The sequence below is a fragment of the Shewanella sp. UCD-FRSSP16_17 genome (assembly GCF_001675935.1).
Lineage (GTDB): Bacteria > Pseudomonadota > Gammaproteobacteria > Enterobacterales > Shewanellaceae > Shewanella > Shewanella japonica.
Map to the genome: position 1 here is coordinate 173,014 of NZ_LZFV01000035.1, position 57,671 is coordinate 230,684.

Sequence of the window (57,671 nt, forward strand, 5' to 3'; positions counted from 1 at the left end):
ATTTGATACTTAGGTTTATTTTTTGTTGAATAGGTCGCTTTGTTCAACATGTCGACCGAAATGAATATTAATGAGTGAGTTAATATTCAAAAACAATAAAGGATATTTAATGACAACAATAAGACTCATAGGTGCAATGGCAGCAGTTTCTGCTTTGTATTTCACTATGTCTAATCAACAAGCACACGCTCATGGCTGGGCTGAATTTCCTGAAGCAAGGCAATCAATTTGTTATGAACAAGGTGGGCTTTGGAGTGGTACACCGCCGAATGCGGCTTGTGCACAAGCAAAAGAGATTTCTGGTACGTATCCATTTATTCAGCGCAATGAATTTGCCATTAACATACCTGCGCCTGCTTATAATGACATGGATGCGGTGAAAGCGGCGATCCCTGATGGCAGTTTATGTTACGCCAATGATGCTCAAAAGCGGGGAATGGGGGCTGAACATACAGCATGGACACGAACTGAATTAGCACCAGGTGAATTTGAGTATGTGTTTAATGCAACTGCGCCTCACAACCCTTCATTTTGGCAATTTTATTTAACCAAACCTGGAGTGGATGTGTCTAAGCCACTTAACTGGGATGATTTAGTCTTACTGCAAGAGTACGGTAATGTTGCAGTCGGCGAAGATAAAAAGTATCGGATGAATATTACAATACCTGCAGACCGTTCTGGTGATGCGATTTTATATACTCGCTGGCAACGTGAAGATCCAGTCGGTGAAGGGTTTTATAACTGTAGTGATATCACAATTACTGGTGACGGCCCAATTGATCCTGAGCCAACAGAACCCTATTTAGAGCAGGGGGATGCGTTTATTCCAAAAGAGGTGAGCTTAACAACGCCACAAATAGGCGAGTCAGTTAACTACAAAGTCTACAATAACAATGGCGAAATCCATTCTAGCTTTTCACTCGTTATCACCGAAGAGAACCAGCTGGCTTGGGATCGTTTATTGGCTGCTGAAGTCAGTGGTTATTATCACGACCATTATGATGGCAATGTGTTTATTGGTCGCTGGCATGCTGAGATGAATCACTATATGTATTTTCAAAATCAGCTGCATGAGAATTTCTTTAACTCAAAGAATGCTCAAGCCTATGGTGAGTTTAGTATTTCTGAGAAGAATGAGTTTGTCGAAGCCGTTATTACGCCAACGGTATTAAAACCTATTACCGATGCTACGGTGTCACATGGTGAGTATGTCGTATTAACCCCAGCGAACAGCCAGGGTGATATTGAGCATGTGGCATGGGTGCAAGTAAGTGGCACACCAATTGAGACTGAAGTTGGTCAGCATGACGAACTAATTATTAACACTGCACGACTCGATAATCTTGCTCAAAGCTTCAGCTTTGAACTCACTGTCACAGGGCAAGGTGAGGAAGATAAATCAATTTATAGCTTTAGCGTAACGCCGAGCGATGTTGAGCCAGGACCAGGCCCTGAGCCTGGGGAGCAATGGAGTGCATCTGCAGTGTACACCGGTGGTGAAACCGTTATACATAATAATCAAACTTGGACAGCTCAGTGGTGGACTCAAGGTGAAGAACCAGGTACCACAGGTGAGTGGGGCGTGTGGCGCTAAGTAACAGTGGTATGGTCAATTTGTCATGTAAGGTGATGAGTATTGATCTATAAGATATAAAAACGGCCAATCAAAGATTGGCCGTTTTTATTGATAAAGCTTGCGGGTTAATGCAACAGGCTTATTGAGGTTGCATTTGCGCTTTCGCTGCTTCCACTTTAGAGAAGTCTAAACCGAGTTCCAAAACAGCTTCTTTAATCAACCCAGGGTTTTGCATAACCATTGCCATTAGCTGTTGTAGCTTTTCCGCTGGAATACCTAATTGACCAATAATGCTCATAGCCATCATTGGGTTTTGAGTTAATGCTTGGAACACTTCACTGATTTTTTCATCACTGACGCTATGTTCTTTTAATAGGGCAATAATTGGATTCATTGCAAGACCTTGTGTTAATGGATACGAATTATCTGACTATTTTACCATTGATATCGTTATTTTGCAGAGTGGAAAACTTGCTAAATGATTTCATTAACTTATGAATGAATTTCCCCCCATTATGGCTACAGGTGTAGAGCGTAGTAGTAAAAAGCCAGCATCAATTGCGCTGGCTTTTTGTTGACCAAGTTGGGTTCAGCCTTAATATTGCATTATTTATAAATGTAATCGGTTGCGATCTCACCATTTGGAGTATGGGCATCTCCCATATAAAGAATGTCAGGGCGCGACTTTTCTCGGTCAGTCAGTGCAAGTCCATCTTGAATGATATTTGCGTCGCAATAATCGACGCCATAAAAGCCTTCAAAAGCTGACTGATCGCCAATTTCAGTTGCTGATAGCTGAGAGAGCGCTAGGATCGGTGCTGCTGGAAAGGTTAAATACCAGCGTGATCCCGAGACATTACGCTCAATATCAGCACGAGAAATCTCGGTGGTGCTTTTACCTGTTTGCTGGGCTAAATATTCACGGTTTGATTCACTTAGAAAGTAAGTCGCAACATTACCAACTTCAGCCACAGGCTCATCATAGATGGTTTGACGTAAAATAATGTCACCACTGACTGTTAAGTTGTTGATTCGGCCACGTGTTAAGTCACGACAACTACTTTTACAGGCAAATGAGCCTTTGCCGACAAGTAATGCTGAACCACTGTCGATAGCTTCGATGTTCTCTACACTAATGTCTTTCATTATCTTACTGTGTGGCTTTAACCACACTCCGGTAAACCCGTTAGTGACTTTAATATTTGAAATTTTGATTTTATTGGCTGAACTAAAGTAAGGGCCTGAGCGGTTAAAGTTGTCTTTGTTAGTGCCATTACCTGCCTCAACTCGAACACCAATACCATTAAAGGCTTCAATATTATCAATTTCAATCCAATCACCACCGTATACCTGCACTACGCCATAACCCGTATGAGCATTAACTGACTTAATATTTTTAATTGAGCCTTTAATCGGTGTGCGGGCATAAGTTGGGTTACGTTGAATCGCAAACATATCAGGGACGATATTGCCTTCATCATCAATAAAGTCGCCATTTTCATTAGTAGGAACTGGAATATTAACTGGGTTCATTGGTCTGTTTAAGCTGGGTGAACCTTCAGGATTTTTTACATAGCGATTTTGAAGATAAAGTGGCGCTGAGCCAAATCGATACGTGAATGAGCCATCTTTGTAGTCGGCATCGGCAAACATTTGCACAGATACTGATTCAGTATGATTATCTTCAATGGTGACATTCGACACTGAAAAGTTTTCGACATAAAATAATCCAAATGGAATAGCACGAGTTAAGTTGACTAGCCCACCTCCATTTCCGCCCTGCATTTCGCCATAGTTAAATGGCATATTGGTTTTAGCATCGACAGTAAAGTTTCGAGTCGGATCCGTTGATGTGACTTGAACGTTCACCGTGCGCTCAGCTGATAGCTTACTTGGACCAACACTGCGACCAAATGAGAATAAAAATTGGCGATTTGGTCGGTTATTTGGGGTACCAGTAGGGTAGGTATCTTCTTTAATGCCACGCATTTCAAGTATGACTTCAGGCTCGACTTCAATACGGACATTCGATGGTACGACGATGTGCGCCAAGCTGTAGCGGTTATTCGTCCCTTTTTGAGACCCCCGTAGAATAACAACACCGCCATCGTCTTCTTTAGCCGCAAACCTAAGGGCTTTTTTTAGTCTACTGGTGTCATTGACTGTGTCATCAAAACTGTCTGATGCATAGAGGACTTCGGGTTCATCATCAAAGACTTTATTTTCGAAGAAGCCAATATCTTCTCCCGTATACCCCGTTAAGTCAGTATCTGTTGGAAGGTCGGCTTCAGCAACCTCAGGTATACCTTGGCAAAAGGCACGTTCGTATTTGCAATGTCGGTGACCATTATGTTCTTGGTGTTTATGGCCATGTGACTTATCTTTTCGCCATTTATGGGCGTACCGATCACTGTGGTGCCCAGTTCGCTGAGTGCGATGTCGCTCTGCGTAATTTGCGCTATTTTGCGTAAGTTTTGATGATGACTTCATCTCTGAATGGTTGTGCTCAGTGCCAGCAAAAGCCCCCAATGGCATGAGTGTGAGTAAACTTATTATGGTGAGCTTTTTATAGGTCTCGTTGACACTACTTTGGTTATTTTTCATTTTCATATCCCTATTATTTCGAATATATCAGCGGAGCTTCTCCCCATCATTCCGCTTGAAGGCACCTAATGTGCGTTAAAAAGTGTATATAAAAACAACAATAAATCAACAAACATAGTATGAATATATTTTTAATATGTTCGAGTAAGGGTGAAAAAAACCGGCATTGGGTTATGAATGCCGGCTTTTTAAGTTTCTAATATATTGAAAAAAATGATTATTATTGATTAAAGAATCGTTGGGTTAATTTGTACTAGATGAGTCATCGCGTCTAGAAGCCACTTGGATTAAGAGGAAGATAAACCCCATAGACACATGTGCGCCCCAGAATATGGCATCATTTAATTCGAGCTTAATGTACTCAGAGTGTTCTGCATTGGCTTCAGCCCATGTACTACTGAGACCACCAATAACCAAAACCAACACCAATAAGCTTAAAATGTTGCTGTTAGATCCCCAAAGCCACCATGAAACAAGTTCTAGCAATATGACTAGCGCGGTAGCGATTAAGGTAAATGGCTTTTTTTGTAAATATCTTTCTGGTAAAAACACGTTCGAAAATAATAAAAATAGCACCATGAATACGGCATATTTTATAAAATCTATTATGATTTCAGTGCTTAGTGATTGTAAGAAGTAACAGAGAAAAGCGCCTGAACCTAATAAAATGAGATTAAAACCTGTAAAAATGTAAATAGGTTGCCCTTTATCTAGCATGAGTACGCCACATATACTGGATACAAAAAAAAGGCCCAATATCGGCCAAAATCCAAGGGTGTCTATCCATAGCGAAGGGATATAACTGATTGCCATATATTGGGTTAATCCACCCCAAAATATCAGTAAACAGATAATTATATTGAATTGTAATTTGCTAATTTCAGGATCGAAGAGTAATAAACTTTTAACTGGATCAATTTTTTGCATGTTGCACCATTGTTGTTTTTATTCTTAATTATCAATAATTAACTAAATTATGGTAGCTGTTTTCATTGATGGATATCAATGAAAATAGGTTGAAAAGTCAGCGGTTAATGACGGTCGAGACGTTTTATTTTTATCTTCCTCAGGTTTAAGCTTTATTTAATTGTTAAGCATGACAATGGATTTATGCTGATGTAACAAGGGTGATGGTTGTCCCGTTCTCTCGGTGTTAATTCGATTAACATTTATTACTAGCTGTACTGACTGGCATGACGATAAAATGCGAGTAATGAAGAAAATAACAATAAATAAATCAAGGAGTCCTCTCGTGAAGAAAGTTGGGATAGTGCTTATGTGCTTGTTGATGCCTGCAGCGTCAATCGCCGCAGAGCCAACAAAATCAGCGCATTCAGTGCAAAATCAAGCAGAACAAAATACAAAGTTATCAGTTGATGTGCTTTGGCAATTAAGCCGAATTGGCAATCCAATTATTTCGCCTAATGGTGAGTACATTATTGCCCCTGTTACTCAATATGATGTGCCTGAAGACAAAGGCGCCACTCAGTTGTGGCTATTTGATAAAGACGGTAAAGGTCAACGCGCGCTGACTGCTGAAGGGCAACGTGCAAGTGAGGCGACGTTTTCTCCTGACGGTAAAACACTCGCGTTTATCAGTAAGCGTAATAAAGATGATGCTGGCCAAGTGTATTTACTCCCATTGGACAAAGCGGGCGAAGCACAGCGCTTAACCAATGTGCCAGGTGGCGTTAAAGGCCTTAAATGGGTTGGCGAAAATGTTTACTTCATTAGCCGTATCTTCCCTGGTAAAAATTGGGATGAAATGGCAACTCAGTTAAAAGCGAATAAAGACAATAAAGTTTCTGCGCATCAGTGGAATGCATTACCTTTTTCAAGCTTTGATCACTGGATTGAAGAAGACAGACAAGCGCATGTATTTCGTATTCCGGCAAAGGGTGGCGAAGTAGAAGCGATCACTCAACCACTGAATAAGCAACTGCCACGTTCATCACAAAGTAGTGGCAACTACGATATTTCGCCTGACGAACAGTTCATTGCGTTTAACAGTAATGGTTGGGACAATCAGGTTGATCCAAAAGTTGATATTTTCATGGCGAAAATTGGCAGCGGTAAAGTGGTTAACTTAACGCCTAAGAACGAAGCGCCAGATTCAAATCCTACCTTTAGCCCAGATGGTAAAACGTTAGCGTTTACCCGCCAGCTTATCCATGGTTTTTATGCAGACACTGCAAATCTTGTGCTATTGGATGTAAACAAACGTACAGAACGTGTGATCACTACTGACTGGGATCGCTCTGTTGCCCGCTTTAGCTGGACGGCTGATAACAAAGGTTTTTACGCCGCGATTGACGATGCTGCCACGCGCCGCATTTTTCATATCAATGCTAGAAATGGCAAAGTGAAACCGATTACTAAACAAACTAACTTCGGTGCGCCATCTATAGCTAACGACGGTACTATCGTCGCCGCTAACGACAGTTTTTTGTACCCAGCTCGCCTAGTTAAAATTAACCCAAGCAATGGCAAAACTACCCGCTTAGACAGCTTTAACGATGACATTTTAGCTGATGTTGATATGGGTACCTACGAGTCAGTGACCTACAAAGGTTATAACGACCAAGACGTACAAATGTGGGTTCATTACCCGCCAGGGTTTGATAAAAGCAAAAAGTATCCGTTAATGATGCTGATTCATGGTGGTCCTCATAGTGCTATCTCTGATGGTTTCCATTATCGCTGGAATGCACAAACATTTGCTTCTTGGGGTTATGTAACGGCATGGCCTAACTTCCACGGTTCTAACAGTTTTGGTCAAGACTACACTGACAGCATTAACCCTGACTGGAAAAACAAGTCGCTGGAAGATGTATTTAAAGCAACGGATTGGTTTAAAGCAAAAGACTGGATCGATAACGATCGTTTAGTGGCAGGTGGTGCAAGCTACGGTGGTTACTTATCATCGATTATTCTAGGTCAAAAAGAGCAGCCGTTTAATGCATTATTTATTCATGCTGCCGTATATAACATGTACTCGCAAATGGCTGCTGATTTCTCGGTCCACAGCACTCGCTTTGGTGATTACTGGGATAATCCTGAGATTTATAAATCAATCTCTCCGCATTACGGTGCTGAAAACTTTAATACTCCAACCTTAGTGGTTCATGGCCAATTAGATTACCGTGTACCAGTAGGTCAAGGTTTTGAGTTATTCCGTACGCTTCAAACCAAAGGTATTGAGTCGCGAATGATCTACTTCCCAGACGAAAACCACTGGATCATGAAGCCGAATAACTCAATTTACTGGTATAACGAAGTTGAAAAATGGATGAATCAGCATGCAGAGCCAGGTGCTAAGTAATGCTTAATTTATCGAGTTCATTCACTATTCAATAGCGTGGTGAGTGATATCTCAGTCAATCAAAAATGCCGCAATCAGTAGATTGCGGCATTTTTATAACTTGGAAATAGAATAACGACAACGCCTTATTTAAGGCGATAAAAGTGTCAGTAAAGATTATGCTCCATCGAGATACTTATCGACAGTAAGCTGCACAGTATTAGGAAGAATAGGTTTAGTGAGGTATTCGTCTGCGCCAATTTTAAGCGCTAACTTTTGATCTGATTCTTCAGTAAGTGAGCTGATAACCACGACAGGGACATGCTGCGTCAATTCATGCTCTTTCATGTATTTAATCACTTGATAGCCATTCACATCAGGCATGGTGATATCCACAAACACAAGATCTGGTTTCATTGAAGAGAGTACTTCAATCGCACCGTCACCAGAGTTGGCAGTTAATACCAGATAATCATCACCAAGAAGCGCCAGTATCATACTGGTACAGATTGGATCGTCGTCTATCACAAGTATTTTCGCTTTATCCATTGGTGCCTCTTTCTAGTATTATGATATCGCTGCCGATATATTCATCATTGTATGTAAAACAATATTAATTGCTAGGGCTAATTAAGCATAGAACATAAGCTAACTTGATGAAAGCACTACTATTCAGGCTGTTTATATTGACGATATTTTTCAATGACGCCATTTCTATCTAGGCCACGTTTTACATTTTTACACAGTTTAGCAAAGCGACTAATATCGCCAAGCTGTGGTGTGTTGCCATTTTCAATTGCCGCTTCCCAATAGCTGATTTCGCTATCAACCAATTCGAGTAACTTTTTCGGGCAACCTTGGCAATTCCCTTCAGGGCCACATACAAAGGTGTCGGGCTCAGTTAATGGAAACGTGGCTTTCACCTGAGTCATTATCTGTTGCATTGCAGTGATGCGATCAGGTTTCTTGTTCATTAGCCTTAATACTCAGTAGGAATAAAGCCTTACATGTCATGCTTAATACTATTATTAGTCCAATGGGAGCAGAATTTAGTTCAATTAAATCTATGCTGAATAAGGCGAATATAAGTGATACTCTTTGGCGATATCAGCGCGTTGCAATATTCAGTATAACAATAATAATCTTTCTGGAAGCCAGTCTACTATGCCTCAATTTACAATAGTCTCAACCATTTTAATCATCGTTTTATTGTGGCTGAGTCCCTCGCAATCATTTGCAGCTGACCGCTTTTACGCGAATCAAGCATTACAGCAACAAGCGCCGCAAGCTTTTGCACTTCAGCCTCAAAGTGATGCCTTCCTTGCACCAGCTTATGCGTTAACAATATCCCATGCGGACCGCTTAGTTGGGTTAATTAACCAAGATAAAAATGTGACTGAAGCAATAGCAAATTGGTCGGATTTAACCATAGATGAGCAAATACCTTGGCTTAAAAAGGTATTTGCTTTAGCGGTGCAAAGCTTTGGCACCCAAACTCCACTATTAATTATTGATAACCATAGCTATCCGAACAAAATGGTGTATTTTGATTTCGATGTGGAAAAAGGCGGTAGTGGCATTGTTTACCTCAACCCTGAGAAACTCGCAGAGGAAGACCCTTATGCCTCACTGGCATTTTTAGTTCATGAAACTCGTCATTCATATCAATTTCAGCAAGCTTTATCCGGTAAGAACGATCCCATTTCTCAGGGGTATCTAGCGGCATTCAACGCTCAAAAGCAATTAAAGGGCTTTGGGTTTAGTGATTTTTTAACGCTACTGAACGAATATGAAGCCTTTCAATTTGGTAATTATGTGATTGGTCAATTAACCGATTGGCAAGTTGATATGTTGAATATGGGGACATTTGCGAGTCAATTTAATCGCCAAGGCCTGCTAAAAATTGATTTACAAGCATTGTCACTCAATACGAGTGAGCAAACCTTGTTGGAGCAATATAACGCGTTGGCACAAAAGCAATTTAACCTGCGCCAACAGCAATAAAGCTTCTTTATAACGTTACGATATGCGGCTGAACTATGAATCTTAAACAGCTTGAAATCTTTTGTGCAATTGCCGACACCGGTTCTGTTACTGCGGCGGCAAAACAGCTAAACAGTAATCGTACTCAGCTGAGTATGGCGATGAAGGCATTAGAAACGAGCCTTTCAGCTAAATTATTTGTGCGTTCTGGTAACAGTTTAGTCTTGTCTGAGGTGGGCAAGTCAATTTACAAAGACTGCGAAAGTGTCGTCGCAACATGTGAGCGTATTCAGCAGACTTGCGAGCAAACGATCGATAAGTTTCGTTCAGAAATTTGGCTAGCAAGGGATGATTCTTTTCCTGATGAAGTATGGCAAACCTTTATTATAGAACTGAATAACCACTTCACAGCAACCACAGTGAATACAGTATTAGCATCAAGTGGTGATTTAGCTAATCTAGTCAATACTGGGCAAGTGGACTTTGCCTTTGGTGTTGATTTTGAACGAGTGGATGATGCCAATACTGACTATCTGCCCTTGGGGCGAATTCGAATGATGTCAGTGTGTGAGCATACACATCCACTTGCGAGCCTTAAGCGGGTGTCGGACAGCCAATTACGTGAATCACTACAAGCAGTAATGGTTTACTTAAATGACAAAGATAACCCTGAATTACAGCCTTTTTCATTGCGACATATTGGTTTTTCAAGTTTCGAATATATGTTGAATACAATTATGTCCGAAAAAGCATGGGGCGTGTTACCTGAGCCATTGATTAGACCTCATTTGAGAAATCAAAAACTGGCGGTGATAAAACATACCTATGGGTTAACCCACGAAGATTACTGCATGTTTTCAATGCCAGGCAGCGCACAACCTGAAAGTGTCGCTTGGCTGTGCGATCAGATCAGCGATTATCTGTTTAAGTTTTAATGCCTTTCAGCCTTCGAATGTATCACTAACTCACTGAGTGTCATGTTTTTTGACGCTTAATGTGTGCATTAACTTTATGATTTATATCAATTTATATACTTAGTCCTATCTTGGGGTTGTTATTACCAAGAATCACTGTTGAGAAAATAGTCACCAATGACAATAATTACCACAGGTTTTAATTGGTGATAATTCATGTGTGTAAGAGATAAAAATAAAGACAAACAATTACTTAAGTTTTCCGCTGCAGCAGCGTTAGCGTTTGCTGTGTTAGGTGTTGCAGTGGGTGGGTTAAGCGGCTCAGTTGTCATTTTATTTGACGGTGCTTATTCGCTGATGAGTTTATTTCTTACCATGCTTTCATTAGCCGCCTCGAGTTACATGCGTGCTCCCTCAAGATCTCAATTTGCGTTTGGCAAAGCGATCATCGAACCCCTCGTGGTGGCAATTAAAGGTACGGTGATTTTAATGTTGCTGTGCTTTAGCTTATCGTCAGCGATGACAACAATACTAAGTGGTGGTAAAGCCATTGATATGTCTATTGCGGCTGTCTTTGGTTTCATTGGTTTATTAGGGTGTGCTGGTGTTTGGTGGTTTTTAGCTCGCCAAAACGGGCCGCAGCGCTCGGGCTTATTTGCTGCTGAAATAAAACAGTGGAAGATGGATACCATTATCAGTGCAGCAGTTTGTGCAGGCTTTATTATTGCTGTGTTAATGGCATATACACCTTGGCATGCATATGCCGTCTACGCAGACTCTGTCATGATGCTGCTTATCGGTAGTTACTTTATATCGGTGCCATTAACCATGCTCACTGGTGCGTTAAGAGAGCTGCTGATGATGAAGCCGAGCCAAGAGATTTGCTCTCTAGTGCATGAAAGTGTCTCAGAGGCCAACGGTTCTAGCCTACAAGAGCTTGAGATTACAGGTATTGCTAAAGTAGGTCCCGAGTTGATGGTTAACATTAATGTAAACCCGAAGAAGTCGAATCAACTATTACCGGACTTGCAAAAGATCCGTGCATTGATGGATAAAAAATTAGCGACGTTATCATTAGATATTAAGCTCAACTTAGATATTGTGACAGAAGCGAAGTAGCGCGCCGCCATAATGTTGGTGCGACTAACCAATACCCAATTTACTGCAACATCGATGACTCATTTAACACATCACTTCGAATAAACCACTTGGTTAGCCTATGACTTGATTCACTGGTAATGTAAACTGAAACGCTAATTAAGCGATCGCTTATATTGCTAGTTTGATAAGAATCAATTACTAATGAGTGAGTTAAGTGAACAAAAGCCGAGTTTGGCGCTGCTTTTGTCATCTTCAGAACGCTATTTTTTCTAAGTAAGGCTAAAATCAGCTTAACAATGTTGCGCAATTGTTTTAGTTTAAGGTGTTGATAAATTTAATTTTGATGGCACTTTTTTAAAGTGTGTACGTTTTGGGGGATAATTATTTGCATAAAATGTACTACTTATTCTTGCTGAGTGCAGTTTTGCTGTTTCATGCAAAACTGCATGCCACCACTCTTAAATATAATGTCAATGGCTCAAGTAGTTGGGTGCCCTATTATATTACCGAAGACGCGAATAACTCAGGTATATTAGGTGAGTTAGTTCCGCAAATCCTTGCAACGGCTTCAATCGACATCGAGCGCCATGATTTTCCTCCCCAACGTACAAATCAAGCACTTGAAAAAGGGTTATTAGATTTTGATTTTGTGAGTCCAAGTTGGTTTGCTGATGGAGATATGGGAGCGCAATTTGTTCAGTCAGAGCCAGTGCTTCATATTCAAGAAAACATCATAACGCTTAAAGAGAATCAGGAGGCTTGGTCTAACATTGCTAAGATCAAAGGGCAGCCAATAGGCACTGTATTTGGCTATTTGTACCACGATGATGATATTTTTACTCGAGTGGACTTCAGTTCTGAAAAACAATTAATAAAAGCTCTGCATAAAAACAGAGTTGATGCTGCCATTTCGGGAGATTTACCTGCTTTGTATTGGGCGAAAAAGCTCAACCTCCCAATCGCATTAGCTGCTATTCATTCAAAAGGGGTGTTAGTCATGCGCTTAAGGAAAGAGCATCAAGCGTTAATGCCACAAATTAATGCCGCCATTTTAGAGTTAAAAAATGACGGCACCATTCAAGACTTAATTGACAAGTACACCAAAACAGAACTCTATTTGTAGCAGGTACTAATTTGCCAGTTTTACCTGTGAAAACTGCTTTTTCTTTCGTTCAAAATAATGATGTGTCTCTGTCATAATGACATGTCTTAAGCCAATAATTGCAATTAAATTTGGTATGGCCATTAAGCCGTTAACAGTATCGGCAAGCATCCAAATTAAATCTAATTGAATAAATGCACCGACAGCAATCAAGCCTAAGAAGGTTAATTGATACACCTTAATCCCTTGGTCTCCTAGGCGTTTGTGAGTTAGGTAGTACCAACAACGTTCACCGTAGTAATGCCAGCCAAGAATTGTCGTGAAGGCAAAGCACACTAGCGCTATTGTCACAATATATTGACCGACAATGGCTGAGCCTCCCGTTGAAAATGCGGCACTGGTCATTGCTGCACCCGCAGTATCACCATTCCAAACACCCGTAATAATCAGGACTAAACCTGTCATGGTACAAATCAAAATGGTATCAAAAAAGGTCCCCGTCATACTGACAAGACCTTGCTCTACAGGTTCTTTAGTTTTGGCAGCAGCAGCGGCAATTGGGGCACTACCTAAGCCAGATTCATTTGAAAAAACACCTCGGGCAATACCAATTTGAATGGCCTGAGCAACAGTGGCCCCTAAAAATCCACCTGCAGCTGAAATGGGGGTAAAGGCTGAGTGAACTACTAATTCGAGCGCTGGTATAATTTGCTCTGAAAAGCTAAACAGAATCCAAATACACGCTAAGACATAGCCCAGCGCCATTGTAGGTACCAGCTTTTGAGCGACATTTGCAATACGTTTGACGCCGCCCAATGTGACTGCTGCCACCATTGTTGTCAGTACAATTGCTGTCACCCATGTAGGTACATTGAACGCAATTGTCATGGCATCGCTAATGGCATTCACTTGGGCAAAAGTACCAATGCCAAAAAACGCCACACCAACACCAAATACCGCAAAGATTTTGGCTAGCCATTTTAGGCCAAGCCCTTGTTCAATGTAATACATAGGGCCGCCAGCAATATTACCTTTGGCATCCGTGGTGCGATACTTAACCGCTAGCATGCATTCGGCGTACTTGGTTGCCATGCCAAAAAAGGCGGCTAACCACATCCAAAATAATGCACCTGGGCCACCAATTTTTATCGCAGTAGCTACCCCGACGATATTACCTGTACCTATGGTCGCCGATAGGGCAGTACACAAGGCTGCAAATGATGATAAGTCACCTTTGCCTGTTGCAGGTTTGAATAACAAACTTAAGGCAAAAGGGAGCTGAAATATTTGTAATAGTTTAAGCCGAATAGTGAGATAAAGACCGGTACCAACCAGTAAGCATAGGGTGATTGGGCCCCAAACAATGGCATTGATATCAGCTAATAGCGCGTGAAAGTTCATGGTGTTCCTCGAATATTAAACAACAAAATTAATATGGAGGAGGAAAAGATATGGCTGTTATGTGGTACTGAAGAGGGCAACTGACAGAGCATCCACCCACATAGGTAGATTTTAGGCGCAGCAACAAACGACAGTGACCATAAATGAATACAGTCATCCTCTCCTCTGTCCTTTTGCCTGAGCGTTTCGCGTGACTGATAAGTCAGCCTCACTTTCGCCTTCGGCGCTGTAATGACAATCGCTGACGAATAGCGTTTGTTTACAGTCTCTCCAGAGGCTCGTCCAGTAACAGTCCTCACCACAATGTGGCACCTGAAAGAGTGCTTTACTAGCGGATAATCCACTAACTAAAGTTGCCTCGTCGGTGTGGGGTTAGTCCCCACTCTCCTGCTACCTTCATCCGAACGGATCTTTTTGAAAATGCGTGTTAAATAACAAGCCATTAATCAAAAAGGGCAATTAGCATGCGGGATATAAATCAGAGGCTCAAGAGGTGTAGATCACAGTTTGAAATCGAGGTGGTTTGTCTGCGGTAAATTTGAACAAACAGTAATATTAAAGGGCAGTGCAGCGCTGGTTAGCACTAAACTGCCCTTTGTTGGCTATTACTGAGCCCTTATTTAATTCCAAGGCTAGATTTCGACTTCGTTACCTTTAGGGTTAGGGCCAAAGCGATTGGTTTCCTCTTGGCTGTCAGACACAAAGAAATACAATAATATCAATGCGCCGATAAGCGGTATAAGCGCAATGAGGATCCACCAACCCGAACGATCAGTGTCATGAAGGCGACGCACAGATACCCCAAGGGCTGGTAAGAATACCGCTAGAGAATAAATGCCACTTAATAACCCGTAACCCGTTTCTTGGTTAAGCGTGCCTGTAATGTTATCCATGATACCTAAAAGTATTCCAGCAATAACATTGAATAATACAAAGAACCAATATTCCTTTCTGCGTGCTCGGTCTTTAAAGTTAATGTAATTCTTCAATACCTTGATATACCAATCCATGATGATTCCTTGTCAGTATGCTTACTTTTTAATCATATAGTTATAACAGCAAAGAAAGTGGAAAGGCAATGAAGGACAACATTCTTTAACTGGCGTTATGACCTCTGAAATGTCATTGGTACTTAGTAGAAGTGGCTTACTGGTTGCTTTTTGAACTAGATGTGAATTGTTGACGTATAACATGATTACTAAGTGAACCAAACTCAATTGAGGATACGTCATGGATAATGTGAACCAATCAGGCAATATCGCGACAATCATTGGTATAGCTGATGCAACCCACTATTTAGTGGGGCTGACCGATGCTGGTAATAATTTTATAGGCTTAAATGGCGCCGGTTCAGGCGAGTGCGTGAACTCGATTGTAGAAGCTAAAGCCCTACTAAAAAGCCATGACTATTCGGTTGCCCATCTTGAATATCAAACCGCCTATGATGAAATGTGTGGCTTAGACAATACGGGCAATTATCAACAAGTGATAAATTTATAAACTGGCTAATGGTGCGAGCCATGTAATGATGTTCTGCTCGCACACTTCCCTCTCTAGCAGCAAGCATTAATGCGATTGCGGCCATCAGCTTTAGCGCGATATAGCGCGGTGTCAGCAGCGCACAATAATGCATTTGCCGTTCTAAATTGGCCGTTAATTTCACTAGCATGACCTTGGCTTACACTGACTGTAACTGAGATATCCAAACCGATATCTATATAGGTCAATGCATTAATGTTTTGCTGTATTAACTGTGCAGTTTGCTGCACTTCTTCGGTATTGCAGTTAGGCATCACTAAAGCAAACTCTTCACCGCCATAGCGCGCTGCGGTGCAATCTTCATTAGGTAAGGCGCTTTTAATTGCTTTGGCTATCTTTTGTAAACAACGATCGCCCATGACATGGCCATGGTTATCATTAAATGATTTAAAGTGATCAATATCGATGATTAATACACTGATCGGATCGCCTTGTTCAAGGCAGTTTTTCCAATGATGTTTTAAGTCTGCATCAAATACTCTTCTGTTCGCTAATTCAGTTAAACAATCAGTCGATGCCCATTTATAAAGCTGTTGATATTCGGCTCTAAACTGGCTTAAATCTCGTAAAATGATCCCGAACAATGGCGCTGTCATCGGAAAATGAGTCACTGACATTTCAACATCAATACTTTGTCCGTTAGATAGATTTAATGTGGTTTCAGTGGGCAAATGGTTTAATGGTCTTGGCGCAATTTGCGAGGCAATAATCATAGATTGATATAATGATTTTTGTGGCTCACACAAATAGGACTGCCAGCGTCGACCGAGCAATGAGTTTACTGAACTTTGAGTTGCGCTATTTTCGCCAAGGTGAGATTTAAAAGCTGAAGCGGTATTGTTTGCTGATGGGCTTAATAATAGTGCGGCAGCGTGAGTGTTAGCCATTTGAATATTGCCAAACTCATCGACTACTATCATCGCTTCCATCATATAGTCGACTAAAGTTGATAATGAACTGAGGGCATTTCCACCTAATGGAATGTGATCTGGTTGTTTGGCGAGAGGAATGGTTACAGGATTGACATTATGTTTTGGTGGCTGCTCAATAGCGCCAAAGTGGCCGCCAATGAGCGCATTCATATTCACATGAGAAAACTGATTCAGCTTATTCTCTGCTGTGGAAGTGAGTTGTAACATAACGAGTATCCTTACTAGATTGTTAACATCATCGCAGTAACTGCTTTTTCTAGTTAATACTCTATCGAACTCTGTTAGCTATAACCTTTCGCTAACCTTCCTTAGTAAGTTACTGAAAAATATGACTTTAATAAGGTTAATTAGCAGTATTTTACGCTACCTTGTCCTCGATTAATTACTTGTGGGTCTTCACTTAGGAGTAATAATGAGTTGTCAGTGTTGGTTAATACAAATTGAAACTTTGTGGTGCCAACTATTTTATCTAAGTCCATCAATTGGATTATTTTTCCATCGTTGCTGGTTGTGACTGCATCTACTACCCCATCAAAAGGGGTTTCAAACGCGGCGCCGACAAATTTTAATCCTTTGTCTGTCAAATCATCTAATAAATAGGTGATGGTACTTTCGCCTGTAACCTCTACTGAGCCTGTTTCATTACTGTATGAAAAAGTCGGTACTTCATTTTTATCGATTGTTACGGTTACAGTGATAAAAGTGGCCTTGCCTGTAATATTTAACATGGTGACTCCATTCGATTAGTGAACATTTTTAAAGTTTATTCCAGCTTGAGCAACAGTATCAATTAGCTGGGATTCTGAAGGTAACTCCCCTAGGCATCGCAAAGCTTTAAGGTAGGGAATTGTTATTGAAGGGTTTCTGTTTGTGTCAGTTAAGGATTGTAATCTAGATTTCGTCTCAGTACAGAGGTAAGTTCTAGCTATATTTGGGTTAACAGAAGCTGAAGTTGAATAAATGAGTAATTGGCTAGAAGACAGTAATGCTTTATAGGTTACATTTTGAGCATGTCTGATTGATATGTCATAGAATAAATCTTCAGCAATTAATGCATATTCATTACTTTTACTATATTGATTGTTATGAAGATAATACCTTGCCGACGCAAGGTGGTATTTAGCCCATAATAATTGTTTTTGGGCAGAGTTTTTTAATGATTCATTTTCAGTTAATAAAATAGCTAATGTTGTTATATCAAAATTTAAAGAGTGTATATTTTTTTCATTAACGACTTCTAGTAGCCTGAACATTGAATTAAATTTTGCTATTTGCCATAGCTCATTTTTCGGGTCTTGTATTAACGCTTTATTAATCGCAGCGAGCCCTAATTGAGTTACTTCAAATGCATGTTGTTTTTGGTTTTGAAAACGTAATAAATTGGAATGAATGTGATAGCTCGAAAATAATCGGTCAAACGCATAAGGAGTGAGTTCAATATTTGAAGTTATTAATTCCTCTTGTAATTGCTTGTGCAAGTTAATGGCTTTATTTACATCACCTTGAGATATAACAGCAGTTGCTAACCAAGAACGTGTATCTGCAATATCCGCAACAAGCTGAATATTTTCGGGGTCTTTAGCTAAAGCAAGCTTTTTCAATGTTAGAGAGTGCTCAAAATTCTTTACTGCTGGAATGAAATTCTGCTCCTCTATATTTATAGAACCCAATGAATTATTTGCATAAGAAAACTCCATAATTGCTTCATTATTATCTGGTGCAATTTCATACATGGTTTGACTGTAAGCTAAGTATTGTTCAAACCACGCTTTAGCAGCTTGCCAATCACTTTGATCGTAATCCAATTGCCCTAACCAAAATGCATTAGCGCCTAAAGTTTTGAGTAACTCGAAATGCTCAGGTTGTTCAATCAGTAATGCGGTGAGCTTTTCTCTCGATGCTAAAAGCGCATTTTTGGCTTCGGTGTTTTTACCCCGTGAATAGGCTACTTCACCCATGGCTTCGAGTGTTTGACCGTGCTGAAAACGGGACTCAAAACTCAAGCTGGTATCGCTAGGATTAGAGGCGTCACTGAAATACTCCAATGCTTTATTACTGATCCCATCAAGTAAATCCATTCTGCCAATGCCGCGCATTTTGTCGGCGAAATCACCGACCATAAAACCCAGTAAATTTTCGGCTGCTTGGCGTTTTTGTAAAGCCATTTGCTCAGCCTCAAAACTGCGAACACTGGCAAGTATTGAGGTGATAGTGAGTAAAAATAGTAATGAGATGGTGAAGGTTTTTTGCCAGCGCCTTACTTTTTCATGTTTGCTTGAGGCGTTAATGAGCTCTATTTCTTGAGGCTCTAAATCAAACAGTGGATTATCTTTTAGCAATTGTGCTTCACGCAGCGGTTTACCATCAGCCAGTAAGTAAGCATGATTTTTATTTTCTTGTACCCAACGGCTTGATAAATGGTGCAGCCGGCTTTTAATACGAATGCTTTGATTATGTTCTGCTATCCATGATGTGGCACGTGGCCATCTTCTTAGCAGTGCCTCGTGGGCAATGCTAAAGCTGGGTTCGCCATTTTGTAAATTGGATACGAATAAACGGCTGTTGATCATGGCTTGGGTGAGGGTTCGTTCCTCTTTAGTATGCAGCTGCGCCCAGCGGGCTGTTCGGCTGGTGATAGAGGTTTCGTCTTCCCGTAAGGTGACAAGTAGCGAAAACACATGGGGTAAACTGGCTTTTTGCTGTGGGGTAAGTTCTGCTATGGCATCTTCTGCATTTTTACCGATAGCCCCCTCAATACCCCCTAGTTTTTGGTAAACGCTGAACAATAGCTGATTGTCTTGGCTGCGCTGCAAGTAAAGTGCCTGCAACATGTATTGCAACATGGGCAGCGCATCTGGGTTACTGGCAGCTTCGGCACATAAAATTTCATCTAATGGGGTGGCAGTGTCAGGATCGCTGCTCCACGTTAAGTTGGCTGCTACGGCAGGTAAGCGGATCATTTGCAGTAATTCGCTACGGGCAGGCGGTGATAAGTCAAAATGCGCACCACGGCCTTTGCCTGTCATTAAGCTGGGATATGCCACGAGTAATGGGTAAAACTCATTTCGACAGGCACTGAGCACCAACACACAGCCTGAATTAGCAAGCTGCTCCAATATATTTACAAATGCATTGCGCTGCTCTTGGCTGAACAAAGGTGATGACAATAAGACTTCGAGTCTATCGATAAATAGCGCAAAGTGGGTGTGCAATTGTTGGTTCGATTTAATGGCTTGCTTGCATTGCTGAACGATGGCTTGTGGCTCAGTAATGAGCCTGTGGGATAAAGAGTCGGCGCTGTCACCATCAAATACAGGGATATCATTGATTTCCCAGTCGAGCATTATGCCTGCGAGTTCGATGAATAATTTCGATTTAGCCACATCAGCAAAATCGAGGCTACCGTAAGTCGCCACATGAACACCGTTGTAACCAGAACCGACCATTAAGTTGGGAATGATCCCTGCATTAATTAACGATGACTTGCCACTGCCGCTAGGGCCCAGTAATAAACAAAAGCCGCGACCAAATTTTACTTGCTGGCTTATCCGCTCTAGTAACACACTGATTTGTTTACTGCGGCCGAAGAAGACTTGTGAATATTGTTCTGAGTAGGCTTGAAGCCCAGGAAATGGAGAACCTGATTGCCATTGTTGTTGCTCGGCTAGGGTTTCATGACCAATAGGAAAATTGACGTCTGCAATGGTGCGATAGCCACGTTTACGTATGGTTTCGATATAACGAGGCGAGGTGGCCTTGTCATCGAAAGCGCGGCGTAATTGGTTAATAATTTTATGAAGTGGATTGTCGCCAATGTCGGAGTCGGGCCAGCAATCGTTGACGATATCATCGCTACTGAGTACTTCGCCGCTGCGCTCGCATAACAAGATCAGCACGTCCATTGCTTTGGGTTCAAGCTGTTTGGTTTTTTTACCGAATTTTAGGCTATTACTGTTGGGGTCAACCTGCCACTCACCAAAGAAAAAAATCTCTTTCTTCATTGTTACATTCCATCGAAAAATCAGCGCGTTGCATCATGCATTCGGTACTAGCTAACCGCGAGTGCGTTTCATTAGCATTTAGTTATATCAATTAATAGGTAGAGATGTAACCACTTAAAGTGTGAATACTTGTATAAATATCAATCAAACCTGTAATGGTTGTCATTTTAAGAGATGCAACTCTTGATTCAATAAATGTCTGCAGGACAATCTTTTGAGGGTAAAAGTCGTTATCTGGGCGCGTACTGTTATATTCCGGTTAGCGAATCGAGTGCTTGGGATGTTAATGCCTCTGTGTAGGGATTAATTTTCTGATGAACTGGACTCCACCCCTTAATAAAGCGTTGAAAATCAGCCCATGCGAAAGCGTATAGCGGTCGCCAAGTGTGCTGCACTTGCTCAGCATCAATATCAGGCTGATAGTCGGCAAGGCTGATGGTTAATGCGGCAAAGTATTCGTCTAAGTAGGCGTTAATTTGGGCTTCGCTTTCGGTAAATAACATTACGCTGCTGAGAAACAATGCCACATCTTTCATGCCGCAACCTTTACCTATGTATTGAAAGTCGACAGCTGCGGCGTGTTGGTGATTCTCACTAAAACAGAAGTTGGCTAATTTGGCATCGCCATGGATCAATGTTTGATATTGGCAATCACTAAGGGCTTTATCTAGCAAAGGCGCAGCTGTTTTTAAACGTAAATCAGTCAGTGCTTCGAGCTCATCAGGGCGAGTGTTTAGGTGCCAATATCCACCCTGTGACCACAAGTCTGGATATTGCAGTGATTGCTCACTTTTTTTGGTATTTGAACCGACTTGATTGATGAACATGTACTTACCGTGAAAGTGTCCAAGCCAGTTAAGGCAGGCTGAAATTGCCGTGCTATCAGCTACTTTTAGTACCTGATTAAACCCAAGTGTGTGTAGGTCTTCTAAAATCAGCAGGGTTTCGTGGTCGCTTTGCTCGACGAATAAACAGCGGGGAACGGGGCTGATAGTTTTACTGTTTGGCACTTTTAAAACTGAAGGGTCAAGCGTGCTTTCACCCAGCGCATAACAATTGAGTGAGGTTAGCTTATTGGCATAATGTTGATACCAACTGACTTCGACTTGGTAAGATTTAAGCTTACGCTGGTGGGATAAACTAGTATTCCATCCCTTAGGGTGAGCGGTTCCACTGGAGGTGTGATGAGCATTACTGCGCGGCAATTTTATGTGTTTAACAATCACCGATGAAGTATTTGCTCCTGACAAATAAGCCCTAAACAGTTCACCGTACCCGCTCCAAAGTGATTGGATTAACTCTACTTTAATGACTTGTTTGGCATTAAGTTGACGCTTAATGGTGTCGATAACCGATGGCGCGATTTGAAGAGGGGCGGTGTTCATTTAATTATATTGGCCTTAGTTTGTCGATTAATGCTGTGTCATTGGGTTTTGTCAGTGTAGTCTGAGAATTGTATGGCTAAGCGCTGAACAAATGAATGAATAAATGCCTGATTAAGTGAATTAGTTCTCAAGTCTTAAGATATACCCATTGAGTTTTAAAGTAATTAGCGTAGTTTTAACTGATTGAAACCTGACTGGAGTTGAAGATGAAACCAGGCAAAAATGATAATAAATTGCTTAAGTTAGCAATGGAGATTGGCGAAGGATATGCCAAAAAAAGAGGTTTTAAAGACTTTGGCATTGGGATTTCGCCAAAGGATAAAGTGGAATGTATTTATCGTTTACTGGTACAAGACGGCCTGATCCAAGGATTAGCTGAAGATAAAGATGACGGCCCAAACAGAAAACACAAACTGGTGTTATGGATAAGCAAGCAACTACCGCCAGAGCACCCGTTACTGAATTAATATTGAGGCGATACTCTGCATTGCATCAATATTTAAAAAATCAAAAAGCCAAGCGACTGCTTGGCTTTTGTTGTTTAGCAAGGCCGTAGCATTAAGATTTAGCTTCGATTTCGTTTTCTACTTCTAATTCTTCTGGAGATTTGAGCACATCTTTTGGTTTTGTCACACTGCCAATAGGGGGATATGCCACACTGTCTTTAAATTTATCACGGGTGTCTTCGCTGTAATTAGGGAATGGTAGCTCTTCCTCCTCAATCAGTTGGCGAATCGTTTGTTCTGCCCGTTGCTGCACTTCTAAATCAGCAGGTACGGCATTATTTAACACCACGTTTTGACCTATTGGCGCAATGTGAATATCGAGCTCTTTCATAATATTCAGCAAATGAAAATTTAAGTCTTCGGCAATACCAAAGTATTCATTGATATCCCCAGTATCAATGTAGGCATTTACATTCACGACAAAGGCATCACGTTCGATAGCAAGAAAGCGTGCTCGCTGGGCAACCTCTAACACTCTTGGATGTGATAACAGTAGTTTACGTAGCTCCATCAATAACATTTGCAGCTGTTCTTTAGTGGTATCAAGGCTAATACGTAAATCATGCTTATAGCGACGGCGATCGATTACCGAGAAGTTCTCTAATTCTTGAGAAGAAAAGACCGAGTTTGGAATATGTACCACGGTGCGATCGAGTTTACGAATTCGGGTTGAACGTAAACCGATTTCTTCAACGACACCGAGAGTGGCGCCAAAACGGCAGAAATCTCCGGGTTTAATCGGTCTGGCGGCATATAAGGTTAATGCGCCAAATACGTTTTCTAATGGTTTTTGCGCGGCTAAGGCGATGGCTAAACTGCCGACACCTAAACCTGTCAAAATCGTCGCCATGTTGTAGCCTGAACTTTCAAACCACATCAATGCGATAATGACCACAATGACGATTTTTAAAATGGCTACCATAGGGCGGAGTAGGGCTACACTGTAGCTTTTATCTTGGTCATGTAGTTGTTTTGATTTATAGGCAGAGTAAAGCTCAACCAAGCCAAGAATTAATATGGTGTTGGCCAGATACAGCAAGGTACTGTTATCAAACCATACTCTTGCTCTGACGGATAATCCGAGTGCGAGCGCGGCATATTGCAACAAAGATAAATACAGGAACCAACGCAAACTACGCCCACAAAAGCGGCTTAATCCTGCGATTTTAGGTTCAAAGTGCTTTGCGATACTGATAGCCGCAAGACTGATTAACCCCGTACCAATCCAACCAAAAAGAATGCTTAAACTGAGAATAAGTAATTGCCAGTTTTCCATATGAAAAGCAGAGAATTCAGGTAGGAAGTTAGCAAGTGCTTCTATTTGGGGGCTATATCCGTATTCATCCCATAGTTCTGGTATTTTGGCGACGGTAGCATTAGATATTTTCCAAATCTTACCGCCTTTACCGTCGGGCACATGCTGCATATAAACGGGAACGGGGCCGGTATTCGTTTCTAATACGCCAAGCAAATCTCGGTAACTTGGGAGTTTGTCATTTAAGTGGCCAGTTGGTTGGTCGCTAATTTGTGACAAGTCGATGATGTTCTGTTTGTTCCATAAAATGACCAGTTTACGGAGTAATTCGGGGCCATCTTCTGGGTTAATCCCTTTTGGCAAGTATCGTAAATCAACAAACTCGGCAGCGGCTTGCCAGTCATTTTCTTCTATGGCTTGACCTATGGCGATTAAGGCGGTCAATGGCGTTTCGCCATCTCGAGCCATGATTAAGCCACCTTGGGCTTCGGTGATGGCTTCGCTGCGCTTTTCAGCTTCAGCGACTTTTTTTAGGTTGATATCATCTGCAGCAGTAACAGAAAAGACACTACATTGAATACTGAGCACAAATAAGATTGAGAAAATTTTACGCCAATGGTGTCGTCCCATGAATATGTCCCTAAAAGCCCAGTTACTGTATCAAATATATGCGTTTTAGCGGCAGACTGCCAGAACGATTTATCATATTTTTCACAAAGTTACTCAACCTGTTTAACTTAAGTGTTTATGACTAAAAAGAGAGAAAATTGATTAGCTGTTGAAGATAATGACAGCGTTATAAGATGCCGTTTCCATTACTGTCATGCTAAGAGCTTTGATTGTTGCGTATTTAATTTTCGGAATAATTTTTAGCTGAATTTGAAAATTGATTAATGTTGCCTACACTCAATATTAGCTAGTTAAAATAGTAAACAAAGCATAGGTTTAAATCGATTAGAAAACCTATCTCATCAAGGGTTGGAGAATGGATTGATGCCAACTGTTAATATTAAAATGACAAGGAAGTGTAACGATGACATCCCCACAAATTTTTTTACTCGCCACGGCTGTTGGTTTAACTCCTATCGCATTATCTTATGGTTTTTCACCGTCTACCTCGTTGTCTTTCCTTTTTAATATTGACGCCACACCTGTCAATGTCACTCATATTTTTCGAGCTGTTATGGGACTTTACTTTGCCTTAGTCACTTTTTGGGTCGTAGGCGCTTTTGTACAAAAAATCAGGCTGCCAGCTTTATATAGTCTCGTTGTGTTTATGGTGGGTTTAGGGCTGGGTCGTTTATTGAGTTTAGTTTTAGATGGAATGCCGCATTGGTTACTAGTGGTTTATATGTTGCTTGAAGCAGGCTTTGCTGTTGTGGGAATACTTATGATTAATAAATGCCAAAAAGAGGCTGTTTAAGGATTGATCTCGTTTATTAAAATTGACTTCTAAGCTGCTCCAATAGCTTATTAATTCGGATTAACGTGTTTGAAAAAGGAATTCACTATGAAACAAAAAGGTGCAATGAGCGTATGGTCTATTTGCCGTATCCCAGTGATAACGTTTTTTACTTTGGTGAGCATGAATTTCAGTGTCAACGCAGCCACTGATAAACCTAATATATTCGTTATTTTTACTGATGATATTGGTATTTCAAATTTAAGCGCTTATCACAATGGTGTGATGAGTAGTGATACCCCCAACATTGATAGTATCGCCGAAAAAGGGATTCTAATGACGGATTATTATGCTCAACCGTCATGTACAGCGGGACGCTCCGCGTTTATTACAGGACAGCTACCAGTTAGAACCGGAATGCATACCGTCGGTTTACCTGGCGGTCCAGTCGGGCTTAATGCCAACACGCCAACCCTTCCTGAGATCCTCAAATCTATGGGCTACATGACAGGCCAATTTGGTAAGAATCATTTAGGTGACAGAGATGAGTTTTTACCCACAATGCATGGATTCGATGAATATTGGGGCTGGTTGTATCACTTAAATGCTATGGAATATACCGAAGACCCTGATTGGCCTAAAGATGCAGATTTTCAATCTTTTGCGCCACGCAATGTGATCCATGCTAAGTCAACGGGCAAAGGTAAACAGTCTATTAAAGACGATGGCCCATTATCTATCGAGCGTATGCGCACCTTAGATGATGAAGTAAATAAACATACGATAAACTTCATTGAGCGAGCCGTTAAAGCAGATAAGCCCTTTTTTACTTGGTATTGCCCGTCTCGAGGACATGTTTGGACTCATTTATCACCAAAGTATGAAGAAATGCTCGGTAAAAATGGTTGGGGCTTACAAGAAGTCGTGATGAAGGATTTAGATGATCATGTAGGGGAAATGTTGGCCAAAATGGAAGAGTTAGGTATTGCTGATAACACCATCATCGTTTTCACTGCCGATAATGGCCCTGAGATCATGACTTGGCCTGATGGTGGAATGACGCCGTTTCATGGTGAAAAAGGCACAACTTGGGAAGGTGGTGTACGAGCACCGATGCTAATTAGCTGGCCTGAAAAAATCAAAGCAGGACAAGTGTTAAATGGCATGTTTGATGGTATGGACTTTTTACCAACCTTAGTGGCTGCAGCGGGCGGCCCCAGTGACCTTAAAAGCAAAATGCTTAAAGGATACAAAGGATTTAAAGCGCACTTAGATGGTTATAACCAATTAGATATGTTGACCAAAGGTGCGGCTTCAAAGCGAAATGAAATTTTCTACTATGAGCGAGATAAACTACAAGCAGTGCGAGTCGGGGATTGGAAAGCTCACTTTGTGGTACAGAATAATGGTTGGGCTGGTGCTAAAGAAGAATTAAATGCGCCATTATTATTCAATTTACGTCGTGACCCTTACGAACGTGCCGCAGAAGAGTCTGGCATGTATTTAAAATGGATGGGACAAAAAATGTGGGCATTTGGCCCTGCCCAAGCTGCCGTGCAGCAGCATCTTGAAACCTTTAAAAAGTGGCCTCCAATGACTGCAGATACAGGTGCCGTAAATAATGGTGGTGTCGGTAACTGAATTTTGCTTTAACGAGGTTGCTTCGAGCCTTTGCCCAAGGCTTACTATGGAATTAAACAAGGAAGGTTTTATGAAACTAAGTCCAGCATTGTTAGTAGTTTTTAACGCGTTTTTGTTCACTATTGTCGGTGTTACAAGCCATACAGCGTTAGCTGAGGGGCAAGGGAATTCCATTAATACTCCCGCATGGCAAAATAGTGTTGAAATCTATGGAATGGCGTTGAATATCCGCGGCGATACGACTCTTCTTGATCAAAACCTAGAGGTAAATGTCGACCCTAAGTTTATATTGGATACCCTGGAAATGACCGCCATGGTTCGCTTTGAGAGTATCTATGATAACCAATGGGGATATTACATTGATTATAGTTTCATGAAGCTCAATGGCGAAACGAATAACGTCTTGGATAATACTAATAACTTGGTATTAAAGGGGGATATTGATATTCGCCAAGGGGTGCTAGAGGCTAAAGGATTTAAGCGTTATGACTATGGTGATAGCACGTTAGATTATATGGTTGGCTTACGCTGGTGGGATAACGACATCGATATGCAACTGTATCGTAAAGACAATAATGCCATATTCAGTGACATTAACTTTGAAGATGATTGGATTGACTTTGTGGTTGGTGTGCGCTGGATAAAACCGATAAATCAAGATTGGTTATTTTACATTAGTGCTGATGCAGGGATGGGCAGTGATACTGATTTTACTACCGCTATTCAATCTGGCGCACGGTATCAAATTAACTCATGGTCTGATTTGAATTTGGCTTATAAATCCACTTGGGTTGATTACGATAATGAAGATAACTTTGCTTATGATACGGCATCGCAAGGCTTTCTAATCGGTTGGGCAGCTTACTTTTAGCCTTAGCTGACGATTAAGAGTTGAATGTATAAAGGGCGCCCTAATAGAAGTCGTTGGCGCCTTTTTTGTGCCTTCATCCCATTAATTTGCTGGTAGTGGATTACCTTTTAACGAGATTGCGTATCTCAGTAAAGTAAAGCCTTCATCTTCATATTGTCTGATAAACGTCATGCCTAACTTTTTAATGATGTTGACTGACCCAAGATTCACGTCCACCACTTCGCCGTAGACGATATCTAAATCCATGTGCTGCTTTGCAAACTCAATACAGGCTTGATTTGCCTCAGTGGCATAGCCCTTTCCCCAAAAATCTTGATGTAAACGGTAGCCGATATCGATAGCATTTATTCGCGAGTCATTTTTAAAACCACAAAAACCAATGACTTGATTTGTGGCTTTATGGACTACAGCCCAACGGGCAAAGCCGAACTTTTTATATTCCGCTAACCATATCTCTTGGATAATATTTTCAGCATCTTTTAGCGTGTTACATAAGCCAGCGTCGCCAGTGTAGCGGGTGACTTCTTCTGAATTAAACTCAAGCACAGCTTTTGCATCGCCAAGATTAAATTCACGAATGATTAGGCGGTCTGTTTCAGTAATTATTGTCATTATGATCCTTATAAATTTTGCTATGCCATTTAATTACAGAATTGACGTTCACATGGCACACCGTCAAAGTCACCATCCATTTGAGTATCAGGACAATGATTAATATAGAAAATCGCTTCTTCACATGAACGCATGTGGCTGCAGTGAGTTTTACCCGCCTCGCAGCTAAACTGCGGTGAAGATTTTGTCGATTGAGTCGGACTGTTATCTATCGTGACAGGCTGAACTAGACTCGATTGACCGGGAGCATTCGTTACATCGTAGTAGGCTTGAATAGCAAATCTGCCAATGGCGATGACAATTAAAATGATAATAATCCGACTCATGGTGCCTGAAGCCGTGGTCGCCTTGTGCATTTTTATCGGGCCTCTCTTTTTAGCAGGTCTGTGTTGAGACGATTTTTGGTTGTTATTAGCTCGGTTGGTTTGTTTTGACTGAACTTTAGTATCCACGCCTATAATATTCACATTGATAGCTTTAACTTTTCCGTCAGCTTGCTGTTCTACAACATATTCAATTTGATCGCCAACAATGGGCTTTCTAGCCATATGTTTAAGGGTGGAAATATGGATAAACACGTCTTTGCCACCCTTATCAGGCTCGATAAACCCGAAGCCTTTACTGCCATTCCAGCGAACTAATCGACCTGTTTCCATCATCACTCGTATTATTTCCCTTTGAAAGGTTTATTGTTTTATACACATTATAAAATTCATTAAGCCTATGCTAGGTTATTAACAGAGCATAATAAATTGTTTTTATCTGCGGCTTAGACATCTAGCTGTTTACAAGGAAGATAACATGAAATTACCAGCACGCTTTGCTGTTATACCCGTATCATTGTCAGTCACACTGGTTTTAGCCACAGCATTAAGCAGCACCTCACTTTATGCTGAAAACTTTGATGCTTCAGTGATGAAGTCTATGCCCAAACTTGAAGCGCTCTATACTCATTTGCATCAATTTCCAGAGTTGTCTTATCAAGAAAAAAACACCAGTGCCAAAATGGCTAAAGAGCTATCAGAGCTTGGTTTTGACGTGACTGATAACTTTGGTGGCTACGGTGTGGTAGGCATGTATAAAAATGGTTCGGGACCAACGGTTATGATCCGTGCAGATATTGATGGGCTACCAATTATTGAACAAACAGGTAAATCTTATGCTTCAAAAGTCACTACGGTTGATGAACATAATAATACCGTTGGGATCATGCATGGTTGCGGTCATGACATCCATATGACCAGCTTTATTGGTGCAGCAGAACAACTGATGAAACATAAATCAGATTGGAAAGGCACGTTAATGATGGTAGCTCAGCCCGCAGAAGAAGTCGGTGGTGGAGCAAAAGCCATGCTAAAACAAGGCCTGTTTAGCAAGTTTCCTACTCCAGATAGTGTGATTGGTTTACATGTGAGTGCAGGCATTCCCGCAGGCAAAGTAGGCGTAGTAAGTGGTTATGCGCTTGCCAATGTAGATTCTGTAGATATTACTATTAAAGGTAAAGGCGGCCATGGGGCGTATCCTCATCTTTCGATCGATCCCGTGGTGATCGCAGCAAGAACTGTATTAGCATTGCAAACTATCCCAAGTCGTGAAGTATCCCCCCTTGAGCCAAATGTGGTTACTGTTGGCTCAATTCATGGTGGTTCTAAGCACAATATTATCTCTAACGAAGTTAAACTGCAGTTAACACTGCGCTCGTACAATCCTGAAGTAAGGGAGCAGCAAATAGCGGCAATTAAACGTATTACCAAAGGGATTGCGTTAAGTGCAGGTTTACCTGAAGAGCTGGCTCCTGAAGTGTATGTGCATGACGATGAAACGATTCCATCAACCTATAATGAGCCGCAATTAGCTGCAAAAGTACAAGCCAGTATTGAAACTGAAATTGGTAAAGACAATGTGGTTATCGCGCCGCCGGTCATGGCTGGCGAAGATTTTGGATTGTACGGCCGCACTGAGCAAAATGTGCCGATTACCCTATTTTGGTTGGGGAGTGTAGAGCCCCAAAAGTATCAGGCGAGTCTAGATTCTGGTGAGCCATTACCTTCATTGCATTCGAGCCAATTTGCGCCAGATTATCCACTTACGATTAAAACTGGCGTGCGAGCGATGACCCGCACCGCAATGGATTTATTCAATGGTAAATAGCATTTAAAACAGCGAGCAGATAACTCACGCTGATGATGTCACGCTATAATAGCCGTTATCAAAGGGGTGACGTCACCCCTTATTTAACTTAGGTATGAGCAATATGATTACGTTTACGACTAACTTGGGTGATATTTGCATTGAGCTTGATATGGAAAAAGCGCCAGTCAGTTCAAAGAACTTCATACAGTATTGTAAAGATGGTTTTTATGAGCACACGATTTTTCATCGCGTGATTAAAGGCTTTATGATCCAAGGTGGCGGATTTACTGCCAAAATGAAAGAAAAACCAACTCGCGATCCGATTGTAAACGAAGCTAACCGTGGTTTAAGCAATGTATTAGGCACCATTGCAATGGCGAGAACCGATGCGCCGCATTCAGCTACTGGGCAGTTTTTTATTAATGTTGCTGACAATACCTTTTTAGATCATACCGCTACGACCAATAATGGTTGGGGTTATGCAGTGTTTGGCAAAGTGATTGCTGGTATTGAAGTGGTAAAAGAAATTGAAAAGGCAAAGACAGCCACTATTGCAGGGCACGATGATGTTCCTAAAACGCCTATTATCATTGAAAAAGTGACGATTGAAGAGTAAGGCCTGTTTGGCTGAGTGAGCATTGCCTTAGTTTTTCTGAAAGCATGTATCGAAAGTATGTATCGAAAGTATACGCCTTCGATACATTTTTTATTTCAATATCATTGTGCTAGCGCCGAACGAACAAATATAAAAGGAAGCTCATTTGAGCCTTACACCACAAGATAAGCTGCAGCTTGCTCAAGCAAAACAGTTACTCGATAATCCAGGACTTGCGGCTAAGATGACCGACTTTATTGGTACGCCAATCGAGAAAGGTTTTGCTATGCTGCCGAAAACCGTGAGTGAAGGGATTGGCAAGGTGACACAAGCGGCGTTGATGAAAGCATCAAGTGCAGCGTTATTTACTATGAAAGATGTACCGGGCGAGCAATCATCTGATCGATGGCACAAATTAGGTGTGGCAGTGAGTGGGGGCGTTGGCGGCTTTTTTGGCTTATCAGCATTGGCACTGGAGCTGCCTATTTCAACGACGATTATGCTGCGATCCATTGCTGATGTTGCTCGCAGTGAAGGCGAACAGCTCACCGATGTGCAAACTCAATTAGCTTGTCTTGAAGTTTTTGCACTGGGTGGTGAGTCTAACGACGATGATCAAGCTGAAAAAGGCTACTTTGCGGTGCGAACCGTTATTGCAAATTCACTGGCTGAAGCTGCTGAGTACGTTGCCACAAAAGGAATTAGTAAAGAGGCTGGCCCTGCCATGGTGAAATTAGTGGCAGTGATTGCTGAACGATTTGGGGTACAAGTCACTCAAAAAATGGCAGCGCAGGCAGTACCTGCAATTGGCGCAGCTGGTGGAGCAATCATTAATACTTTGTTTATTGATCATTTCCAAGACATGGCAAGAGGCCATTTTATTGTGCGCCGCCTTGAGCGATCGTATGGTGAGGAGCAAGTGAGATTAGCTTATGACAGTTTACTGATCGAAGGTTAAAACACGTTAAATAGCACTTCAGCATTAACTTCTGTAATGACCAACAGCTTGGAACTCACTCCTTTCTTAAGTCCATAATTAATCGTAACAATTAAACTGTGTGAACTTTCATCAAGACTCGTTATCTTAATAACATAAGCAATCATTAATGTTGACGTTATTACAAAATCAAAGGATACGATTTCAGGATGAATTTATTTAATCGAACCAGTTTGAATACGCTACTGGCAAGTTGCACAGGTCTATTGTTAGCTGCTCACTGTCAATCTATCGCTGCTGAAACCTCGTTTACTCCTCAATTTACCGCTCATCATATTGATGCTGATTTTGAGCTAACTCAAGGCATAGTGAGTGCCAACATTCTTGAGCATCAAGGCAATGAATTAATTGCTGTAGGTGTTGATGATAATCACGAACGTTGGTTAGCTATTTATGGTTTTGAGAATGAGGCATTAGTGCAGCTTGATAAATTAATGCTCTCAAAAGATATATATAGCTTTGATATTAATGAGCTAGAACCAGCTAAGGTCTCAGGTTCTAATCAAGCTGAAGTACTTACTCAACAGCTCTTTTTCGTTACCGATAATGCCTTACTGCAATATTCACCAGCGCAAAACACGCTGTTGGTATCAACGGCTGAATATGATGAGGCATTAGACTCCGTTGATGCTATGCCCACCCAAGGTTCGCTTAAAAAAGTGGCAGATATTCAGTCTATTTCTGTGACGACGCAAGCTGACTATATTTCTCGCGGCAATTTCGTGATTGATATTAACAATGATGATATTGCCGATATTCTTATCAGTGACTTTAGAGAAACAGCTGTGCTATTAGGCCAAGCTGATGGTGGATTTATCCAACAATCTTTACCCCTCCTTCCTGTGGTTGAGCTTAAAAATAATGGGGCAGAATATAGTCATGCCAAGCTGTATCACAGTGATATGAACTTTGATCAGCGCGATGACATCATTAAAGTTGGTGAAGGCTCACTTGAAGTCTATTACCAACAAGAAGATGGGCAGTTTTCTGAAATCGCAGAGTTTATCTCAGTCAGCCAGCCTATTAGTGGTGTTGATTGGTGGAATAAACGTGATGCCTATGGTGAGAATTTAGATCAAAGTGATTTGCTCTACCGCAAAGTTGAGCGCATCGGTGATGTGAATGGCGATGGCATCAGCGATCTGGTGGTGAGATACACTAAAAGCTCAGGCGTACTCGATAGAGTTAATGATTATGAAATTTACTTAGGCATTAACAACAATGGCAAGTTAACCTTCCCTCGAGAAGCAAACACCACCATTAAAGCGGATGGTACGCTAACAGGCTTACGTTTTGAAGATCTTGATAATGATGAAGTTGATGAAGTGATTGTCGCAGGTTTTGATATTGGTTTGTCGCAGATCGTCAGTGCGTTACTGTCTGGCAGTATCGATCAAGATGTACACGTTTTTAAAATGAATGATGCCAGTATGTTTGCAGACAAAGCCAATGTCAGTAAAGAAGTTGAGCTGAGTTTTAGTTTAACCTCGGGCCAAAGTGGTGAGCCTGTTGTTGCTTTAGCGGATATTAATGGTGACGGTTTTAAAGAGTTATTATTGTCAGATGATAATGAAGAACTCGATATTTACTATGGTCAAGCGGGTAGAGAGCCTTTTAAAAAGCGCGCCGAAGAATGGCCGGTAACGATTCCTGTTGAAGGAGCCATGTTATCAGCGGTGGATATTAATGCTGACGGTAAAGATGATTTATTGCTTAAATTTGGCAGGCAAGATCCTGAAAACCTACAGCGCCGCTTTAGTGTGTTAATTGCCAATTAATGGCAATTAATGCCGATTTTTCATTCTAGTTTATAAACTAAATAGCCAGCATTACTGCTGGCTATTTTTATTGGTCGTTGTTCAAATCTTTATCGATGTAGTGGTGCTTGTTTAAGCTAATGATAAGCCTACTCTTTGCCTGAAGCTGGCGTTATATTAGGTTTTGCTGAAAGTGATCAACCTCAAATAAACAGATAAAGATCGTAAAAATCGGTTTTGCTTTTCGATGATGAGCGTAAACTAATCTTAAACATGTAAATTAAATGCATGATTAGGTAATCATCAGGAGAAAGGCAATGTTCTGTATTCAATGTGAGCAAACAGTGAGAACCCCAGCTGGGAATGGTTGTAGTTATTCGCAAGGTATGTGCGGCAAGCTAGCATCGACGTCAGATCTACAAGATCTGCTTATCTATATGTTGCAGGGCGTATCGGCATATGCTGTAAAAGCGCGTGAATTTAATATTATCAATACTGAAATTGATACCTTTGTGCCTAAAGCATTCTTTGCCACGTTAACTAACGTGAACTTTGATGATGAACGTTTAATGGATTACGCCTATCAGGCGCAAGATTACCGTAACGAGTTAAAAGCGGCTTACGAGCAAGCGTGCGCCGACAAAGGCGTAGAGCCTGAAGCTGTTATTGCACAAGGTTCACTAAACCTTGCTGCTTCAAAACCTGAAATGTTAGATCAAGCGCCATTAGCACTGCCAAACCGTGGTGACGTGCATGAAGATATCCTTGGTCTTCGTTTATTGTGTTTATACGGTCTTAAAGGGGCAGCTGCTTATATGGAGCATGCGCGCGTATTAGAACAAACCGATGCTGATGTTGCTGGTGAGTTCCATCAAATCATGTCTTTCCTTGGTGAAGATTCAGTTGATGGCGACAAATTATTTGGCACGGCAATGCAAATTGGCCAACTAAACTACCGCGTGATGGCGATGCTTGATGCAGGTGAAACTAGTGCATTTGGTCACCCTGAGCCGACTGAAGTAAACACCAAGTCAGTTAAAGGTAAAGCGATTTTAGTGTCTGGTCATGACATGAAAGATCTTGAGCTTATCTTGCAACAAACTGAAGGCAAGGGCATTAACGTGTTTACTCACGGTGAAATGCTACCGGCTTTAGCTTATCCAGAATTTAAAAAGTATCCGCACCTTGTGGGCAACTACGGTAGTGCATGGCAAAACCAGCAACGTGAATTCGGCACTTTCCCAGGCGCTGTTGTGATGACATCTAACTGTATTATTGACCCTAACGTGGGCGAATATTCAGATCGTATTTTCACTCGTAGTATCGTAGGTTGGCCTGGTGTGACTCACGTTGAAGGTGAAGATTTTAGCGAAGTGATTGATAAAGCATTAGAGCTTGAAGGATTCACTTATGATGAAATCCCTCACAAGATCACCATTGGTTTTGCTCGTAATGCCCTAATGGAAGCGGCACCTACAGTGGTTGAGAATGTGAAAAACGGCTCTATTAAGCACTTCTTCTTAATTGGTGGTTGTGACGGTGACAAATCAGAGCGTAGTTACTTTACTGACCTTGCTAAATCAGTGCCTGACGACACCATTATCCTGACACTTGGTTGCGGTAAGTACAAATTCAATAAACTTGAGTTTGGCGACATTAATGGGATTCCTCGCTTATTAGATGTGGGTCAGTGTAACGATGCTTACTCTGCTATTCAGTTAGCATTAGCGCTTAAAGATATCTTTGAATGTGACATCAACGAGCTACCATTAAGCCTTGTTCTATCTTGGTTTGAGCAAAAAGCGATTGTGGTGTTATTAACCCTATTATCGCTTGGTGTTAAAAACATCCGTACCGGTCCGACGCCGCCAGCTTTCTTAACTGAAAACTTAGCTAAAGTGCTAGAAGATCAGTTTGGTTTACGTAATACCACTGATGTTGAATCAGATCTTAAAGCAATGATTAAGGCCGCTTAATCAGCTGTATACGGTGATATAGGCTATCAGCTTGTATCACCGATTTACATCTCTAGTTATTTATCATTGACCTAGTGAAAGGTGCCCTATGAGTTCATCAGGATTTTCATTTTCTGCAGCACTATCTGTGGTGCAATCAACAAAAGACGAGAGCAAAGGCTCAGCTGAAAAAACCAAAACAGTATCAGGTTTTTCAATGTCGAATGCACTCGCAAGCACTGCTAAGAAATCGGCTGAATCGCTTAATTCTGATGCTGAATTTTTAGCTGCAGATAATTGGCAACGTGGCGATATAAAGCTTCGCTGTGTAGAAAAGTGGAATGAAACTCATGATGTCGTTAGTTTTCGCTTTCAAGGCTTAACGCCGGTTAAATTTAATTACAAACCGGGTCAATTTATTACTTTAAAACTCGAAATTGATGGCGAGATGGTTTATCGCAGTTACACCATGTCATCTTCACCTTCACGTCCCTATTCTATAGTGCTCACCATTAAGCGTATTCCAGGTGGCAAAGTATCAAACTTTGCCGCTGATAATATTAATGAAGGTGATGTTATCTCTGCATTAGGGCCTGATGGAGTCTTTAACCTTGTCGATGTGAAGGCAGATAAATATCTATTTTTAAGTGCTGGCAGCGGCATAACACCTATGTACTCAATGTCTCGTTGGTTACTCGATACCAAAGTCGGTAGTGATATTGGCTTTGTGCATAGTGCAAGAAGCGAACAAGACATTATTTTCGCTGATACGTTAAGTACGATGGCGCATAGAAGCTCGAAGTTTAATCTGAATTACCTTTTAGAGTCGGCACCTGAGCTTGTGGATGGGGTTAATCACACTGCTAATGACTGCAGAATGTCAGGCCGCTTCGATATGGCAAAGCTTGCTCAGCTGGTACCAGACTTTATGGAGCGGACTATTTTTGTCTGCGGGCCAGAGCCTTATATGGTGGCGGTAAAGTCACTGGTTGAAGCAAGCGGCTTTAATATGCTCAACTTTCATCAAGAAAGTTTCGGTGGCCCAGCAAAACCTGCAGTTAAGGTAAGTCATGCCAATAGTGACAGTGGGTTTATGTTGAGCATTGCTGATAAATCGATTTCCTTATCGGCTGATGACACCTTACTTGATGGGATTGAATCTGAAGGGTTACCGATTATTGCAGCTTGCAGAAGTGGTGTTTGCGGGGCATGTAAATGCCAAGTGACATCAGGGACGACCGAGTCGAGCAGTACAATGACGCTGACTCAAGATGAAATAGCAGCGGGTTATGTATTGGCGTGCTCAACTAAAATTACTTCAGATGTGACATTAAAAATGTAGCTCATGATTCACTCGCAATTAAAACAAAAAAGTCAGCAAATGCTGACTTTTTATTTTTTGAGAGTGAGTTTAAATGTTTAAGTTGCCATTTAATAAGGCATAGATTAAAAATCCCACCCAGCTCGCTGCCAGTAATATCCAAGGGAACTTAGGCGATGAGGTCGGCGCTTCAGCGATAAACTCAATTTCACTCGTTTCTTGGCGTGACTTGGCTTTTAAGTCTTGCTTACGTTGTTTATCTCGGCCGCGGGCTTTTGCCTTTTGCTGCTTTTTATATTCCGCAATGCCTTTTTCGATACCTTGAGCAATTAACTTAGTTTGCTCTTTGGTTTGCGATGGTTTTTGCGTGGCTTTGGCCACTTTCATTGCTTCGTTTTGGGTTTCTTGAGAAATCTGCTTCGCCATTATGCCTACACAAATACAGTGTTGAATTCTTAAAGACACTATACCGAATCTTGAGTGGGAACTTAAATTGTAGATTAATTATTGTTAAACCATGAGCTATCGCACGAGTGGGCACGCCGTTTTATCGTAAAATGGATTTTTCAATATAAGGAATCGTTAAATGTCTGACTCTATTCACGGTCGTAATGTTATTAAGTTGATGAAAGCGCAAAACACGCCACAACCACATCAGCAATGGCTTGCTCTTATGGCGCAAGAGTTTGGCGAAAATGCTGAGTTTCATACCTGTAGAGCCAGTGATATGAATGCGGCTCAATTAGTTGATTTATTTATCAGCAATGGGCGTTTAACCGAAACAGAAGCGGGTTTTGAAATTAATCAATGTGGACATTGTGCAGGTAAAGAGCACGGTGAAGAAGGTCATTCGCACGATTAATTGATGACTGATGAGGCAATGGAGAGCTATTTGGCTTGATGTTTTAGCTTATTGCCTTGACAAATTTACCATAAAAAACGCCACTATTGAGTGGCGTTTTTTTACAGGTGAAGGCTTAGCCAATCACGCTTAGATAGCCTTGCAAAATAATCGCATTAACAATATCTATAAAGAATGCGCCTACAATTGGCACGACCATAAAGGCTTGTGGTGAAGGGCCTGTTCTTGATACTAATGCACCCATATTCATAACCGCAGTTGGGGTTGCGCCCATACCAAAGCCGCAGTGACCGCCAGCCATGACAGCAGCATCGTAATTACTGCCCATTAATCTAAAGGTGACGAAGTAGGCAAATAAAGCCAGGATTATGCCTTGGGTCAGTAAGATAATTAACAGTGGAATCGCTAAATCAAAAATCTCCCATAGCTTTAAATTCATTAATGCCATTGATAAAAATAGCGCTAATGACACGGTGCCGAGGATATCAACACACTCACTGTTTATTTTAAACCCACGGGTTAACTCAGTGGCATTGGTGATAACAACACCAAAGAATAGTGCATAAACAAATTCAGGCATTTTCAGCCAAGTAATGTCGTATGCAGTAACAAATTTACCGAACCATTTAGCGCCAGCAACACATAACAGCAGAACAAATAAAACTTCTAAAATCCGTTTAGCAGTTACTCTGTCTTCTTCAAGCTGGTCGTAGGTCACTAAATCTGGGTGATCTTCATGATGATTACCTCCTACACCGTAGGATGAAACCAGCTTGTTTTTATTAATCAATCGCTGGGCAACAGGGCCGCCAATAATACCGCCCATTACCAAGCCAAACGTCGCTGCAGCCATAGCAAACTCAAGGGTGTTCATCCCGTAGTTCTCTTGGAAGGTTTGTGCCCAAGCAGCGCCAGTGCCATGACCTCCTGAAAGGGTGATAGAGCCGGCAATTAAGCCCATTATAGGTTCCAAACCTAATGCTGTAGCCATGGTTACGCCAACACCATTTTGGATAATGATATATAAGGAGGCGATACCTAAAAACAAAAAGACTTTACTACCGCCCTTCATAAGCAATTTGTAACTTGCCGCTAAGCCAACGGTGCTGAAAAACATTAGCATCAAGGTGTTTTGCATCGATAGCGTAAATTGAAGACTGATGTTATTGAAGTGCAGCAAAGTAATAAAGCTGGCAACGATCAATCCGCCCACGATGGGTTCTGGGATATTATATTTTCTAAAAGCGGGTAAATGACGGTTGACCGAATGGCCAATGAATAGGACTAAAATCGCTACAAGAAACGATTCAAGCTCTCCAATAGAATAGACTGTATTCATGAAACTCCTTTGGATAGCAATGAAAAAAGTAACACACTGCTTTAACGCATCACCACATGGTATGCCTTTATATATGACTTAAATTAATTAGTTATGCTGATTATAGATTATGACGGAGCTAAAGATAATGCTATCAAGCTAAATTGATGGGTTATTGCGCTAAAACAGACACAAATTAACATGTAATTAATCTCACGAATGCAGTTGTTAAGTTCAAAGATACAGATGTAGGTGACTTGCTTGTCACTTGTTAACTTTTAAGGACTGGATTTTGCGTTAATTTAAACCCTTGTCATTGATAAAAGGTGATTTGATGAGAGTGACTATTGAGTTTGCTGATGAGCATTAATCTGAGCTGCGGTAACTATCATTGATTTTATTTTGGTGTCAAAGGAGGGGATTAGGATGAAATTCAATGCTAAAAAAATGGAGTAATGACTTTCATCATTACTCCATTTTTATCACTATTATAATGCTTTAGAACGCAATTAAAGCTGCACTCCAAAAATTAAAATAGAAAATTAATCTACTGCAACCATAACATTGCTAGCTTTGATAATGGCATAAGCATTGCCACCAACCACTAAACCTAGTTGCTCACAAGATTTTTTAGTGACAACAGAAGTGATTTCAACACCTGCAGCTAATTCGATAACGATTTCGTTATTAACTGAACCTTCTTCAATAGAAAGAATTTTTCCAACAAGTGAATTACGTGCGCTGATTTTCATATTTTTGAAATCTCTATGTAGTAAGTGAATGTATATCAATGATATATATAATTAACTTATCTTATAAAAAATTGTTTGCAATAAGATAATGCGGCTAATGTTATAAGTTTAGTTAGTATTTTGTGGTTTTGGGGGCTATATCGCAGTTTAGTTTATGAAATTGCACTTTATCTTGCTTATTGTATGTCATTCATTAGTTGTAATTTTCAATGTTTGTTATGCCATTATCTTGTGAGCCTATATAACATTCATTAATTATCAGTGAGTTATAATAATGTAAATAGTCAATAATTTGACTTGTTAACTGCTTGGTGCTGGTGTTAAAATTCGCGTGTTTTTTTAAACTGTAGATACTCTAATGGCAAACTCATTGCAAAATGAGGACGCAAAGTGACAGCACAGTCGGGTCTGTGGGCTGCATTACTGAGTGTTAAAAGATGACAGATAATTTTGTGCAACTTATAACACTAGGATTTTAAATGAAATTGACAACTAAATTAGGGATGCTGTTAGCACTGTCTTGTTCCACGGCCTCTGTAGCTCAAGCTGATGAACTTGAACTGGTATCAGGACAATACTTCTACGGCTATGAAGAGCAGTTTAATCATGGCTCTTGGGGGATCATTGATGATTTAGATTTTTCTGAGTTACAAGAAGAAAACCCTAATTCGTTAAAGAGAGAACTGAAGGCATTGTACTCTGAAGATGAGAAAATGTACTTTGATGTTCAATGGACCCGTAAAACGTTAAAGAAAATGTTCCCTGAGCAATGGGCACAAGTTAAAAACCTAGAAGGTGATGAGCGCCGCGACGCCATTAAGAATATACGTAACCAAGCATGCGATGCCAAAATGGAAGTGGGTTATGCCACAACATATGGTATTGACGGTGAAGGTTATGCTGCTGAATTAGATACGCATGCCTGTGGCGGTGAAACTCAACTTGGAACCGTTAGAATGCGCACTTATGTGCCAACAGTTCCAGGTGCAAAGTATGCCATTTCTGTTAAATATCAAAAGCGTGACTATGATTATGAAGCTCATGGCGCACGAAATGAAGCAAATGCATATCGTGATTTAATTGTACGAGTAGGCTCGGAAAAACATAACTTATCACTTGACGCTGTCGAAGGTGAGTCACTGGATCAAGGCTTTAAAAAAGCTTGGATAACGTTTACAGCTGATCGTTTTTATACGCCTGTGATTTTACGTGACAGTGGTTTTCCAGATAGTTACGGTGTCTTGATCCGTGGTGTGCAAGCATTTAAGACTGAAGACAATGATCGTGAATTAGAATGTGCGGCTTATTATCCTGAATTTAGTCGTGATCTAAAGCGTTGTTTAGTGGGAGACGTTGATCCTAATTTAATGGGCTGTGACTTAACACAAGCAACACTAAATTGGACGAAAGGCGATAAGCTTATTGATGACGAAAGTCGTTCTATTGAAGAAAATATCTTTAGTACTGCTAAAAATACCTTCTTATCTTTGGGTCAAGCAGGAAAGCTTAAGCTGATTTTAAAAGAAAATGGTATTAATGCTAGCTGCCCTATTTCAGGTAAAACCTTACACCTTAACGAGTACACAGGTAATAATGGTACTTATGAAGAGTATGCTGAAAAAGGAGTGATTGCGGTTAAATTATTAGGTTGTATGGACGATAGTTTAAACGGTGTGTCTTTATTGGCAAATCAACATTTCTCTGCTGATCCAGAGAAACCTTTTGAATTACAAACTAACGATAAATTCGAATATAACTTCGCTCCAGAGGTTTATGCTGAATGTCGATTATCAAGAATTACCATTAAAGATAAAACGCATAAAATCCCAGAAACACAACAGGGATATGTAGAGAATAGTGATGGTATCGATTTAAATAAGATGACGCTTTCTAACGAAGATTAATTCGCACGTTGCTTGATTTAATGAACTAAAAGGCTGCCAATTGGCAGCCTTTTTATTAGTTGATTTTTCCATAAGACTCTATTTAAAAGGAGGATTTTTGTTTGTTTGAAATTATTTTTCATCACTTACTATTGGAGGTGTGTATAAAAAGTGTGCTAGGTTAGAATTTGTAAGCATGAGCTTAATGTCAATATCAATGGCTCATTACGCTTATGAAGCAGTGAATATTGCAGAATGAATAATATTAAGGATGATAAGAGGTGTTTATGCTCAGGATGTTGCGATTAACGATAAAAGGAACCGCAGTTGAACCGTTTCGCAAAAATATAGTTGGTTACTTAACGCCATTGTTCTTTGGCGGCATGTTATCTTTTTTATTAGCAGGTTGTAGCACCACCTCGCATTCTTCAGCCAAATTAAATGTAATGCCTCTTCCTGAAAATGGCGCTTATTTTGTTAACGCAATAGATTTGGATATAGCAAAAAATAACTTAGTTCCATCGGTAGAGAGTTTGTCAGCATTACTACCAGATCAAGTCGAAGAGCTTGAAGCCTTTATTGCAAGGCCTGAGATTGCTGAGCTTTCGAAGCGATATCAAGTGGTTCGTTTTATTAACAATAAAATGGTTAATTTTAATTACGAAGGCTTAAATTATAATACGGCTCAAGCTTGGCAAAATAAGTCTGGTAATTGCATGGCTTTAGCTATGCTGACGTATGGTGTGGCAAAGCATTTAAACGTGAGAGCTGTTTTTCAAGTTGTCCACTCGGCGCCTTTATTAACGCATATTTCAAATGACTTAGTCGTGACCTCAGATCATGTCCGTACCTTTTTATATGAAACGGATGCTGGCGGTGTATATATTAATGGTAGTGAATTCACCGTCATAGATTATTTCCCTGATAGAAACGATCGCACGGGAGCGGTGGTCAGTGAAGATGAGTTTCTTGCTATGTTTTATCGTAACCTCGCTGCAGATGCCCTTCTCGCCAATGACTTAACCTTGACCTACTCTCTGTTAGAAAAAGGCTTACAACTTGCCCCTAAGTATATTCCATTGATTAATATGATGGCTGTGGTGCATCGACGAGTGGGAGATTATCACGTTGCTGATGCTTACTATCAATATGGCCTACAGTTTGAATCTAACTCACTGACATTATTAAGTAACTATAACTATTCATTATATTCACAAGGTAAAGTACTAGAAGCTGATGCCATTTATCAGCAACTCATTCAGCTAGAGAATGAGACACCTTACGGTTGGTACTCAATGGCACAAGAAGCGACGAGACAGCAAGACTATTTTGCTGCAGAAGCATTCTTAAAAAAGTTTATCAATAATAGCCCTTATTATCATCAAGCCTATTATGAACTCGCCAAAGTGCAGAATGCACAAGGCAAAGTGTTAAGTGCGAAAAAAACGCTCGAAAAAGCATTGGAGTTAACATCTATGGGCAAGAGTCAGCAAAAGTACTTAGCAAAATTATCTTGGCTTAAGCAAAGTAATAGCCCTAGTCATCGTTAGTAGAGCAGTTAATCAATAATAATAAAGCCGCATATTGCGGCTTTTTAATTTCTGAGTTTAAGCGGAGGCTACTGCGTTCTAATCAATACTCAGTTCTCAGCTTTGGATGCGCTTTGGTATTAGTCAATGCTTAGCGCGACCATTTTTAACGGATGATTGCCATCAAATGAAGGGAAGTCTTCATGGCAGTGGATCCATTGTTGATGAGTCACACGCCGACCTTGTTTTTCAACACAGCGAATTAAGCTCTTCAGCCAAGTATCACGCTCCACTTTAGCGACATTATTACAACACACAATCGTGCCGCCAGATTTTGTAGCTAGCATGGCAGGTTTAAATAAGCCTTGGTAATCATTGATTAAATCGACAGTACCAAATGGACTTTTAGCAAAGCGAGGGGGATCGAGAAAGACTAAATCAAATTGTGTTGCTGGCAGCTTTGGGTATTTAGGTAATTTTTGCCCGCGGCGTCCGCCGACCTTAAGGCCTGCAAGCTGACGTAAAGCTGGAAAAGCATCACTTTGTATAAACTCACACACTTCTGTCACGCCATTAAGTTCGGCATTTTTCTTTCCAGCCGCTAATGCAAAAGAAGAAAAGTCTACGTTTGTGACCTTAGTTGCCCCGCCCATTGCTGCCGCAGTGCCGATGCCGCAGGTGTATGAAAATAAATTCAGCACCGTTTTATGTTCACTATGCTCTCTAACAAATTCACGGCCAATTCTCATGTCTAGAAACAGCAGAGGGTCTTGTCCTTCATGGCGTAATTTAGACGTAAATTGAATGCCATTCTCTTTAATGACTTGTTCAGAGCAAGCAAATTCGTGATGGTCACTCTGTAGTGCATTTTCGACACGGGAATTGCGTTTTGAGCGATCATTATAAATGACAGGTAATGCCGTTAATTTTGTGAGGACTTGAGTCAATGCTTCCAGCTGCGTTTCAGTTAGGGTTTGGTGAAATGTTTGAATTAACCATGCATTGCCATAGCGATCAATATTCAGTCCATTTTCACCTTCAACAGTGCCATGGTAAATACGATAGCAATCTGTTTGACTGGCTTCTGCTTGAGCGAGAAATGTTGCTCTACGATCGATGGCATGGGTTAATGATGTTTGCAAAGACATAAATAAGTGCTCAGTGGCGAATAGAGATATAAACGGTGATTATATCAAGCTTTACTAGATTAAGGGGAAATCCCTAGCCTGAAAGGCTGGTAATTGTGGCAATAGCGCCTAGGCTAAAAGAAGATTATCCATAAATTTAGTGATGGAGGCTCAGTTTTCAGATGTTAATAGTATTTCAGCTATTGAATAGGGCATATATTACTGAGCCCGTAGGTTGATTGGTTAGGATTTAGAGGTTTATTTGAAGCAGCTATTTTGTATTTCCGCTAAAAAAATGTTGTTTTGTATCCTGGGCCTATGTGGTTTTAGCTTGACTTTATCTGCCAATGAACTGGTTTTTGACCCTTTGCTCACGATTAATGATAGTCAGCAAGGGCGAGAGCTGGTTGAGCTTTATTTTCAAGCAGAAAATTCACCAGATAACACATTTAATACCATAACAAGCATGAACACGTCAGGCGTGTTTGATAATAATGTGTTTTACACCGCTGTTTATTATCGCATTCTCCATAATATTGCTGTTGCAAAATCGGATCTCGATGCTGCGTCCCAGTCTGCTGAGAAATTATTTGAGTATGGTCAATCGCAACAGCTGGATTGGATCCTTGCAGAAGGCTTGACCTTAAAAGGGATCCTCGCTGCCCGCCAAGGTGAAAGCAAACAGGCTTTTGACTATATTGAGCAAGCGATTGTAATCTGTGAATCGATACATTATGAGCGACTATTAGCAAGAGCACTCAATACTCGAGGTATATTACACTCACGCAATTTAGACTACGAAGCATCTTTAAGTGATTATCAAAAAGCCATTTCATTGTTAGATGAGAGTAACCAACATCATTTTCTAGGTCGAATATATTCAAATATTTCAGTGGTTTATTCGAGATTGAAAGATTGGCGAAATGCCATTGAATACAATCAGAAAGCCGCCGAATTGTTGTTGAAGGACGACAATATCAGTTATGAACTACTGGTTGTTTTATATAGTAATGCCAGTAATTTGATGTTGCAGGTTAACGATATCGCCGCCGCGACAGATTTTAGCCATAAGAGTACAGTTGCAGCACGTCAGTCAGACAATGTGCAGTTAATTGTAAATGCATTATGGACTGAAGCAGAATTATTGTTGCAGCAACAACAAATGAGCCAAGCAGAGCCGATTATATTGGAATGTCTATCCCTTGCTCACGAAGCCTTAGATCCCCTAGCATCAAAGCAATGTTTATATGGTTTAAGTGAGGTAAGATTTAGTCAAAAAAACTATGAGCAAGCCACAGAGTATGCAAACCAATTATTGCTAGATTTTGAAGATATTAATAATCAAGATTGGCTCTTAAAAACACATCAATTACTTGCCCAAATTTACCAAGAAACGGCTCAGTACCCTGAAGCACTCGCACATTTGACCACTTATTATGAAGGCACTCAACGGCAACTGTTCGATAAACGTGAAAAACAAATCTATGAGTTACAAGTGAAATTCGATGCGCAATTACAAGATGAAAAAATTGCGTTATTGACTGCGGAGAATAACTTAAAAGCTGCCACCTTAGAGAAAAAAGAGCTCCAAGAAAAGTTGTGGATCTTAGTGTTTAGTGGATTAACTATCGGAATCGCGCTTCTCATTCATCGCTATACGTCTAATAAAAAACGCATCTCAACATTACGTTCAACCAACAAAAATCTCTATATGCAATCGAATAAAGACCCATTGACGGGTTTATACAATCGCCGGTTTGTAAATAACTTTGTTGAGCATAAAATCACTAAAACAGGGGTAGAGTATTACAGTGTGCTCATTTTGGATTGTGATTTGTTCAAGAAAATCAATGATACCCATGGTCATGACGCTGGCGATGAAGTGTTAATGGCATGCGCCACTCGTTTGCAAAACAGAATCAGAGCAAACGATGTGCTCGCTCGCTGGGGCGGTGAAGAGTTCCTGATATTATTAGCGCTTGAGTCTGATGAATTGCAACAGCATATCTTGGAACGATTTAATCAGGTGATAGCAGATACCCCGGTAGAATATTCTGGACATTCACTCAAGGTGACGATTTCTATTGGGGCAACTAAGCCTATTTTATCGTCTGAACTTGTGCAACATTGGCAGCATTATCTCACTTTAGCCGATAGTGCGTTGTATCAGGCTAAATCACATGGACGAAACTGTGCTTTTATCGATGGGGCAATTATTGAAGCTTCATAGTTTACAAAGCTCGTACATTGCCAAGGTTTGCTTAGGAATTTGAAGGTACAGAATGAACCTTAAAGGTTTTATCGGCAATCAGTTTGCCATTGAGTTCTAGTGTCATGCGCCAGTTTCCCACTTTGTTACTCACAGGTGCCCAAATACAATCGCCTAAATAAAACTTCCAATCATTTTCTTTTATATACACTTCGCCATCGTAAGGCGCTTCAATATTACCTTCTGCATCAGGGATATTTGGATGATAGATACAATATTTAAGCACTTGGTTTTTCGCTTTTTTAATGCGAGTGACAAAGCCGAACTCCATGTCTATTACGGCTGGCACATGGACTGTCGCTTCTAAAAAGCGGGGGAGCTCATCACTTTCAGAGTCCCACTTACTGAAGATGCCTGATTGGATTATCTTGATATCTGCTTTTAATTTACTCATAAACGTCTAAATTCAATTGACTTGGGTAGCGATTATTTCGCCTTAATGTGCTTAATCGCTGCTTGCATTGCAAACTCATAACCTTGAATGCCTAACCCGCAAATAACCCCTTGTGCTTTATCTGAAAAATAAGAATGACTTCTAAAGGGCTCTCTGGCGTGCACATTTGAAATGTGAACCTCAATAAAGGGAATGTTAACGCCTAAGATCGCATCTCTTAGTGCGACACTTGTATGAGTGAACGCTGCAGGGTTAATAATAATGAATTGAGCGTCAGTTGCATGAATCGCATCGATAAGCTGATACTCGGCATTAGATTGAATATGATCAAACCCTAAGCCAGACTGTTGAGCTAATTGGCGAGCATTTTCAACCAAGGTGTTTAAGTTATCGTCACCGTATAATCCAGGCTCTCGGCGGCCCAATAAGTTAAGGTTCGGGCCGTTAACCAATAAAACTTTTGCTTGCGTTGACATGTTCATTCCTTGCTAAAAGTGTTGCAGCTCGCTGCGTTAAGTCAATTGCGATGTTACTGATCAAATGATTGGACTTAAGTGAGTGTAATTTATCATGATAATGATAGCCAAATCGGGAATTATTTTCATGATAACCCGCGGTAATGGCTAATAATCAGATTTGCTTCTTCGTAGCGCTTTAGTCGCTCCGCGCTGTTTTTTTGCGTCAACACGGCGACGCTGACTAGCCTTAGTTGCTTTAGTAGCAATTCGGGCTTTTTGAACAATCCCGACGCTTTTCACTAATTCAATAAACTGCTCTAGTGCCAGTTGTCGATTAAAATCTTGGCTACGACTTTGCTGACACTTAATAATAATTTTGCCACTTTTAGTAATGCGGTGATCGGCTTTGGCTAGTAACTTTTGCTGATAAAACTCAGGGAGTGAAGACTGCCTAATATCAAAAATGATCTGCGCCGCAGTTGACACTTTATTGATATGCTGGCCACCTGCACCACTTGAACGGATAAATTGCCATTCAATTTCATTATCTTCAATGCTGACACGGTTGGTAATATTGATCATTGTGCTAAAACGCTTCACTTTTTTAAATCATAACTGTGGTTAGCTTAACAAACTTTTGTTTAGTACAGCGGATAAGATTTGCTACTATCAACAATAATATAGGCTGAAACAGATGTTGATACATCGTTATGCAGCCGCATAGACAGTTTGGAGTTGCGTTATGTTGTGCCAAATCCCTGATATTTCCCCAGGTGTCATTAGCTTGTTTGTTAGTGGACGTTTATCGACCCATGATTACCAAACGCACTTGCAACCATTGATTACTCAGTATCGTGACAATAGTGGCCAAGTAAAATTATACATCGAAGCTGATGTGTTGCTAGAAGGGTGGGATGTCAGTTCATTAATGGGCGGAGATAAAGTTCAATTACCGCCATTTGATGCTTTGGTGTTTGTAGGAGGCCCTGACTGGGTAGGTAACTCGGTTAATTTACTTGCGCCATTTATGCAAGGTGAAGTAGCGTGGTTTCCGTTAGAGCAAAAACAACAAGCCATAGCATGGCTTAAGCAGTGATGTCAGTGTCGTGTTGCGACATAAAACCAGTTTAGATATATTTTTGTTATAAATTCAAGGAAGTAAAATTAAATGTTCAATAATAAAACCAACCGTTTAGCGGCTAAACTAACGATTATTTTTGCTGCAGCAGCATTGGTCCTAGGGTTGAGTGCTTGCTCGCCTGAAGTAGGAAGTGAAGCTTGGTGTAAACAAATGAAAGATAAGCCTAGTGGTGATTGGACTGCTAATGAAGCGGCTGATTATGCCAAGCATTGTGTATTCTAAATGATCATAAACCGTGATCGCGTTATTTATTATGACATTCAAGGCTAGCGGGTTTAGCACTTTTAGGTAAACTCATTGTCTTATGACTAGCCAGTACTTTCATTAAGCTATTTAACTTGCTTGTTAAGTGCTTGGCTAGGAGTTATTTATCAGAGGTCATTTGTGTCATTGTCAGCCATTAAAACATGTGCAAAATTAATGGTCGCCGTTATGTTGCTGCAATTTATCAGCACTAACTTAGGCGAGCATCAGTTGCATCTTGGTGATGGCGAAAACGAACAAGTGAACCATTCCCACATCGTATTTTCAGCACCAGCTGATGTTTGCGATAAAGCTGATGATTTTGCTCACTTATTTAATGCAACCTCGACAGCATCTGAAATCCATAACCATACATTATTGGCTGACAACCAAGATTATGAACTGTGTTTAGATTGTCAGTGTCACGGTGGTCATAGCGCAACAATTGATTTTGTCGCTCAGCTTATGCCTGTGGCAATAATTTCTGAAGCGCCAAAAACTGTTATTCAAACTTACATTCCCCCAGAAGCACGCTTAAGTTACCGCCCTCCTATTTTATTAATCAGTTAATGACTTAACTGATTAATTTTGCATAGTTATCGTTTTAACCGACTGGTTCTGTCTCATCCTATTGGGTTTGAGGCAGCCTGTATTGAGGCTAGTTATAAGTCGCCAAAAGGTTAACTCGCTTAGAAAACTATTTTTGCATCCAGATAATTTCAGGGTGATAACAGCTTTGCACGATTAATCATCAATTAATTTTAGATTTTGACTTAGGTCGAAACGAGAATAAATGATGAATAAATCTATTATTTCTTCAGCGCTTATTATGCATTTAAGCATGATGGGGGCGAGTATTGCGTCTATACACACTGTGCATGCCGAAGGGGCGTTAGCGAGCACCTTTAATCGGCCAATGCATAACACTGCTCACTCAGCATTTGAGCGCACTAATGTTACTACAAGTACTCAATCGTGGTTTGACACCTTGATGCTCAGCTTTGAACAGTTGCCACAAATACAGGCCCAAATGTCGTTAAAACGCCAAGCTTTATTGAAGTTATCAGCCGCAGATAATGCGATTTATAACCCAGATCTTGGTGTGGATTATCAACATGCACCGGAGGACGACACCTTCACTATCGCCTTAAGTCAAACCATTGATTGGAGTGATAAGCGAGGCGCAGCAATTCGATTAGCGCAATTGGAGTCAGAAATCACCTTGTCGGAAGTGGCAGTTGAGCGCAGTCAGATACTGTCAAAACAATTGTTGGCAATAGTGGCGCTGCAACAAAATCAAACCTTGTTCGCTTTTAATCAACAGCAGTTTGATTTAGCAAGGGCGCAACTTGCATTGGCTGAGCAGCGTGTCGAAGTAGGCGATATTGCTATGGTTGAACTGCAACTCATGCGTCTTGATGTCGCCAACAATGCAGCCGCTTTGGCTTTAGCAGAGCAAGCATTACTTGTTGCAGAAACAGAAGTCTACACCTTATTAGGCCATGAGAGTGTACCTAATATAACGCTAAACAGTTTATTAGAGCTGACATTAAGCCAACGAGTCACTCCAGAGTTACCCGCATTAAAAACGGCCTATCAACAAGTCATGCTAGCCAAATTGCAGGTGAATCAGTTAAAGGCTGACTTATCTGCAGATCCCAGTATTAGCCTCAGCGCAGAGCGTGAAGGTAGTGATAATAAATGGGGGCTAGGTGTGTCGATTCCATTAACCGTCCGCAACAACTACCACGACTCCTTTGCTGCAGCGAACGAAAGCATTGCCATTGCTGAACAATCTTATCTAGCGACAGAAAAGGCACTGCATCAACAGTGGCAGCTATTTACTCGTGCAATCCCAAGATTATTAACACGCTATCAAGACTGGCAGCAATTAGTTGAGCAATCAGGTCAAGAGGCGACAGCTTTGATTTCAGGCCAATGGCAAACAGGTGATATTAGCACCAGTGATTATCTGCAAAGTCAGCGGCAAATGAGCACTAGCTTTGTTGCTGGCGTCAACTTAGAGGCCAATTTGTATCAACACTGGCTAACGTGGATGGGCGACAGCGGGCAGCTTGAACAAGTGCTACAGCAGCATTTTATGACCAATAAGTCAGCAACTACCGACGCTTTAGCTGATTAACTAACAACAATATTGAGTGGTTATTTGTTGAGTTTATAAAGCGAATAACGGCTTAAAAGGAACATTATGAATATTCAACATCTTGATAAAAAACTGAGCAAACGCTCGCTAACTGTTATCGCGATACTGGTGTCAATTTGCTATATCCCCCAAGTATTAGCGGGGCCCGGGCATAACCATGCCGAGAAACCACAACAAAACGATCGCATTACTCTGCAGAATGAAATCACTGATGAGCATAGCAATGCGTTAGTGCTTACTGACCGTCAGCAGCAAATGGCTGGTATCGAAGTGATGAGCTTATCAAGTAGCACATTTAACTTAGATGATGTGGCTACAGCAACCCTCATTGTCGATCGAGATCATACCGTCACCCTAGCGCCACAGTTGGATGTCAGAGTGCTAAAACGTCATGTGGTGCCAGGCCAGTTAGTCAATAAAAATCAAGTTTTACTGACCTTGGGCGGCGCGGCAGTGGCTCAAGCGCAAGCGGATTATATTACCGCAGCAGCTGAGTGGAATAGAGTGAAACAGATGAGTAAAAACACCGTCAGTGAAAGTCGACGATTAGTGGCAAAAGTACAAGCTGAGCTGACTCGTGCCAACCTCGAAGCGCTCAGTATGACGGCATTGCAAATCAATCAATTGATTACCAAGCCTGAGTCCATTGGTCGTTATCAATTATTGGCACCGATCAATGGCCGGGTGCAGCAAGATGTGGCCTTGATAGGTCAGGTTTCTGCTGGTGGAAGCCCGTTAATGCAGTTAACGGACGAGTCACACTTATGGGTCGAAGCTCAGCTTTCTGCTCATCAGGCTGCGGGGATAAATAATGGCGATAAAGCATTAGTCAGAGTCAATGAGATATCCATTGAGGGGACGATTATTGGCCGTTCCCATGAATTGGACTTGGTGACGCGCACAGAACAAGTATTAGTGAGCATCGATAATAGTGAATACGGTTTACATGCTGGACAATTTGCGGAGTTGTATCTACCAAATAGTCTCGATGGTGGTGTCGTGTTACCTGATGCCGCTTTGACCCGCAGTCGCGATGGTGATTGGCAAGTGTTTATCCAAGATGAAGATGGGTTTGAAGCGGTCGAGGTTGAAGTGATTGAAAGCCAACGCGGAATGAATATGGTTAGGGGTATTGAGCCTCGCGTTCATGTGGTGATCAGTGGTGCGTTTTTGTTGGCGTCTGAACTTGCAAAAGCAGGTTTTGATATTCACAACCACTAGGAGCTGAGCATGTTATATAAGTTAATCGAAACAGCGGTTAAACACCGATTTGTAGTGGGTTTGGCGTTGCTCACTATTGTTATTGCTAGTGTATTCATGTTGCCAAAGCTGAATCTGGACGCCTTTCCTGATGTCACCAATGTACAAGTTACGGTGAATACCGAGGCCGAAGGATTAGCTGCCGAAGAGGTAGAAAAACTCATTAGTTACCCTGTTGAATCTGCCATGTATGCCCTGCCTGAGGTGACTGAAGTTCGATCGCTGTCACGCACCGGTTTGTCGATAGTGACCGTGGTTTTTGCTGAAGGGACGGATATTTATTTTGCCCGTCAGCAAGTTTTTGAACAGTTACAAGCAGCAAAAGAAATGATCCCTGAGGGTGTCGGCGTGCCTGAGATTGGGCCGAATACCTCAGGGCTAGGACAGATTTATCAATATATCTTGCGGGCAACACCTGAATCAGGCGTTGATGCCGCAGAGCTACGTAGTCTCAATGATTACTTAGTGAAGTTGATTTTAATGCCTGTTGGCGGTGTTACCGAGGTGTTGTCATTTGGCGGTGATGTACGTCAATACCAAGTGAACATCGACCCCAACAAGCTACTCAGTTACCGCCTAACAATGGCACAAGTGACAGAGGCTCTGGAGAGTAATAATCGTAATGCTGGTGGCTGGTTTATGCCCCAAGGACAGGAGCAGCTTGTTGTTCGTGGTTATGGGTTACTGCCTTCAGGTGATGCGGGATTAAGGGCAATAGCACAAATTCCATTAACAGAGGTGGCAGGCACCCCAGTTAGAGTTGCTGATATTGCACAAGTTGAATATGGCCGTGAAATTCGTGTGGGTGCAGTAACCTTTACCCGTAAAGAGCTAAACCCTGTGAATGGCAAAACTGAAGTTAATGCCATGGGTGAGGTTGTTGCTGGCGTTGTACTAAAACGCATGGGGGCGAACACTAAGGCCACGATTGATGACATTAACGAGCGGGTGAGTTTGATTGAGCAGTCACTGCCCAAAGGCGTCTCGTTTGAGGTGTTTTACGATCAATCAGACCTGGTTAAGCAAGCTGTCACTACCGTTGTTAATGCTTTACTAATGGCATTTGTGTTCATCGTGATTATTTTAGTCTTATTTCTGGTTAATCTGCGGGCGACGTTATTAGTGCTGTTATCAATTCCTATCTCGATTGGTTTAGCGTTGATGGTCATGTCTTATTACGGCATGTCAGCGAACCTAATGTCACTGGGTGGTTTGGCGGTGGCTATAGGCATGTTAGTTGATGGCTCGGTGGTGATGGTTGAAAACATTTTTAAGCACCTGACTTTGCAGCAAGCGGATTCAGATTTAAACCAAGTCGGTGATAAAACATTCGCAGCGCAACAGCTTGAGCGTCATCGTTTGGATCACAAACTAACCGCGCTTACCGTGAGTAAGGTGATGTTAGCGGCTAAAGAAGTGTGTAGCCCCATCTTCTTTGCGACCGCAATTATCATCGTGGTGTTTGCGCCGTTGTTTGCACTAGAAGGCGTTGAGGGAAAAATGTTTCAGCCGATGGCGGTGAGCATTATTCTGGCGATGGTTTCAGCATTACTCGTCGCACTGATTGCTGTGCCAGCCATAGCAGTGTTTTTATTTAATCGTGGGGTTAGCGTCAAGCAAAGCCCGATACTTGCCCCTATTGAACGAGTTTATCGTCAGCTATTGGCAATCATCATGAAGCAACCTGCGATAGTCATGGTAACGGCGGTGGCGATGTTCGCTGTGAGTATGATGCTAGTACCCAAGCTAGGCACCGAGTTTGTGCCTGAACTTGAAGAGGGCACCATTAACCTTCGGGTGACTTTAGCGCCGACAGCAAGCTTACAAACATCACTCGATATCGCACCAAAAATCGAGGCGATATTGATGGATTTCCCTGAGGTGGAATATGCATTAAGTCGTATTGGCGCACCAGAGCTTGGCGGCGATCCAGAGCCTGTGAGTAATATTGAAATCTACATTGGTTTAAAGCCTGTTGATGAATGGAAAAGTGCTGACAATCGTTTTGAACTGCAGCACTTAATGGAAGATGAACTGAATATCTTTCCTGGCTTGTTGTTCACCTTTTCACAACCGATAGCCACCCGTGTAGATGAATTGCTTTCAGGGGTGAAAGCGCAATTAGCCATTAAAATCTTCGGCCCAGACTTAGCGGTATTGTCTGAAAAAGGTCAGCGACTAACGGAACTGGTTAGCGAGGTTGAAGGAGCTGTTGATGTGTCGCTTGAACAAGTCAGCGGCGAAGCACAATTGGTTATTCGGCCGTTACGTGATCAACTGGCTCGATATGGCTTAAGTGTCGATCAAGTGATGAGTTTGGTAAGCCAAGGTATTGGTGGCGTCAGTGCAGGACAAGTGATTGATGGTAATGCCCGCTATGATATCAACGTGCGATTAGCTGAGCAGTTCCGCAGTTCGCCAGATGTACTGCGTGATTTGATTTTGCGCGGCGCTAATGGTGCCCAAGTTCGTTTAGGTGATGTGGCCAAAGTGGCTGTAGAAATGGCGCCGCCGAATATTCGTCGCGATGATGTACAGCGCCGCGTTGTGGTGCAAGCTAATGTATCTGGCCGTGATATGGGCTCGGTTGTAAATGATATTTATGCCATTGTGCCAAAGGCGCAGCTGCCAGCAGGCTATACCGTGGTCGTCGGTGGTCAATATGAAAACCAGCAACGAGCACAGCACAAGCTGATGCTAGTGGTGCCGGTTTCAATTGGATTAATCGCCTTGTTATTGTTTTTCTCATTCGGCTCACTTAAACAAGTGGGACTCATTATGGCGAATGTGCCGTTAGCGTTAATCGGCGGAGTAGTCGCGCTTTACGTTACTGGGACATACTTGTCAGTGCCAAGCGCTATTGGCTTTATCACCTTATTTGGCGTGGCGGTGCTTAACGGTGTGGTGCTGGTGGATGCCATTAATCAGCGGCGAGAAGAACACAATCAATCTGAATCACTGCAAACCAGCGTGTTTGAAGGCACTATCGGCCGATTGCGCCCTGTGTTGATGACGGCATTAACTTCAGCATTAGGAGTCATCCCAATATTACTGTCAACGGGTGTCGGCAGTGAAATCCAGCAACCGTTAGCGATAGTGATTATTGGCGGTTTATTTAGCTCGACAGCATTAACGCTGTTGGTATTGCCGACTATGTATTTGTGGTTGTATAAGGCAAAACACAAAAAGTAGTTTCTTGATTCTAGACTTCAAAAAGTAACCCAACTTTTTAGTTGGGTTACTATTCATATCTTCTAGTGCCGTCACACTCTGATTTCTACGACCTTCCGATACCTTGACATTATCTACCCCTTTAGAGACTATCGAGTCGAAAAAAATGTATAAATATTTAAAGGCTTTGTTAAGTAAAGTCTAATGAAATTAATAAAAATGAAGGAGAAGGCTATGTTTTATCGTGCGTTGATACTGTCTTTGTTACTAGTATTGCCAACTGCGGTTAAAGCCGAGAACTATTCAATTGGTACTGGTGGTCAAAGCGGTATTTATTATCCATTTGGCGGTGCGTTAGCCAAAGTGTGGTCGGATGAAGTGCCACAAGTTAACGTTAAAGCTGAAGTCACTGCCGCATCAGTTGAGAACACAATTAAAGTCGTACGTGGCGATATGATTGCCGGTATCGCGATGGGCAATGTTGTCCTTGATGCTTATAAAGGCGAAGGTAAGTTCAGAAGTGCAATGCCAGTGAATACACTGTTTGCCTTATATCCAAACCTTGTGCATGCCATTAGTCTTGAAAAGTCAGGCATCACTTCGCTTGCCGATCTTAAAGGTAAGCGTATTTCATTAGGCGCTCCTGCCAGTGGCACAGCGGTAACGTCTGCTGCATTACTTGAGTCTATTGGTATTGATGTGAAAAAAGATATCACTGCTGTGTACCTAAATTATTCAGAAACCACCAACGCATTAGCGAATGGTCAAATTGATGCTGGTTTTATTGTGGGTGGTCAAGGTGTTGGCGCGGTAACTCAAGTGGCATTAACCCATAAGGTTAATATTATTCCTGTTTCTGCTGAAGAAAGTGCAGCGTTTATTAAGCAAAACCCTGCTTATAGCAATTACACCATTCCTGCCGATGTATACAACAATGTGGGCGCTGTGCCGACATTAAGTGTATGGAATGTGATTGTGGTTAGCGCCAAAATGAGTGATGAGATGGCGTTTAACTTAACTAAAGCTGCTTTTGAGAATATGTCAGAAGTGCAAAAGGTCGTGAAGGTTGCTGAAGCCACAACACCTGAAAATGCTGACCGCCTGCAAGGTGTGCCATTACACCCTGGTGCGCAAAAGTATTTAGATAGTATTAAGTAGAACGCTGGATTTTCTACACGACAAAACACCTGTAGGTCAATGCAAGAACACAAAGGCAACGTAAGGTTGCCTTTGTATATTTAGGTCACTGATTGTGCTTAGGTGCAACCTTTGGCATAGAGGAAAAAATATGACCCAAGAACAAGGCAAAAAAGCCGAGCAATATGTGAGTGGGGATAATGCGCATCAAACAGGCCATAACCCTGATGTTGCCAACACACTTCCTTATGAAAAAACCATTAAAGTTATAGGCTACACAACACTTATCGTCGCAGTGTTATTGTCTTCATTTCAAATTTGGCAAGGTATTACCTCCACCATATCGGCCACTTATTTTCGACCAGTGCATTTGTGCTGGGTATTAATTCTGATTTTTTTACATTATCCGCTGATTAAAAATCGCCGCAAAAAAGGCTATTTAGCGGGGCGTGTGTTCGATCTTGCATTGTGTGGTATCACCATCTTTGCTGGCTATAGAATGTCCATTTTTGACTACAACGATATTGACCATATGCTTTATGGTTTAGGTACTGTGGATTTAGTAGCAGGCAGTGCATTGCTGGTTTTATTGTTGGAAGGCTGTCGGCGTACCGTGGGGTGGGTGATGGTGCTGATTGCAGGAATGTTTTTAGCCTATAGCGCATTTGGCGACTTACTCCCTGGCGCAATGGCCACCAAAGCTTATTCACTGCAAGAGTTGATTCAGTTCCAAATATATTCAGCCAATGGTGTATTTGGCTCTGCCTTGGGTATTGCGGCCACAACTGTGTTTATTTTTGTATTGTTTGGTGCTTTTTTAGAAGTCACTGGGGCAGGTAAATTCTTTATCGACTTGGCGTTTTCAATTGCGGGTAAGTATCGTGGCGGCCCAGCCAAAGCTGCAGTATTGGCATCAGCTGGGCTTGGCTCTATTTCAGGCTCAGCAATCGCAAACACGGTGACCACGGGCGCTGTGACGATTCCGATGATGAAGAAGTTAGGTTATACCCCTGAGCAGTCTGCAGGTATTGAAGCGTCAGCATCCACGGGTGGGCAAATTATGCCACCGATTATGGGCG

General features: G+C 41.4%; 50 protein-coding genes and 2 riboswitches (1 of these 52 running past the window's edge). Of the genes, 29 read left to right on the forward strand and 21 right to left on the reverse strand.

The window, feature by feature from the left end; genetic code table 11:
* The first annotated feature begins 109 nt into the window (after positions 1–109).
* Positions 110–1,594 (forward strand): lytic polysaccharide monooxygenase, encoded by a 1,485-nt coding sequence (locus A9267_RS14615; protein WP_065109700.1) that lies wholly within the window; start codon positions 110–112, stop codon positions 1,592–1,594.
* 121 nt (positions 1,595–1,715) lie between these two features.
* On the opposite strand, the gene A9267_RS14620 is transcribed toward A9267_RS14615, so the two are convergent.
* The 3 genes from A9267_RS14620 to A9267_RS14630 all read right to left on the reverse strand — a co-directional run bounded on the left by A9267_RS14620 (position 1,716) and on the right by A9267_RS14630 (position 5,107).
* Positions 1,716–1,970 carry a DUF2999 family protein gene (locus A9267_RS14620; RefSeq protein ID WP_055022838.1) on the reverse strand — a complete coding sequence of 85 codons (255 nt, stop codon included), beginning with the start codon at positions 1,968–1,970 and terminating at the stop codon, positions 1,716–1,718.
* A gap of 212 nt (positions 1,971–2,182) precedes the next feature.
* Positions 2,183–4,180, reverse strand: coding sequence for a hypothetical protein (locus A9267_RS14625; protein WP_065109701.1), 1,998 nt, complete (start codon positions 4,178–4,180; stop codon positions 2,183–2,185).
* Positions 4,181–4,423: 243 nt separating this feature from the next.
* Positions 4,424–5,107, reverse strand: coding sequence for a hypothetical protein (locus A9267_RS14630; RefSeq protein ID WP_065109702.1), 684 nt, complete (start codon positions 5,105–5,107; stop codon positions 4,424–4,426).
* A gap of 325 nt (positions 5,108–5,432) precedes the next feature.
* Between A9267_RS14630 and A9267_RS14635 the strand changes: the two genes are divergently transcribed.
* Complete coding sequence (locus tag A9267_RS14635) at positions 5,433–7,502, forward strand: alpha/beta hydrolase family protein (RefSeq protein ID WP_065109703.1); 2,070 nt, start codon at positions 5,433–5,435, stop codon at positions 7,500–7,502.
* A gap of 156 nt (positions 7,503–7,658) precedes the next feature.
* Here A9267_RS14635 and A9267_RS14640 read toward each other — a convergent pair whose 3' ends face one another.
* Positions 7,659–8,030 (reverse strand): response regulator, encoded by a 372-nt coding sequence (locus A9267_RS14640; RefSeq protein ID WP_055022834.1) that lies wholly within the window; start codon positions 8,028–8,030, stop codon positions 7,659–7,661.
* A 119-nt stretch (positions 8,031–8,149) separates the two neighbouring features.
* A complete protein-coding gene (locus A9267_RS14645) occupies positions 8,150–8,455 on the reverse strand; it encodes a hypothetical protein (RefSeq protein WP_065109704.1) in 306 nt (101 codons plus the stop codon).
* A gap of 190 nt (positions 8,456–8,645) precedes the next feature.
* Here A9267_RS14645 and A9267_RS14650 point away from each other — a divergent pair, with 190 nt between their 5' ends.
* The 4 genes from A9267_RS14650 to A9267_RS14670 all read left to right on the forward strand — a co-directional run bounded on the left by A9267_RS14650 (position 8,646) and on the right by A9267_RS14670 (position 12,602).
* Positions 8,646–9,485, forward strand: coding sequence for a hypothetical protein (locus A9267_RS14650; protein ID WP_065109705.1), 840 nt, complete (start codon positions 8,646–8,648; stop codon positions 9,483–9,485).
* A 35-nt stretch (positions 9,486–9,520) separates the two neighbouring features.
* The gene (locus tag A9267_RS14655; RefSeq protein WP_055022831.1) at positions 9,521–10,399 is read left to right on the forward strand and encodes a LysR family transcriptional regulator; all 879 of its coding nucleotides are present in this window, start codon (positions 9,521–9,523) and stop codon (positions 10,397–10,399) included.
* 195 nt (positions 10,400–10,594) lie between these two features.
* Complete coding sequence (locus A9267_RS14660; protein WP_065109706.1) at positions 10,595–11,497, forward strand: cation transporter; 903 nt, start codon at positions 10,595–10,597, stop codon at positions 11,495–11,497.
* 376 nt (positions 11,498–11,873) lie between these two features.
* Entirely contained in the window at positions 11,874–12,602 is a 729-nt protein-coding gene (locus A9267_RS14670) for a substrate-binding periplasmic protein (RefSeq protein WP_065109708.1), read from the forward strand.
* Between the two features lie 6 nt (positions 12,603–12,608).
* Here the strand turns inward: A9267_RS14670 and A9267_RS14675 are convergent, their stop codons facing one another.
* The gene (locus A9267_RS14675; RefSeq protein WP_065109709.1) at positions 12,609–13,982 is read right to left on the reverse strand and encodes an alanine/glycine:cation symporter family protein; all 1,374 of its coding nucleotides are present in this window, start codon (positions 13,980–13,982) and stop codon (positions 12,609–12,611) included.
* 155 nt (positions 13,983–14,137) lie between these two features.
* Positions 14,138–14,266: riboswitch (glycine riboswitch) on the reverse strand.
* A gap of 348 nt (positions 14,267–14,614) precedes the next feature.
* Positions 14,615–14,992, reverse strand: a complete 378-nt coding sequence (locus tag A9267_RS14680) for a DUF805 domain-containing protein (RefSeq protein ID WP_065109710.1) — start codon at positions 14,990–14,992, stop codon at positions 14,615–14,617.
* 220 nt (positions 14,993–15,212) lie between these two features.
* On the opposite strand from A9267_RS14680, the gene A9267_RS14685 reads away from it, so the two are divergent.
* Complete coding sequence (locus A9267_RS14685; RefSeq protein WP_065109711.1) at positions 15,213–15,482, forward strand: DUF6482 family protein; 270 nt, start codon at positions 15,213–15,215, stop codon at positions 15,480–15,482.
* Between the two features lie 53 nt (positions 15,483–15,535).
* On the opposite strand, the gene A9267_RS14690 is transcribed toward A9267_RS14685, so the two are convergent.
* The 4 genes from A9267_RS14690 to A9267_RS14705 form a co-directional block, all read right to left on the reverse strand.
* Entirely contained in the window at positions 15,536–16,660 is a 1,125-nt protein-coding gene (locus A9267_RS14690) for a sensor domain-containing diguanylate cyclase (RefSeq protein WP_082972401.1), read from the reverse strand.
* A 140-nt stretch (positions 16,661–16,800) separates the two neighbouring features.
* Positions 16,801–17,181, reverse strand: a complete 381-nt coding sequence (locus A9267_RS14695; RefSeq protein WP_065109712.1) for a DP-EP family protein — start codon at positions 17,179–17,181, stop codon at positions 16,801–16,803.
* A gap of 15 nt (positions 17,182–17,196) precedes the next feature.
* Complete coding sequence (locus tag A9267_RS14700) at positions 17,197–20,454, reverse strand: nSTAND1 domain-containing NTPase (RefSeq protein ID WP_065109713.1); 3,258 nt, start codon at positions 20,452–20,454, stop codon at positions 17,197–17,199.
* 248 nt (positions 20,455–20,702) lie between these two features.
* Positions 20,703–21,839: a phosphotransferase gene (locus A9267_RS14705; RefSeq protein WP_065109714.1), complete on the reverse strand. Its 1,137-nt coding sequence runs from the start codon at positions 21,837–21,839 to the stop codon at positions 20,703–20,705.
* 206 nt (positions 21,840–22,045) lie between these two features.
* Here A9267_RS14705 and A9267_RS14710 point away from each other — a divergent pair, with 206 nt between their 5' ends.
* Positions 22,046–22,306: a DUF5062 family protein gene (locus tag A9267_RS14710; RefSeq protein ID WP_065109715.1), complete on the forward strand. Its 261-nt coding sequence runs from the start codon at positions 22,046–22,048 to the stop codon at positions 22,304–22,306.
* Positions 22,307–22,397: 91 nt separating this feature from the next.
* Here A9267_RS14710 and A9267_RS14715 read toward each other — a convergent pair whose 3' ends face one another.
* Positions 22,398–24,230, reverse strand: coding sequence for a mechanosensitive ion channel family protein (locus A9267_RS14715; RefSeq protein WP_065109716.1), 1,833 nt, complete (start codon positions 24,228–24,230; stop codon positions 22,398–22,400).
* Between the two features lie 403 nt (positions 24,231–24,633).
* On the opposite strand from A9267_RS14715, the gene A9267_RS14720 reads away from it, so the two are divergent.
* The 3 genes from A9267_RS14720 (at position 24,634) to A9267_RS14730 (ending at position 27,514) form a co-directional block, all read left to right on the forward strand.
* Positions 24,634–25,023 (forward strand): DUF4345 domain-containing protein, encoded by a 390-nt coding sequence (locus A9267_RS14720; RefSeq protein WP_065109717.1) that lies wholly within the window; start codon positions 24,634–24,636, stop codon positions 25,021–25,023.
* An 87-nt stretch (positions 25,024–25,110) separates the two neighbouring features.
* Positions 25,111–26,643 carry an arylsulfatase gene (locus A9267_RS14725; protein WP_197495548.1) on the forward strand — a complete coding sequence of 511 codons (1,533 nt, stop codon included), beginning with the start codon at positions 25,111–25,113 and terminating at the stop codon, positions 26,641–26,643.
* A gap of 70 nt (positions 26,644–26,713) precedes the next feature.
* Positions 26,714–27,514: a hypothetical protein gene (locus A9267_RS14730; protein ID WP_065109718.1), complete on the forward strand. Its 801-nt coding sequence runs from the start codon at positions 26,714–26,716 to the stop codon at positions 27,512–27,514.
* A gap of 81 nt (positions 27,515–27,595) precedes the next feature.
* Here the strand turns inward: A9267_RS14730 and A9267_RS14735 are convergent, their stop codons facing one another.
* Entirely contained in the window at positions 27,596–28,126 is a 531-nt protein-coding gene (locus A9267_RS14735) for a GNAT family N-acetyltransferase (protein ID WP_065109719.1), read from the reverse strand.
* Between the two features lie 29 nt (positions 28,127–28,155).
* Entirely contained in the window at positions 28,156–28,782 is a 627-nt protein-coding gene (locus A9267_RS14740) for a cold shock domain-containing protein (RefSeq protein WP_082972439.1), read from the reverse strand.
* A 145-nt stretch (positions 28,783–28,927) separates the two neighbouring features.
* Between A9267_RS14740 and A9267_RS14745 the strand changes: the two genes are divergently transcribed.
* From A9267_RS14745 to A9267_RS14770, 6 genes are all read left to right on the forward strand, one after another.
* Entirely contained in the window at positions 28,928–30,277 is a 1,350-nt protein-coding gene (locus A9267_RS14745) for a M20 metallopeptidase family protein (protein WP_156669178.1), read from the forward strand.
* A gap of 103 nt (positions 30,278–30,380) precedes the next feature.
* Positions 30,381–30,875 (forward strand): peptidylprolyl isomerase, encoded by a 495-nt coding sequence (locus tag A9267_RS14750; RefSeq protein WP_065109721.1) that lies wholly within the window; start codon positions 30,381–30,383, stop codon positions 30,873–30,875.
* Between the two features lie 145 nt (positions 30,876–31,020).
* Positions 31,021–31,812 carry an EcsC family protein gene (locus A9267_RS14755; protein ID WP_065109722.1) on the forward strand — a complete coding sequence of 264 codons (792 nt, stop codon included), beginning with the start codon at positions 31,021–31,023 and terminating at the stop codon, positions 31,810–31,812.
* Between the two features lie 188 nt (positions 31,813–32,000).
* Positions 32,001–33,629 (forward strand): FG-GAP repeat domain-containing protein, encoded by a 1,629-nt coding sequence (locus A9267_RS14760; protein ID WP_065109723.1) that lies wholly within the window; start codon positions 32,001–32,003, stop codon positions 33,627–33,629.
* A gap of 296 nt (positions 33,630–33,925) precedes the next feature.
* The gene (gene hcp, locus A9267_RS14765; protein ID WP_065109724.1) at positions 33,926–35,584 is read left to right on the forward strand and encodes a hydroxylamine reductase; all 1,659 of its coding nucleotides are present in this window, start codon (positions 33,926–33,928) and stop codon (positions 35,582–35,584) included.
* Between the two features lie 88 nt (positions 35,585–35,672).
* Positions 35,673–36,905, forward strand: coding sequence for a hybrid-cluster NAD(P)-dependent oxidoreductase (locus tag A9267_RS14770; protein ID WP_082972403.1), 1,233 nt, complete (start codon positions 35,673–35,675; stop codon positions 36,903–36,905).
* Positions 36,906–36,974: 69 nt separating this feature from the next.
* On the opposite strand, the gene A9267_RS14775 is transcribed toward A9267_RS14770, so the two are convergent.
* On the reverse strand, positions 36,975–37,310 hold the full coding sequence (locus A9267_RS14775) for a DUF2956 domain-containing protein (protein WP_055022812.1): 336 nt from the start codon (positions 37,308–37,310) through the stop codon (positions 36,975–36,977).
* Between the two features lie 160 nt (positions 37,311–37,470).
* Between A9267_RS14775 and A9267_RS14780 the strand changes: the two genes are divergently transcribed.
* Positions 37,471–37,746: a YecH family metal-binding protein gene (locus tag A9267_RS14780; protein ID WP_065109725.1), complete on the forward strand. Its 276-nt coding sequence runs from the start codon at positions 37,471–37,473 to the stop codon at positions 37,744–37,746.
* Positions 37,747–37,861: 115 nt separating this feature from the next.
* Here the strand turns inward: A9267_RS14780 and gltS are convergent, their stop codons facing one another.
* Together gltS and A9267_RS14790 are read right to left on the reverse strand one after the other, a co-directional pair.
* On the reverse strand, positions 37,862–39,085 hold the full coding sequence (gene gltS / locus A9267_RS14785) for a sodium/glutamate symporter (protein WP_055022810.1): 1,224 nt from the start codon (positions 39,083–39,085) through the stop codon (positions 37,862–37,864).
* 521 nt (positions 39,086–39,606) lie between these two features.
* Complete coding sequence (locus A9267_RS14790; RefSeq protein WP_055022809.1) at positions 39,607–39,816, reverse strand: TOBE domain-containing protein; 210 nt, start codon at positions 39,814–39,816, stop codon at positions 39,607–39,609.
* Positions 39,817–40,166: 350 nt separating this feature from the next.
* A riboswitch (cyclic di-GMP riboswitch) is annotated at positions 40,167–40,244 on the forward strand.
* Positions 40,245–40,295: 51 nt separating this feature from the next.
* Between A9267_RS14790 and A9267_RS14795 the strand changes: the two genes are divergently transcribed.
* Both A9267_RS14795 and A9267_RS14800 read left to right on the forward strand, forming a co-directional pair.
* Positions 40,296–41,720 (forward strand): hypothetical protein, encoded by a 1,425-nt coding sequence (locus tag A9267_RS14795; protein WP_065109726.1) that lies wholly within the window; start codon positions 40,296–40,298, stop codon positions 41,718–41,720.
* A gap of 266 nt (positions 41,721–41,986) precedes the next feature.
* Positions 41,987–43,249: a tetratricopeptide repeat protein gene (locus A9267_RS14800; RefSeq protein WP_065109727.1), complete on the forward strand. Its 1,263-nt coding sequence runs from the start codon at positions 41,987–41,989 to the stop codon at positions 43,247–43,249.
* A 119-nt stretch (positions 43,250–43,368) separates the two neighbouring features.
* Here the strand turns inward: A9267_RS14800 and A9267_RS14805 are convergent, their stop codons facing one another.
* Positions 43,369–44,376, reverse strand: a complete 1,008-nt coding sequence (locus A9267_RS14805) for a class I SAM-dependent rRNA methyltransferase (protein WP_065109728.1) — start codon at positions 44,374–44,376, stop codon at positions 43,369–43,371.
* Between the two features lie 310 nt (positions 44,377–44,686).
* On the opposite strand from A9267_RS14805, the gene A9267_RS14810 reads away from it, so the two are divergent.
* On the forward strand, positions 44,687–46,585 hold the full coding sequence (locus A9267_RS14810) for a tetratricopeptide repeat-containing diguanylate cyclase (RefSeq protein WP_197495549.1): 1,899 nt from the start codon (positions 44,687–44,689) through the stop codon (positions 46,583–46,585).
* Between the two features lie 31 nt (positions 46,586–46,616).
* On the opposite strand, the gene A9267_RS14815 is transcribed toward A9267_RS14810, so the two are convergent.
* The 3 genes from A9267_RS14815 to arfB form a co-directional block, all read right to left on the reverse strand.
* Entirely contained in the window at positions 46,617–47,018 is a 402-nt protein-coding gene (locus A9267_RS14815) for a DUF3859 domain-containing protein (protein ID WP_065109730.1), read from the reverse strand.
* Positions 47,019–47,050: 32 nt separating this feature from the next.
* Positions 47,051–47,494, reverse strand: a complete 444-nt coding sequence (gene aroQ, locus A9267_RS14820) for a type II 3-dehydroquinate dehydratase (protein ID WP_065109731.1) — start codon at positions 47,492–47,494, stop codon at positions 47,051–47,053.
* A 147-nt stretch (positions 47,495–47,641) separates the two neighbouring features.
* Positions 47,642–48,058, reverse strand: coding sequence for an alternative ribosome rescue aminoacyl-tRNA hydrolase ArfB (gene arfB, locus A9267_RS14825; RefSeq protein WP_055022802.1), 417 nt, complete (start codon positions 48,056–48,058; stop codon positions 47,642–47,644).
* Between the two features lie 160 nt (positions 48,059–48,218).
* Between arfB and A9267_RS14830 the strand changes: the two genes are divergently transcribed.
* The 8 genes from A9267_RS14830 to A9267_RS14865 all read left to right on the forward strand — a co-directional run.
* A complete protein-coding gene (locus A9267_RS14830; RefSeq protein ID WP_055022801.1) occupies positions 48,219–48,572 on the forward strand; it encodes an STAS/SEC14 domain-containing protein in 354 nt (117 codons plus the stop codon).
* A 72-nt stretch (positions 48,573–48,644) separates the two neighbouring features.
* Complete coding sequence (locus A9267_RS14835) at positions 48,645–48,839, forward strand: DUF3012 domain-containing protein (protein ID WP_055022800.1); 195 nt, start codon at positions 48,645–48,647, stop codon at positions 48,837–48,839.
* 162 nt (positions 48,840–49,001) lie between these two features.
* On the forward strand, positions 49,002–49,430 hold the full coding sequence (locus tag A9267_RS14840; RefSeq protein WP_065109732.1) for a hypothetical protein: 429 nt from the start codon (positions 49,002–49,004) through the stop codon (positions 49,428–49,430).
* A gap of 223 nt (positions 49,431–49,653) precedes the next feature.
* Positions 49,654–51,003, forward strand: a complete 1,350-nt coding sequence (locus A9267_RS14845; RefSeq protein WP_231919152.1) for a TolC family protein — start codon at positions 49,654–49,656, stop codon at positions 51,001–51,003.
* Between the two features lie 66 nt (positions 51,004–51,069).
* On the forward strand, positions 51,070–52,245 hold the full coding sequence (locus A9267_RS14850) for an efflux RND transporter periplasmic adaptor subunit (protein ID WP_065109733.1): 1,176 nt from the start codon (positions 51,070–51,072) through the stop codon (positions 52,243–52,245).
* A gap of 9 nt (positions 52,246–52,254) precedes the next feature.
* Positions 52,255–55,476, forward strand: coding sequence for an efflux RND transporter permease subunit (locus A9267_RS14855; protein WP_065109734.1), 3,222 nt, complete (start codon positions 52,255–52,257; stop codon positions 55,474–55,476).
* Positions 55,477–55,674: 198 nt separating this feature from the next.
* A complete protein-coding gene (locus tag A9267_RS14860) occupies positions 55,675–56,613 on the forward strand; it encodes a TAXI family TRAP transporter solute-binding subunit (protein WP_259651253.1) in 939 nt (312 codons plus the stop codon).
* Between the two features lie 130 nt (positions 56,614–56,743).
* Positions 56,744–57,671 carry the beginning of a TRAP transporter permease gene (locus A9267_RS14865; protein WP_082972405.1) on the forward strand. Its footprint extends 1,031 nt past the window's final position, so 928 of the gene's 1,959 nt are visible here — the first part of the coding sequence; its start codon is at positions 56,744–56,746; its stop codon lies off the right edge, out of view.

Bases quoted from the DNA above. Each gene is read 5' to 3' on its own strand.
- A9267_RS14615 (WP_065109700.1), top strand. From the start codon at position 110: ATGACAACAATAAGACTCATAGGTGCAATGGCAGCAGTTTCTGCTTTG.
- A9267_RS14620 (WP_055022838.1), bottom strand. From the start codon at position 1,970: ATGAATCCAATTATTGCCCTATTAAAAGAACATAGCGTCAGTGATGAA.
- A9267_RS14625 (WP_065109701.1), bottom strand. From the start codon at position 4,180: ATGAAAAATAACCAAAGTAGTGTCAACGAGACCTATAAAAAGCTCACC.
- A9267_RS14630 (WP_065109702.1), bottom strand. From the start codon at position 5,107: ATGCAAAAAATTGATCCAGTTAAAAGTTTATTACTCTTCGATCCTGAA.
- A9267_RS14640 (WP_055022834.1), bottom strand. From the start codon at position 8,030: ATGGATAAAGCGAAAATACTTGTGATAGACGACGATCCAATCTGTACC.
- A9267_RS14645 (WP_065109704.1), bottom strand. From the start codon at position 8,455: ATGAACAAGAAACCTGATCGCATCACTGCAATGCAACAGATAATGACT.
- A9267_RS14650 (WP_065109705.1), top strand. From the start codon at position 8,646: ATGCCTCAATTTACAATAGTCTCAACCATTTTAATCATCGTTTTATTG.
- A9267_RS14655 (WP_055022831.1), top strand. From the start codon at position 9,521: ATGAATCTTAAACAGCTTGAAATCTTTTGTGCAATTGCCGACACCGGT.
- A9267_RS14660 (WP_065109706.1), top strand. From the start codon at position 10,595: ATGTGTGTAAGAGATAAAAATAAAGACAAACAATTACTTAAGTTTTCC.
- A9267_RS14670 (WP_065109708.1), top strand. From the start codon at position 11,874: ATGTACTACTTATTCTTGCTGAGTGCAGTTTTGCTGTTTCATGCAAAA.
- A9267_RS14675 (WP_065109709.1), bottom strand. From the start codon at position 13,982: ATGAACTTTCACGCGCTATTAGCTGATATCAATGCCATTGTTTGGGGC.
- A9267_RS14680 (WP_065109710.1), bottom strand. From the start codon at position 14,992: ATGGATTGGTATATCAAGGTATTGAAGAATTACATTAACTTTAAAGAC.
- A9267_RS14685 (WP_065109711.1), top strand. From the start codon at position 15,213: ATGGATAATGTGAACCAATCAGGCAATATCGCGACAATCATTGGTATA.
- A9267_RS14690 (WP_082972401.1), bottom strand. From the start codon at position 16,660: ATGTTACAACTCACTTCCACAGCAGAGAATAAGCTGAATCAGTTTTCT.
- A9267_RS14695 (WP_065109712.1), bottom strand. From the start codon at position 17,181: ATGTTAAATATTACAGGCAAGGCCACTTTTATCACTGTAACCGTAACA.
- A9267_RS14700 (WP_065109713.1), bottom strand. From the start codon at position 20,454: ATGAAGAAAGAGATTTTTTTCTTTGGTGAGTGGCAGGTTGACCCCAAC.
- A9267_RS14705 (WP_065109714.1), bottom strand. From the start codon at position 21,839: ATGAACACCGCCCCTCTTCAAATCGCGCCATCGGTTATCGACACCATT.
- A9267_RS14710 (WP_065109715.1), top strand. From the start codon at position 22,046: ATGAAACCAGGCAAAAATGATAATAAATTGCTTAAGTTAGCAATGGAG.
- A9267_RS14715 (WP_065109716.1), bottom strand. From the start codon at position 24,230: ATGGGACGACACCATTGGCGTAAAATTTTCTCAATCTTATTTGTGCTC.
- A9267_RS14720 (WP_065109717.1), top strand. From the start codon at position 24,634: ATGACATCCCCACAAATTTTTTTACTCGCCACGGCTGTTGGTTTAACT.
- A9267_RS14725 (WP_197495548.1), top strand. From the start codon at position 25,111: ATGAAACAAAAAGGTGCAATGAGCGTATGGTCTATTTGCCGTATCCCA.
- A9267_RS14730 (WP_065109718.1), top strand. From the start codon at position 26,714: ATGAAACTAAGTCCAGCATTGTTAGTAGTTTTTAACGCGTTTTTGTTC.
- A9267_RS14735 (WP_065109719.1), bottom strand. From the start codon at position 28,126: ATGACAATAATTACTGAAACAGACCGCCTAATCATTCGTGAATTTAAT.
- A9267_RS14740 (WP_082972439.1), bottom strand. From the start codon at position 28,782: ATGGAAACAGGTCGATTAGTTCGCTGGAATGGCAGTAAAGGCTTCGGG.
- A9267_RS14745 (WP_156669178.1), top strand. From the start codon at position 28,928: ATGAAATTACCAGCACGCTTTGCTGTTATACCCGTATCATTGTCAGTC.
- A9267_RS14750 (WP_065109721.1), top strand. From the start codon at position 30,381: ATGATTACGTTTACGACTAACTTGGGTGATATTTGCATTGAGCTTGAT.
- A9267_RS14760 (WP_065109723.1), top strand. From the start codon at position 32,001: ATGAATTTATTTAATCGAACCAGTTTGAATACGCTACTGGCAAGTTGC.
- hcp (WP_065109724.1), top strand. From the start codon at position 33,926: ATGTTCTGTATTCAATGTGAGCAAACAGTGAGAACCCCAGCTGGGAAT.
- A9267_RS14770 (WP_082972403.1), top strand. From the start codon at position 35,673: ATGAGTTCATCAGGATTTTCATTTTCTGCAGCACTATCTGTGGTGCAA.
- A9267_RS14775 (WP_055022812.1), bottom strand. From the start codon at position 37,310: ATGGCGAAGCAGATTTCTCAAGAAACCCAAAACGAAGCAATGAAAGTG.
- A9267_RS14780 (WP_065109725.1), top strand. From the start codon at position 37,471: ATGTCTGACTCTATTCACGGTCGTAATGTTATTAAGTTGATGAAAGCG.
- gltS (WP_055022810.1), bottom strand. From the start codon at position 39,085: ATGAATACAGTCTATTCTATTGGAGAGCTTGAATCGTTTCTTGTAGCG.
- A9267_RS14790 (WP_055022809.1), bottom strand. From the start codon at position 39,816: ATGAAAATCAGCGCACGTAATTCACTTGTTGGAAAAATTCTTTCTATT.
- A9267_RS14795 (WP_065109726.1), top strand. From the start codon at position 40,296: ATGAAATTGACAACTAAATTAGGGATGCTGTTAGCACTGTCTTGTTCC.
- A9267_RS14800 (WP_065109727.1), top strand. From the start codon at position 41,987: ATGCTCAGGATGTTGCGATTAACGATAAAAGGAACCGCAGTTGAACCG.
- A9267_RS14805 (WP_065109728.1), bottom strand. From the start codon at position 44,376: ATGTCTTTGCAAACATCATTAACCCATGCCATCGATCGTAGAGCAACA.
- A9267_RS14815 (WP_065109730.1), bottom strand. From the start codon at position 47,018: ATGAGTAAATTAAAAGCAGATATCAAGATAATCCAATCAGGCATCTTC.
- aroQ (WP_065109731.1), bottom strand. From the start codon at position 47,494: ATGTCAACGCAAGCAAAAGTTTTATTGGTTAACGGCCCGAACCTTAAC.
- arfB (WP_055022802.1), bottom strand. From the start codon at position 48,058: ATGATCAATATTACCAACCGTGTCAGCATTGAAGATAATGAAATTGAA.
- A9267_RS14830 (WP_055022801.1), top strand. From the start codon at position 48,219: ATGTTGTGCCAAATCCCTGATATTTCCCCAGGTGTCATTAGCTTGTTT.
- A9267_RS14835 (WP_055022800.1), top strand. From the start codon at position 48,645: ATGTTCAATAATAAAACCAACCGTTTAGCGGCTAAACTAACGATTATT.
- A9267_RS14845 (WP_231919152.1), top strand. From the start codon at position 49,654: ATGATGAATAAATCTATTATTTCTTCAGCGCTTATTATGCATTTAAGC.
- A9267_RS14850 (WP_065109733.1), top strand. From the start codon at position 51,070: ATGAATATTCAACATCTTGATAAAAAACTGAGCAAACGCTCGCTAACT.
- A9267_RS14855 (WP_065109734.1), top strand. From the start codon at position 52,255: ATGTTATATAAGTTAATCGAAACAGCGGTTAAACACCGATTTGTAGTG.
- A9267_RS14860 (WP_259651253.1), top strand. From the start codon at position 55,675: ATGAAGGAGAAGGCTATGTTTTATCGTGCGTTGATACTGTCTTTGTTA.